The 45,273-nt window shown below is 57.6% G+C and carries 39 protein-coding genes (1 of these 39 cut by a window edge); 25 read left to right on the top strand and 14 right to left on the bottom strand.

All coding sequences use genetic code 11. The features are described from left to right. Positions 1-37: 37 nt before the first annotated feature. The 6 genes from KP708_RS05530 to KP708_RS05505 all read left to right on the top strand — a co-directional run bounded on the left by KP708_RS05530 (position 38) and on the right by KP708_RS05505 (position 5,889). Complete coding sequence (locus tag KP708_RS05530) at positions 38-358, top strand: NAD(P) transhydrogenase subunit alpha (protein ID WP_202207682.1); 321 nt, start codon at positions 38-40, stop codon at positions 356-358. Next, the gene (locus tag KP708_RS05525) at positions 355-1,776 is read left to right on the top strand and encodes an NAD(P)(+) transhydrogenase (Re/Si-specific) subunit beta (RefSeq protein ID WP_215750738.1); all 1,422 of its coding nucleotides are present in this window, start codon (positions 355-357) and stop codon (positions 1,774-1,776) included. Before KP708_RS05530 ends, KP708_RS05525 begins: the two co-directional genes overlap by 4 nt. 24 nt (positions 1,777-1,800) lie before the next feature. Beyond that, a complete protein-coding gene (gene adhP, locus KP708_RS05520; RefSeq protein WP_215750737.1) occupies positions 1,801-2,829 on the top strand; it encodes an alcohol dehydrogenase AdhP in 1,029 nt (342 codons plus the stop codon). A 20-nt stretch (positions 2,830-2,849) separates the two neighbouring features. Continuing rightward, on the top strand, positions 2,850-3,833 hold the full coding sequence (locus tag KP708_RS05515; RefSeq protein WP_215750736.1) for a zinc-dependent alcohol dehydrogenase family protein: 984 nt from the start codon (positions 2,850-2,852) through the stop codon (positions 3,831-3,833). 86 nt (positions 3,834-3,919) lie between these two features. After that, complete coding sequence (locus KP708_RS05510) at positions 3,920-4,948, top strand: retropepsin-like aspartic protease (RefSeq protein WP_215750735.1); 1,029 nt, start codon at positions 3,920-3,922, stop codon at positions 4,946-4,948. A 50-nt stretch (positions 4,949-4,998) separates the two neighbouring features. Then, positions 4,999-5,889 carry an alpha/beta fold hydrolase gene (locus KP708_RS05505; protein WP_215750734.1) on the top strand — a complete coding sequence of 297 codons (891 nt, stop codon included), beginning with the start codon at positions 4,999-5,001 and terminating at the stop codon, positions 5,887-5,889. A gap of 9 nt (positions 5,890-5,898) precedes the next feature. On the opposite strand, the gene KP708_RS05500 is transcribed toward KP708_RS05505, so the two are convergent. Both KP708_RS05500 and KP708_RS05495 read right to left on the bottom strand, forming a co-directional pair. After that, positions 5,899-6,855: a cation diffusion facilitator family transporter gene (locus KP708_RS05500; RefSeq protein WP_215750733.1), complete on the bottom strand. Its 957-nt coding sequence runs from the start codon at positions 6,853-6,855 to the stop codon at positions 5,899-5,901. 149 nt (positions 6,856-7,004) lie between these two features. Continuing rightward, positions 7,005-7,460 (bottom strand): GatB/YqeY domain-containing protein, encoded by a 456-nt coding sequence (locus tag KP708_RS05495; protein ID WP_046901226.1) that lies wholly within the window; start codon positions 7,458-7,460, stop codon positions 7,005-7,007. A gap of 242 nt (positions 7,461-7,702) precedes the next feature. Here KP708_RS05495 and carA point away from each other — a divergent pair, with 242 nt between their 5' ends. Next, entirely contained in the window at positions 7,703-9,064 is a 1,362-nt protein-coding gene (gene carA, locus KP708_RS05490) for a glutamine-hydrolyzing carbamoyl-phosphate synthase small subunit (protein WP_215750732.1), read from the top strand. A gap of 3 nt (positions 9,065-9,067) precedes the next feature. After that, on the top strand, positions 9,068-12,322 hold the full coding sequence (carB, locus tag KP708_RS05485) for a carbamoyl-phosphate synthase large subunit (RefSeq protein WP_215750731.1): 3,255 nt from the start codon (positions 9,068-9,070) through the stop codon (positions 12,320-12,322). A 52-nt stretch (positions 12,323-12,374) separates the two neighbouring features. Here carB and KP708_RS05480 read toward each other — a convergent pair whose 3' ends face one another. Further along, positions 12,375-12,581 (bottom strand): helix-turn-helix transcriptional regulator, encoded by a 207-nt coding sequence (locus KP708_RS05480; RefSeq protein WP_215750730.1) that lies wholly within the window; start codon positions 12,579-12,581, stop codon positions 12,375-12,377. Further along, complete coding sequence (locus tag KP708_RS05475; RefSeq protein ID WP_215757158.1) at positions 12,581-13,162, bottom strand: hypothetical protein; 582 nt, start codon at positions 13,160-13,162, stop codon at positions 12,581-12,583. Before KP708_RS05475 ends, KP708_RS05480 begins: the two co-directional genes overlap by 1 nt. Before the next feature lie 141 nt (positions 13,163-13,303). Between KP708_RS05475 and greA the strand changes: the two genes are divergently transcribed. Further along, positions 13,304-13,777 carry a transcription elongation factor GreA gene (gene greA / locus KP708_RS05470; RefSeq protein WP_215750728.1) on the top strand — a complete coding sequence of 158 codons (474 nt, stop codon included), beginning with the start codon at positions 13,304-13,306 and terminating at the stop codon, positions 13,775-13,777. Further along, complete coding sequence (locus KP708_RS05465) at positions 13,777-15,003, top strand: threonine ammonia-lyase (protein ID WP_086632974.1); 1,227 nt, start codon at positions 13,777-13,779, stop codon at positions 15,001-15,003. Before greA ends, KP708_RS05465 begins: the two co-directional genes overlap by 1 nt. A 72-nt stretch (positions 15,004-15,075) precedes the next feature. Here KP708_RS05465 and KP708_RS05460 read toward each other — a convergent pair whose 3' ends face one another. The 3 genes from KP708_RS05460 to msrB form a co-directional block, all read right to left on the bottom strand. Next, positions 15,076-15,363 (bottom strand): DUF1330 domain-containing protein, encoded by a 288-nt coding sequence (locus tag KP708_RS05460; protein ID WP_099213198.1) that lies wholly within the window; start codon positions 15,361-15,363, stop codon positions 15,076-15,078. A gap of 97 nt (positions 15,364-15,460) precedes the next feature. Beyond that, a complete protein-coding gene (upp, locus tag KP708_RS05455; RefSeq protein ID WP_215750727.1) occupies positions 15,461-16,099 on the bottom strand; it encodes a uracil phosphoribosyltransferase in 639 nt (212 codons plus the stop codon). Beyond that, entirely contained in the window at positions 16,096-16,515 is a 420-nt protein-coding gene (gene msrB, locus KP708_RS05450) for a peptide-methionine (R)-S-oxide reductase MsrB (protein WP_211508710.1), read from the bottom strand. The genes upp and msrB overlap by 4 nt, the downstream gene beginning before the upstream one ends. Positions 16,516-16,662: 147 nt before the next feature. Here msrB and KP708_RS05445 point away from each other — a divergent pair, with 147 nt between their 5' ends. The 6 genes from KP708_RS05445 to KP708_RS05420 all read left to right on the top strand — a co-directional run bounded on the left by KP708_RS05445 (position 16,663) and on the right by KP708_RS05420 (position 23,027). Beyond that, positions 16,663-16,854 (top strand): CsbD family protein, encoded by a 192-nt coding sequence (locus KP708_RS05445; protein ID WP_046901216.1) that lies wholly within the window; start codon positions 16,663-16,665, stop codon positions 16,852-16,854. A 123-nt stretch (positions 16,855-16,977) separates the two neighbouring features. Continuing rightward, complete coding sequence (gpmI, locus tag KP708_RS05440; RefSeq protein WP_215750726.1) at positions 16,978-18,516, top strand: 2,3-bisphosphoglycerate-independent phosphoglycerate mutase; 1,539 nt, start codon at positions 16,978-16,980, stop codon at positions 18,514-18,516. After that, a complete protein-coding gene (locus KP708_RS05435; protein ID WP_215750725.1) occupies positions 18,503-19,792 on the top strand; it encodes a murein hydrolase activator EnvC in 1,290 nt (429 codons plus the stop codon). Before gpmI ends, KP708_RS05435 begins: the two co-directional genes overlap by 14 nt. 125 nt (positions 19,793-19,917) lie before the next feature. Further along, a complete protein-coding gene (locus tag KP708_RS05430; protein ID WP_215750724.1) occupies positions 19,918-21,384 on the top strand; it encodes a S41 family peptidase in 1,467 nt (488 codons plus the stop codon). Positions 21,385-21,414: 30 nt separating this feature from the next. Next, positions 21,415-22,518: a divergent polysaccharide deacetylase family protein gene (locus KP708_RS15720; protein WP_215750723.1), complete on the top strand. Its 1,104-nt coding sequence runs from the start codon at positions 21,415-21,417 to the stop codon at positions 22,516-22,518. After that, positions 22,515-23,027 (top strand): RNA pyrophosphohydrolase, encoded by a 513-nt coding sequence (locus KP708_RS05420; protein ID WP_215750722.1) that lies wholly within the window; start codon positions 22,515-22,517, stop codon positions 23,025-23,027. The genes KP708_RS15720 and KP708_RS05420 overlap by 4 nt, the downstream gene beginning before the upstream one ends. Here the strand turns inward: KP708_RS05420 and KP708_RS05415 are convergent. Genes KP708_RS05415 through KP708_RS05405 form a run of 3 tightly spaced genes read right to left on the bottom strand, consistent with a single transcriptional unit; the run spans position 22,985 to position 26,585 of the window. Next, positions 22,985-24,739 carry an ABC transporter ATP-binding protein gene (locus tag KP708_RS05415; protein ID WP_202207696.1) on the bottom strand — a complete coding sequence of 585 codons (1,755 nt, stop codon included), beginning with the start codon at positions 24,737-24,739 and terminating at the stop codon, positions 22,985-22,987. The two genes, KP708_RS05420 and KP708_RS05415, sit on opposite strands and share 43 nt — an antisense overlap. 56 nt (positions 24,740-24,795) lie before the next feature. Beyond that, the gene (locus KP708_RS05410) at positions 24,796-26,001 is read right to left on the bottom strand and encodes a CCA tRNA nucleotidyltransferase (protein ID WP_215750721.1); all 1,206 of its coding nucleotides are present in this window, start codon (positions 25,999-26,001) and stop codon (positions 24,796-24,798) included. Continuing rightward, positions 25,998-26,585 (bottom strand): DUF1285 domain-containing protein, encoded by a 588-nt coding sequence (locus KP708_RS05405; RefSeq protein ID WP_215750720.1) that lies wholly within the window; start codon positions 26,583-26,585, stop codon positions 25,998-26,000. The genes KP708_RS05410 and KP708_RS05405 overlap by 4 nt, the downstream gene beginning before the upstream one ends. 94 nt (positions 26,586-26,679) lie before the next feature. Between KP708_RS05405 and KP708_RS05400 the strand changes: the two genes are divergently transcribed. From KP708_RS05400 to KP708_RS05380, 5 genes are all read left to right on the top strand, one after another. Continuing rightward, positions 26,680-27,708, top strand: a complete 1,029-nt coding sequence (locus tag KP708_RS05400; RefSeq protein ID WP_046901207.1) for a MoxR family ATPase — start codon at positions 26,680-26,682, stop codon at positions 27,706-27,708. 5 nt (positions 27,709-27,713) lie between these two features. Next, entirely contained in the window at positions 27,714-28,640 is a 927-nt protein-coding gene (locus tag KP708_RS05395; RefSeq protein WP_215757157.1) for a DUF58 domain-containing protein, read from the top strand. Continuing rightward, complete coding sequence (locus KP708_RS05390; RefSeq protein ID WP_215750718.1) at positions 28,637-31,387, top strand: DUF4159 domain-containing protein; 2,751 nt, start codon at positions 28,637-28,639, stop codon at positions 31,385-31,387. Before KP708_RS05395 ends, KP708_RS05390 begins: the two co-directional genes overlap by 4 nt. Beyond that, positions 31,384-33,432: a VWA domain-containing protein gene (locus KP708_RS05385; RefSeq protein WP_215750717.1), complete on the top strand. Its 2,049-nt coding sequence runs from the start codon at positions 31,384-31,386 to the stop codon at positions 33,430-33,432. The genes KP708_RS05390 and KP708_RS05385 overlap by 4 nt, the downstream gene beginning before the upstream one ends. A 77-nt stretch (positions 33,433-33,509) precedes the next feature. Beyond that, positions 33,510-34,121: an ankyrin repeat domain-containing protein gene (locus KP708_RS05380; protein ID WP_202207702.1), complete on the top strand. Its 612-nt coding sequence runs from the start codon at positions 33,510-33,512 to the stop codon at positions 34,119-34,121. Positions 34,122-34,210: 89 nt separating this feature from the next. Here KP708_RS05380 and KP708_RS05375 read toward each other — a convergent pair whose 3' ends face one another. The 4 genes from KP708_RS05375 to KP708_RS05360 all read right to left on the bottom strand — a co-directional run bounded on the left by KP708_RS05375 (position 34,211) and on the right by KP708_RS05360 (position 37,042). Next, positions 34,211-35,296, bottom strand: a complete 1,086-nt coding sequence (locus KP708_RS05375) for a DNA methyltransferase (RefSeq protein ID WP_046901202.1) — start codon at positions 35,294-35,296, stop codon at positions 34,211-34,213. Continuing rightward, positions 35,293-35,916 (bottom strand): ribonuclease HII, encoded by a 624-nt coding sequence (locus KP708_RS05370; protein ID WP_215750716.1) that lies wholly within the window; start codon positions 35,914-35,916, stop codon positions 35,293-35,295. Before KP708_RS05370 ends, KP708_RS05375 begins: the two co-directional genes overlap by 4 nt. A 147-nt stretch (positions 35,917-36,063) precedes the next feature. After that, positions 36,064-36,687 carry a DUF4339 domain-containing protein gene (locus KP708_RS05365; protein WP_215750715.1) on the bottom strand — a complete coding sequence of 208 codons (624 nt, stop codon included), beginning with the start codon at positions 36,685-36,687 and terminating at the stop codon, positions 36,064-36,066. 64 nt (positions 36,688-36,751) lie between these two features. Further along, complete coding sequence (locus KP708_RS05360) at positions 36,752-37,042, bottom strand: CsbD family protein (protein ID WP_046901199.1); 291 nt, start codon at positions 37,040-37,042, stop codon at positions 36,752-36,754. A 290-nt stretch (positions 37,043-37,332) separates the two neighbouring features. Here KP708_RS05360 and KP708_RS05355 point away from each other — a divergent pair, with 290 nt between their 5' ends. The 4 genes in view from KP708_RS05355 to KP708_RS05340 are tightly spaced (at most 24 nt apart) and all read left to right on the top strand, a layout consistent with a single transcriptional unit that may run on beyond the window. Further along, the gene (locus tag KP708_RS05355; protein ID WP_215750714.1) at positions 37,333-38,676 is read left to right on the top strand and encodes an efflux RND transporter periplasmic adaptor subunit; all 1,344 of its coding nucleotides are present in this window, start codon (positions 37,333-37,335) and stop codon (positions 38,674-38,676) included. 24 nt (positions 38,677-38,700) lie between these two features. Next, positions 38,701-41,886, top strand: coding sequence for an efflux RND transporter permease subunit (locus KP708_RS05350; RefSeq protein WP_202207706.1), 3,186 nt, complete (start codon positions 38,701-38,703; stop codon positions 41,884-41,886). Continuing rightward, positions 41,883-45,161 (top strand): efflux RND transporter permease subunit, encoded by a 3,279-nt coding sequence (locus KP708_RS05345; RefSeq protein ID WP_215750713.1) that lies wholly within the window; start codon positions 41,883-41,885, stop codon positions 45,159-45,161. The genes KP708_RS05350 and KP708_RS05345 overlap by 4 nt, the downstream gene beginning before the upstream one ends. Beyond that, a protein-coding gene (locus KP708_RS05340; RefSeq protein WP_215750712.1) for an efflux transporter outer membrane subunit crosses the window boundary here: on the top strand, positions 45,161-45,273 show its start. Its footprint extends 1,423 nt past the window's final position; the window shows 113 of its 1,536 coding nt (coding positions 1-113); it begins with the start codon at positions 45,161-45,163; its stop codon lies beyond the right edge, outside the window. The genes KP708_RS05345 and KP708_RS05340 overlap by 1 nt, the downstream gene beginning before the upstream one ends.

Genomic DNA, 45,273 nt, shown 5'->3' with positions numbered 1-45,273 from the left:
CCGCACCGGCACAGGCTTCAGGACAGGAGGCCGCACGATGATCACCGCAATGACCTTCATCATCGCGCTCTACATCTTCATGCTCGCGGCTTTCACGGGCTACGAGGTCATCAGCCGCGTACCCTCTATCCTGCACACCCCGCTGATGTCCGGCTCGAACTTCGTGCACGGCATCGTGGTCGTGGGCGCGCTGACAGCCCTGTTTAACGCCTCATCCATCCTCGAACAGGTTGTTGGTTTCCTTGGCGTCATGATGGGCGCTGGCAACGTTGTCGGCGGTTACGTCGTGACAGACCGTATGCTGGCCATGTTCAAGCCCAGCGACAAAGCGGCTCCGCAGAAGGGAGCGCAGAAATGATCCTCCTCGAATATATCGTCGCTATCAGCGCCCTTATCGCCTCCGGCCTGCTGGTCTACGGCCTCAAGCGCATGTCCTCTCCCGTCACGGCCGTTTCCGGTATCGTGACGGCTGGCTGGGGTATGCTGTTCGTCACGGCTGCCAGCTTCCTCGGCATCTTCAGTGTTTCTGAAGCCGCAAAACCCCATCTGGTCGTCAACGTCATTCTGGCCATTCTTGCCCTTGTCATTGGTGGTGGCTGGGCTGGCTGGAAAGGCCGCAGCGTTGCCATGACGGCGATGCCGCAGATGGTCGCTCTCTTCAACGGCATGGGTGGCGGTGCGGCCGCAGCTGTGTCCGTCATTGCCCTGACCGGCCCGAAAGAGACAGGCATCGTTCCGCTTCTCGTCACCGTCGCTGGTGGCCTGATCGGCAGCATGTCCCTGTCGGGCTCCATCATCGCCTGGGCCAAGCTCGATGGCCGCATGAACAAGCCGATCCGCTTCGGTGGTCAGCGTATCGTCAATGCTGCCGTCTTCATGCTCACCGTCCTGCTCGGCATCATGGCCGCCTTCCTGTACCATCAGGATGGCGGCGGTATCGCCACGCTGCTGTTCTTCATCGGCGCCCTGCTGGCTGGCATCTGCATGACGATCCCCATCGGCGGTGCTGACATGCCGGTCGTGATCTCGCTGTACAACGCCTTTACAGGTCTGGCTGTCGGTCTCGAAGGCTATGTCATGGCCGATCCGGCTCTGATGATCGCCGGTATGGTCGTGGGTTCCGCCGGTACACTGCTGACGGTCATGATGGCCAAAGGCATGAACCGTTCGATTGCCAACGTGCTGTTCAGCAACTTCGGTGAAGCTTCCGCTTCCACGGCAACGGGTCCGCAGAAGGAAGCCAAATCCGTCGCTCCAAGCGATGCTGCCACGACGATGCGCTATGCTTCGTCTGTCATCATTGTTCCGGGTTACGGTCTGGCCGTCGCTCAGGCTCAGGGCAAGCTGTACGACTTCGTCAAGCAGCTTCAGGCCGCAGGCGTAGACGTCAAGTTCGCCATCCACCCGGTCGCTGGCCGTATGCCGGGCCACATGAACGTGCTGCTCGCCGAAGCCGGCGTCCCGTACGACATGATCTACGACATGGAAGACATCAACGACAGCTTTGCTGACACGGATGTCGCCCTCATCATCGGCGCCAACGACGTGGTGAACCCATCCGCCCGGACGGACAAATCCTCCCCGATCTACGGCATGCCGATCCTCAATGCCGATCAGGCCCGTCAGGTCTTCGTCATCAAACGTGGCATGGGCATGGGTTACTCCGCCGTTCAGAACCCGCTCTTCTTCCAGGACAACTGCGCCATGGTCTTCGGCGATGCGCAGGCCGTCCTCAGCAAGATGGTCGAAGCCGTCAAGGCTCTCGGCGCATCGTAAACCAGTTCTCAAGGAGACACTCTCATGGCTGATACAATGCTGGCCGCCGTCGTCCGCGAGTTCGGGAAGCCTCTCTCTGTCGAGAGGCTTCCCATCCCCGAGATCCGGCCCAACCAGATCCTCGTGAAAGTCGATACCTGCGGCGTCTGCCACACCGACCTGCATGCCGCAGAGGGTGACTGGCCCGCAAAGCCGAACCCACCGTTCATTCCCGGCCATGAAGGCATCGGCCATATCGTGGCCGTTGGCAGTCAGGTCAGCCACGCCAAGATCGGCGACGTGGTCGGTGTGCCCTGGCTCTACTCGGCCTGCGGGCACTGCGAACACTGCCTAGGCGGCTGGGAAACGCTGTGCAAGGATCAGGACGACACCGGCTACACGGTCAATGGCTGCTTCGCCGAATATGTCGTCGCAGATCCGAACTATGTCGCTCACCTGCCCAGCAACATTGATGCGCTACAGGCCGCACCGGTGCTCTGTGCTGGTCTGACCGTCTATAAGGGTCTGAAGATGACCGAGGCACGCCCCGGTCAGTGGATGGCCATTTCGGGCGTTGGCGGTCTGGGTCAAATGGCCGTTCAATACGCGGTTGCCATGGGCATGAATGTCGTGGCCGTCGATATTGACGACGACAAGCTCGCCACCGCCACAAAGCTCGGCGCTACCCTGACCGTCAATGCCAAGGACAAGGACCCAGCAGCCTTCATCCAGCAGGAAGTTGGTGGCGCCCATGGTGCTCTCGTTACGGCTGTGGGCCGCACGGCCTTCTCGCAGGCCATGGGCTATGCCCGTCGTGGCGGCACGATTGTCCTGAACGGCCTGCCACCCGGAGACTTCCCGGTGTCGATCTTCGATATGGTCATGAATGGCACGACCATTCGTGGCTCCATCGTCGGCACACGACTGGACATGATCGAAGCCATGGATTTCTTTGCTCGTGGCAAAGTGAAATCCGTCGTCACCGCAGACAAGATCGAGAACATCAACACGATCTTCGACAACCTCAAGAACGGACGCCTTCAGGGCCGTACGGTTCTGGATTTCCGGTCCTGAGACCTTAGAAAGCACACACCATGTTTGCCATGCAGCTCCGCCAACACCACCAGCCTCTGGAATGGGTGGAGCTGCCAGACCCCGAACCCGGACCGGACGAAATCCGTATCCGCATCGGGGCCTGCGGCGTCTGCCGGACAGACCTGCATGTCGTGGACGGCGAACTCGCCAACCCCACCCTTCCCATTATCCCCGGACATGAAATCGTCGGCCGGATCGACAAGCTCGGAAGCAACGTTACGGGCCTTAGCGTCGGGGAACGGGTCGGCATTCCCTGGCTCGGCCATACCTGTGGGCATTGCTATTACTGCACGCATGGGATGGAAAATCTCTGCGACCATCCCCTTTTCACAGGCTTCACCCGCAATGGTGGCTACGCAACCATGACGGTTGCTGATGCAAAATACGCTTTTCCCATGGGTGACAAAGGGGAGGACAAGGACCTCGCCCCCCTGCTTTGCGCAGGCCTGATCGGCTGGCGCTGTCTCAGCAAAGCTGGCGACGGAAAAAAGATCGGCCTGTATGGCTTCGGAGCCGCCGCTCACATCATTATTCAGGTGCTCCGCGGGCAGGGACGCGAGGTTTATGCCTTCACATCCCCTGGAGACACAGAGAAGCAGGCCTTCGCTCGTTCCCTTGGCGCGGTTTGGGCAGGCGGCTCAGACGAACTTCCCCCAGAGCCGCTTGACGCCGTAATCCTGTTTGCGCCTGTCGGTGCACTGGTTCCTGCCGGACTGAAAGCCGTCCGCAAGGGTGGAAAGGTCGTGTGTGGCGGCATACACATGAGCCCGATCCCGTCCTTTTCCTACGATACACTCTGGGAAGAACGCGAAATCGTCTCCGTTGCCAACCTGACCCGGAAGGATGGTCTGGATTTTCTGAAACTGGCACCAGAGATCGGCATCAAGGTGACGAATACGCCTTATGCCCTCAAAGATGCCAATCAGGCTTTGGATGACCTGCGCCACGGTCGTTTTGAGGGAGCCGCTGTTCTCATTCCATAAGCGGACATCACTACTCTGCCCTCGCTCTTAACAGCCCCATCGCCTAAGAAAGACATACTGTGTCACAATAAGGCGACAGGCACTTCATGCGTAAGACAGCTCTTCTCCTGATCGTCTTTCAATTCTGCGGGCATGCTCAAGCTGCACCCTGGCAGAACTGCCTTCAGGGAGCGGTCTCCGTTCCACTAGAGCACTATAATGCGCCACCCTCCATGCTGGGTAGTATAGACGGATTACCTGCCCGCTTTTTCCTTGCCCCGCAGGCAAGTGATACTTTTGTTTTTGCCAATCACAATGTCACGTTTTTGGGCTCAGCTCCTGAAGATGCGACATCAGAGACAGGCGAAGCCACAGTATTTGTAAAGATGCTCTCAACCGTAAATATTGGTGCACTCACACTCAAAAATTATACTGCTTATGTAGCGGATTATTCAGCACCCAATAATATCACTCCAGCACTCCAAGTCGAACTGGGAGACCATTTTCTCTCCCATATTTCCACCTTGATTGACCGCTCTTCTCGCAGCGTCACGTTCTTTCGATACGACGATGAAAAATGTCCATCGCTCGGAGATTTACTCCCCTCGCCGAAAACAAAACTGCACCTCTATCAAGACCATTATCCACTCTCGAACACGGTTCTCGTTGAGCTCAACGGCCACCCAGTTCGGATGAAAATCAACCTAAGCTCCAACCGAACCCTGATCCAGAAAGATACAGCCAGAGCAATAGGCATTGCTTCCGAGCCAGATAAAGATGATCCGGTCCGCATCAATGCGGGCAATACAGTTGGTGGCTATCTTCATACGTTCGATACACTGAAAATCGGTTCGTTTCTGCTGCCCCACCCGAAGATCGTTATCGCTTCTACCATTGCCTATGACGAGTTAGGCACTGATGCTCTAAACCATTTCCATATCCTTCTGGACCCACTTCACGCGACCATCTGGCTCTCTCCCGCGTCAGACCCTTCTCTAACCAAAGAACCGCCATTGCCATGGACGCCACTCCATATCCGCAAGTATCAGGCAGCCGTTCATGACAAGGTCACCGCACCGAAAGATCCCGTTCATTCCGGGAATGATATGTTGAAGACAGCCGGGCCAGATCGATAATACTATTCCGAATTAGAAACATATCATCTGACCATAAAGGCTCGGCCGCCATGAGACGACTGTCCAAAACACTTCGAACCGCCGTGCTCGCATCCACGCTCGGCGCAGCATGCATCCCCAGTCACGGCCAGGCACAAACTCTCCCGCCCCTGCAAAGTGTCTCCGTTTACGGTCAGCAGATCCGTTTCCTGGAAGCTGGTACGGGTCCGGACCTTGTGCTGGTCCATGGCCTCGGAAGCAGCGCCACAATGGACTGGGGCAAAGTCATCCCTGAACTGTCCCGGCATTATCATGTAATCGCCATGGATCAGCTCGGCTTTGGGGCTTCGGAAAAGCCGCTGATCGCCTACGGAATTCAGACATGGGTGGACATGCTGGATGGCTTCCTGAAAACACGCCACATCACGCACTTCACGCTTGCCGGAGAATCCCTTGGCGGCTGGATTGCGGGACTTTACACAATCGAAGCGGCACAGAATTCTTCCATGGCCATGCCCCTACGCCTCATCCTGAGCGATGCCGCTGGCCACAAGTCCCTCGTCGAACATGGTCTTCCCCTGTTCGGACCGGTCTCATTTTCTGGCATTCGCACGGGGCTAAGATGGCTGTTTTACAATAAAGCCCTCATTACAGATGAACTGGTTCAGGCAACATTTCAAACCCGACTGGCCGAAGGTGCGCAATACACGCAGGAGAGCTTCGCCAGAAACGCCAATGCGCCAGACACCTTTCTCGATGACAGCATGAAGGCCATTCATATTCCCACGCTCGTGATCTGGGGACAGAATGACCAGGTCATTCCACTGGCCGACGGCCACGATTTTGCTGCAAAAATTCCCGGAGCGCATCTGACGGTCATTCCGCAATCAGGGCATGCTCCCAGCATTGAGCGACCCAAGGCTTTTCTTAAAGCCGTCGAGCCGTTCCTAGCGGCGAAGTAGCATTCGCCATCAGGCCAGAGGGGCTGGAATCCCGTCCCTCTTGTCCTGCGCCTCAACATACATCCGCAATACAGCGGGGTATCGCGTGCGGGTTGTTTTCTCCAGCATCGAAACCCCTCGCTCCACGTCTCCCGAGGAGATCGCGTCATCCCAGTCCAGAGACAGCAGAACGATAATACTCTCGGGACCTCGGGTCTCCGTCACAACCTCATTGATCCCGATAACGCCAGGCAATTTCCGCGCTTCCGCACGCACAAAAGCATCAATTTCCGGATTGCTCTCCCCCACAAGAAGAGAGCGTGTCTCATTGGTCAGCAATGCGGCCACCACAACCAGCACGACACCAATCAGCAGCGATGCAATTCCATCCAGAACGTGCAGACCTGTCACAACGGAAAGCACTGTAAACACCAGCGCAATCACCAGACTGACCAGCGCAGCCCCATCCTCAAACAGTACGACAAACAGACCGGGATCGGCACTCCGGCGAATCATTCTCCACAATGAAACCCCTTTGCTGCGTGGCACGGATTTCACAGCCGCAATAAAGCCATACCCTTCCATGCTGCCGGAAATCGCGAGAATGGCTACGTTCATCCACCATCCCGGAAAGACATGCCCCAAAAGGTGCACCGGCTGCATTTGCGCCGGATGCATGACCTTCTCCCAGCCTTCATAGAGAGACGCGACGCCACCCCCCACAAACAGTGCGCCAGCTACAACCATCGTCCAGAAATACAGCTCGCGATGGTAGCCCAGCGGATGCTCCTTCGTTGCCGGAGCCGCTGACCGCTTCATGCCCACCAACAACAGGATCTGGTTTCCGCAATCCACAAAGGAATGAACCGTCTCAGCCAACATCGCAGCAGAGCCGGTTAGAAGGGCAGCCATGCCTTTCACGCAGGCGATGCCGAAATTGACACCCAGCGCGATGAAAACGACTTTTGTTGAACCACCAGCAGACATGAAGCCCTCATTTCCGTAAGCAAAGGCCAGATTGGGGACCTCAGATAACCTAAGTCAAACTTCGCGAGCTTTCAGGGGTTCACTAACCCAACATAAAAAAGGCCGCCCACAAGGGACGGCCTTCTTCAAACGACGATGCCTAGCCCGCTTCAGGCAGACAGACGTGCCTTCACAAGTGCACTGGCCTTGGCCGGGTCCAGATCGGCACCAAAACGCTCTTTCAGCGCTGCCATAACCTTGCCCATGTCCTTCATGCTTTCCGCACCTACAGCAGTCGCGGCTTCATCGATGGCAGACTTCAAAGTTGCCTCATCGAGTTCTGGCGGCAGGTAGGCTTTGATCGTCGCGATCTCACCCTCTTCCTTTTCCGCCAGTTCCGGACGGCCACCTTCACGATACATCGTTGCGGATTCAGTACGGGACTTGATCATAGAGCGCAGAGCGGAAATAATCTCTGCTTCCGTCACTTCCCCTGTCTTGGCGCGAGCAGCAACTTCAAGATCCTTCAGCTTCGCCGTGATGCCACGGATCTGCGCCACCTTCTCAGACTGACCAGCCTTCATTGCTGTTTTGAGGTCATCCATGATCTGCGTGCGAAGCGACATGCGTCTTCTCCTGTTTGCGCGGGGCCTGAAAAGCCCCTGTTCAGCCAATGGCGGCAAAATCGCATAAAAGCCTCCCCCCAACAATGGAAAGCACAGCTCTTTCCAGCATCGTCACAAGGTGTAGGGAAGTTTTTTCCCATACCGCCCCACAGACACAAAAACTCATTGGGAAAAAACTTCCCATTCCCGGTTCGATCGCTTATCAGACGGGAAAGTGAACGCGGAGCCAGGAACGGGCGACCATGGACATCGACAGAATCATTGAAAAAGCTGGCGGCGCGGAAGAAATCGCCGCGCTGGCTGGTGTCGGCCTTGAAGCCGTACGAAAGTGGCGTCAATCGCGAACCGTGCCGACCAAGCACTGGCCCGCCCTACTGCGCGTTCCCGGAATCGAACTCCAGGACCTAACTTCCGCTGAAACCCCGCAAGAAAGAGAGACGGACGTGTCCAATTCCTGCCCTGCCGGCGCCAATGCCGCCCTTGTCCTTGCAGATGGCACGGTCCTGTGGGGCCGAGGCTTCGGTGCCCATACCGATGGTGCCGTCGGTGAACTCTGCTTCTCCACCGGCATGACCGGCTATCAGGAAACCCTGACAGACCCGTCTTTCGCTGGGCAGATCGTCACCTTCACCTTCCCGCATATTGGCAATGTCGGCACGAACACGGACGACAATGAAGCGCCGAAAATGGCTGCTCTTGGCGCCGTCGTGAAGGAAGACATCACCGCTCCGGCAAGCTGGCGCTCCACAGAATCCCTCGACGGATGGCTGAAGCAGCACGGCCGCGCGGGTATTAGCGGCGTCGACACCCGTGCAGTTACCCGCTCCCTGCGCGACAATGGCCCACAGACCGCCATCCTTGCCTTCCCGGCGAATGGTCGGATCGACACGGACAGCCTCCTGAACCGCGCCCGTCAATGGCCCGGCCTCGAAGGGATGGATCTTGCCAAAGAGGTCACGCAGTCAAAGCGCGTCTGGACGGAAGGCGTGTGGGAAAGCACCCGCCCCGCTCGGACCGAGAACCGCCGCCGCGTGGTCGCCATGGACTACGGCGCCAAGGACAACATCCTGCGCTGCCTCGTGACTGCTGGGTGTGACGTCACGGTTCTGCCCGCGACAGCAACGGCCGAGGAAATCTTGGAACTGAAGCCCGAAGGCGTGTTCCTGTCCAATGGTCCGGGCGACCCGGCAGCGACCGGCACCTATGCCGTACCGGCCATCAAAAGCGTTCTGGATGCCAACGTTCCAGTCTTTGGCATCTGCCTTGGCCACCAGCTTCTCGCACAGGCCCTCGGCGGCAAGACCTACAAGCTGGATCGTGGCCATCGCGGCGCCAACCAGCCGGTCAAGGACATTGAGAGTGGCCGGGTGGAAATCACCAGCCAGAACCATGGCTTTGCCGTGGACGAGAAGTCCCTGCCTGCTGACGTGAAGGTGACGCATGTGAGCCTGTTCGATGGCTCCAACGAAGGCATCGCCTCCACCACGAAGGACGCCTTCTCCGTTCAGTACCATCCAGAGGCCAGCCCTGGCCCATCTGACAGTTTCTATCTTTTCGAGCGTTTCGTCGCGGTCATGGACCGTCGCGCTAAAGCAGGAGCCTGAGCCATGCCAAAACGGACAGACATCAAGTCCATCCTGATCATCGGCGCAGGCCCGATCGTTATCGGACAGGCCTGCGAGTTTGATTACTCCGGCGCACAGGCCTGTAAGGCCCTGCGTGAGGAAGGCTATCGCGTCATCCTCATCAACTCCAACCCAGCCACGATCATGACTGATCCAGGCCTGGCGGACGCGACCTATATCGAGCCGATTACGCCGGAATTCGTCGAGCGCATCATCCTCAAGGAAAAGCCCGACGCCGTTCTGCCGACCATGGGTGGCCAGACAGCCCTGAACGCCGCCATGGCGCTCGACAAGTCCGGCTTCCTCAAGACGCACAATGTGGAACTGATCGGCGCAGACGCAGAGGTCATTGACCGCGCGGAAGATCGCCAGAAGTTCCGCGAAGCCATGGACGAGATCGGGATCGAAAGCCCGCGCAGCACCATCGCCCATACGCTGGAAGAAGCCCGTGCAGCTCTGGGTGACGTCGGCCTCCCCGCCATCATTCGCCCGTCCTTCACCATGGGCGGCGCGGGTGGCGGCATCGCGTATAATCGCGAAGAGTTCGACCAGATCGTCACCGGCGGCCTTGATGCCTCTCCCACAACGGAAGTGCTCATCGAAGAGTCCGTCCTCGGCTGGAAAGAATACGAGATGGAAGTCGTCCGTGACACCGCGGATAACTGCATCATTATCTGCTCCATTGAAAATATCGACCCGATGGGCGTGCACACCGGTGACTCCATCACCGTCGCCCCGGCCCTGACGCTGACCGATAAAGAATATCAGCGCATGCGGGACGCCTCGATCGCGTGCCTGCGCAAGATCGGCGTCGAGACCGGCGGGTCCAACGTACAGTTCGGCGTCAATCCGAAGGACGGCCGTCTGGTCGTCATCGAGATGAACCCGCGCGTCTCACGCTCCTCCGCACTGGCCTCCAAGGCCACCGGCTTCCCGATCGCCAAGATCGCTGCCAAACTGGCCGTTGGCTACACGCTGGACGAACTCAAGAACGACATCACCAAGACGACCCCGGCTTCCTTCGAGCCAACGATCGACTACGTTGTCGCCAAGATCCCCCGCTTCACGTTCGAGAAGTTCCCGGGCTCCCCGGCCCTGCTGTCCACGTCCATGAAGTCGGTCGGCGAGGCCATGTCCGTGGGCCGCTCCTTTGCCGAGGCGATCCAGAAGGGCTTCCGCTCCATGGAGACGGGCCTGATGGGTCTGGATCCGGTTGAAGCACCCGGCGATGGTTCGAAAGACGCCTATCTGGCTGCTCTCGCAGAACCACGCCCGGAACGCATCCTGATGGCCACGCAGGCCTTGCGCGCGGGCCTGACGGTCGAAGAGATCCAGCAGGCCTGCAAGTTCGAGCCCTGGTTCCTGCGCCAACTTGAAGACATCGTGTCTTCTGAGCGGGACGTGGAAAAGAACGGCCTGCCAAAAGACGCCTACGGCATGCGCCGCCTGAAAGCCCAGGGCTTCTCTGACGCCCAGCTTGCACGCTTGTCAGGCCAGAGCATTCCGGACGTCGCAGCACAGCGCGAAGCTCTTGAAGTCGTGCCCGTCTATCGCCGCATCGATACCTGTGCCGCAGAGTTCGCTTCTGACACTCCGTATCTCTATTCCACCTATGAAGGCGGATATGGCACGCCGGAATGCGAAAGCCGCCCGACCGACCGCGACAAGATCATCATTCTGGGCGGTGGCCCGAACCGGATTGGTCAGGGCATCGAGTTTGATTACTGCTGCGTTCATGCCGCTTACGCCCTGCGTGAAGCTGGCTTCGAAACGGTTATGGTCAACTGCAACCCGGAAACCGTTTCCACCGATTACGACACGTCCGACCGTCTGTACTTCGAACCTCTGACTGCGGAAGACGTCATTGCTCTGATCCGCACAGAAGCGAAGGGTGGCAAGGTTCTGGGCTGCATCGTTCAGTACGGTGGCCAGACCCCTCTCAAGCTGTCCCGTGCGCTTGAAGAGGCAGGCATTCCGCTCCTCGGCACTCCGGCTGACGCTATTGATCGCGCGGAAGACCGTGAACGCTTCCAGACCATGCTGCGCAAGCTGGGTCTTCGCCAGCCACGTAACGGCATTGCCCGCAATCCGGCAGAAGCCGAGAAAGTGGCCGAAGAGGTCGGATACCCGGTCGTTGCCCGTCCGTCCTACGTTCTGGGCGGCCGTGCCATGGAAATCGTCTATGATAACGCAGGCCTGAAGCACTACCTGAATACGGTTCTGCGCGCTGCTGGCCCCGAAGTTTCCACCGGGCCGGTCCTGCTCGATCATTACCTGAACGATGCCATCGAAGCCGATGTGGACTGCATTTCGGACGGCGAAAACGTCTATGTCGCCGGCGTCATGGAACACATTGAGGAAGCTGGTATCCATTCCGGTGACTCTGCCTGCTCCCTACCACCCTACACGCTGTCTCCGGCACTGGTGACGGAACTCCGCTCCCAGACGGAAGCCATGGCTCGTGAGCTTGGCATCCGCGGCCTGATGAATGTGCAGTACGCCATCAAGGACCAGGAAGTCTTCGTCCTTGAAGTGAACCCGCGCGCGTCTCGCACGGTGCCGTTTGTTGCCAAAGCGACAGGCGTTCCGGTTGCCAAAATCGGCGCTCGCGTTATGGCTGGCGCGCGTCTGTCCGAGTTCCGTCTGGATGGCGGGGCGGTCTCCCCGCACGTTGCGGTCAAGGAAGCCGTCTTCCCGTTCCATCGCTTTGCAAACGCAGACACGATCCTCGGTCCGGAAATGCGCTCCACGGGTGAAGTCATGGGGCTGGATTCCAGCTTCGAACGTGCTTTTGCGAAGTCTCAGCTTGCTGCTGGCGTAAAACTGCCACTGGCTGGAACGGTCTTCCTGTCCGTCCGTGACAGCGACAAGGGACACGTGCAGCCGCTAGCCCGCAAACTGGTTGAAATGGGGTTCACCGTTCTCGCAACCAGCGGAACAGCTTCACGCCTCGAAGCGGCTAACATTCCGGTAAAGCGCGTAAACAAGGTCATGCAGGGCCGTCCGAACTGCGTAGATGCCATCCGCTCGGGTGACGTTCAAATGGTCATCAACACATCGCAGGGTGGCCAGGCCGCACGTGACAGCTACGATATCCGTCGCGGCGCTCTGACCATGGGCATCCCGCACTACACCACGATTGCCGGAGCCCGCGCGGCAACCTACGCCATCGCGGTTCTCAAGGAAGGCGACCTCGGCGTCGCTCCGCTTCAGTCCTACTTCAAGGGCGAGTTCTAAGCCCTACCAGCAGAAAGGCCCGCCAGAGCAATCTGGCGGGCCTTTTTTGTATTCAATCGCCGGAATAGCGCAGAAGATCTCCCGGCTGACACTCCAGCACATGGCAGAGCGCCTCAAGCGTGGAAAACCGGATTGCCTTTGCCTTACCAGTCTTGAGAATTGAAAGATTGGCGAGAGTCAGGCCAACCTTCTCTGACAGCTCCGTAAGAGACATACCGCGCTCTTTCAGCAGTGCATCCAGACTGACCTGAACCGGCATTAAATGACCTCATCCATTTCGGACTGAAGCTGGGTTCCTAAATCGAAAAGCCACACAACAGCAAACAGGATGATCGCTTCAGGCACGTCTGACAGGAACTCAAAAAAGTATCCAAACCAATTCGCAAAATTCAACCCTGGCAAATTCCAAACATCATGGATGTAATTCGTTAAAGGAATAAGAAAATCATAAACAAATCCGAGAAATAAAATTTTATATGCTCTTTTCACATTCTCTTTTGTAAAAATTTTTCCCTGCATCAAACCCACTAAAATTTCGGACAAAATTCTGAATATTACTTCCAAACAGGAGTAAACTATTACCACTTCGGCAATAAGTATAAAACTCCAGCATATATCTTCTTTCGTATACCCAAGAGAGTTTTCCAAAGGAAAATGGTCAAAAACTACAATAAAAATGATACCGAACGTAATCAGCCCGAAAAAGCCAATGGGAAGCCACAGGAGAAGACGGAACAGCTTGAGCAGGGTCAGCGCATATTCGATTTTTGTCTCTGTCCCGCCCTTACGCGTACCTGCAATCATACCTACCCCCCCTACAATGAATTTATCGTTTTTCAATAATATGTTTCATTTCGTTTCGCTAGAGAATTTATCGCTTTTCGATAAACAAAAACGCGCCACCTTGCATAAACCCCCCTAAAATCCTATGTTGTCAGGCTGTTCATTCAATTTCAGTCACGCTTTTTCGAGGATTTCAGAGTGCAGAAGATCCCCATGACCGCAAAGGGACTGCAGCGTCTTGAAGACGAACTGCGTACCCTCAAGAGCGTTGACCGCCCTGCAGTCATTCGTGCCATCGCAGAAGCCCGCGAACATGGCGACCTATCCGAAAACGCCGAATATCATGCCGCCCGAGATCGTCAGTCTTTCATCGAAGGTCGCGTACTTGAGCTGGAAGGCATCGTCTCCTCGGCAGAAGTTATTGATCCTTCGACCCTGACCGGCACGAAAGTACGTTTCGGCGCGCATATCGAAGTCGTGGATGAAGAGACGGACAAGGAAAACGCCTATCAGATCGTTGGCGTTCATGAAGCGGACATCAAGCAGGGCCTGATTTCAATCTCGTCTCCTCTGGCGAAGGCGCTGATTGGCAAAGATGTGGGCGACACCATCTCCGTTCCCGCTCCCGGCGGTGACCGCAGCTACGAGATCCTGAAAGTCACATACCGCTAATGTCTGACGTCCTGACGTCCGTCGCCCCTGTTGTGACTCTCTTGGACATTGAAAACGCTCAGAAGCGTATTGCGTCCACAGTAGTTCGCACGCCGACGATTGCCTGCCCGGCCCTTTCCCGCCTGACAGGCGCCGAAATTACGCTCAAGCTTGAAAATCTTCAGGCTATTGGCTCGTTCAAGGAACGGGGAGCAGCCAACAAAATGGCGCTCCTGACGCCCGAGGAACGCGCCCGCGGCGTTATTACAGTCTCGGCAGGCAATCACGCACAGGGTGTGGCGCGTCAGGCCAGCCTCCTTGGCATTGATGCCACGATCGTCATGCCCCGCTTTACGCCAGCAACCAAAGTTGCAGCGACCCAGGCATGGGGAGCAAACGTTGTCCTCGCAGGCGACGATTTTGCTTCTGCATGCGTAACGGCGGAAGAAATTCAGAATAAAGAAGGCCGGGTCCTCGTCCATCCGTTCAATGACCCTGCCGTCATTGCGGGTCAGGGGACTGCTGCACTCGAACTTCTCGAAGATGCACCTGACATTGATACGGTTGTCGTCCCTGTGGGCGGTGGCGGCCTGATCGGTGGTTTTGCAACCGTCATGGCTGCACTTCGCCCAGATGTGGAAATCATTGGCGTTCAGGTCGAGGCGTATGCCTCTCTAGCCGCATTTCCGACAGAAGGTGGCGCCACCCTCGGTGGCTCGACAATTGCTGAAGGCATTGCCGTAACGCAGTTGGGCGATCATTGCCTCAGAGCATTTCGTCACCGGATTTCCAAAATTCTCGTAGTTAACGAGCTTCAGGTCGAAAGCGCCATCACGACGCTGGCGGAAAAAGCCAAGCAGGTCTGCGAAGGCGCCGGTGCGACGGGTCTGGCTGCTGTTCTGGCCAACCCTGAGATGTTCAAAGGCCGCAAGGTTGCCCTTCCCTTGTCGGGTGGCAACATCAATGCCCGTATTCTGGCCAATACGATCCTTCGCTCCCTCCTCCGGGACGGAAGAATTCTTCGCCTGATCTTCCAGATTCCCGACCGCCCCGGAATGCTGGCTGACATTTCTGCGCGCATTGGCAACTACGGCGGAAACATCATTGAGGTGTCCCATCATCGCCTTTTTGCCTCGCCGTCAGTTCAGACAGCCGAGCTGGTTGTGATGATCGAAGCCCGTGACACTCAGCACGCCACGCAGATCGAAACCGATCTTGCCCGTCATTACATCGTTCGACGGGACTGAAACTGCACGCATTGTGTTCGAACTGGTCTCCCAGCCTCGAACACAATGCAACTGCAACCTAATTTCCGAAGCTCAGACGCCTTCTACAATCACCACGTTGTAAGAAGCGGCCTTCCAGCGATGCTTCGCGACCGTTTGATAGGCTGGGCTGTCATACCAGGCCCGAGCAGCAGCAATATCCGGAAATTCGACAATAACGACACCATCCGGCTCGATACCTTCAAGCTTTTCCTGCTTTCCGTAGGCAGCAAGAATTTTAGCCGGATGCCCCTTAAAGGTCTCGCCAACACCATTTGAATAGGCTTCAAACTCGGCCGGGTCGGTCAATTTGTCACGAATGAAAATAGCGTAAGCGGTCATGGTACTTCATCTCCTGAACGGGGGTGATGCATAACCGGCCACAAAACGGCGCGATGTTCAGCACACAAGCGCGTGTGCTGAACATTTGAACCCTTTTTTAGCGCGTCCCGAAAAGACGATCGCCAGCATCGCCCAGACCGGGGACGATGTATCCGTGTTCATCAAGCTTCTGATCAACACAACACGTTACGATCTGCACATCGGGATGCAGCTTCGTCATGTAATCAATGCCTTCCGGTGCCGCGAGCAGGCAGGCGAAAACAGGTGAAATCGCACCCGCTTCCTTGACGCGCGCAACAGCCGCCACAGCGGAATGTCCCGTGGCGAGCATCGGGTCCAGAACAATACATGTCCGCCCCGGAACGTCGCTTGGCATATTGAAATAATATTCGCTGACTTCCAGCGTTTCATGGTCGCGGCGCAGACCAATATGTCCCACGCGCGCAGACGGAACCAGATCCAGCATTCCGTCCAGAAGGCCGTTTCCTGCGCGCAGAATGGAGACGAAGCAGAGCTTCTTGCCGTCCAGTTCCTCACCTTCCATTGGCCCGCTCGGGGCTTCGATATGGCGAGACGCCAGAGAAAGCCCGCGCGTCGCTTCGTAGGCCAGAAGCAGACTGAGCTCACGGGTCAGCCGACGAAAGCCTGCTGTAGACGTATTCTTATCACGCAGACGGGTCAGCTTGTGGCGCACCAGCGGGTGGTCGAGAACGATAGGCGGCAGCGCCTGACTCATGCTTTTTCTCCTTCGGCCGGGCGAAAATCGAGTGCCAGACCGTTCATGCAATACCGTAACCCTGTGGGCGGAGGCCCATCAGGAAAAACATGCCCCAGATGCCCATGACAACCCGCACAGTGCACTTCCGTCCGAACCATTCCGTGGCTGGCGTCCTGCGTCGTCCCGACACCGTTTTCCAAAGGCGCGAAAAAAGACGGCCAGCCACTTCCGCTCTCGTATTTCGTGGCGGATGAAAAAAGTTCACGCCCGCATCCTGCGCAGGCATAAATTCCAGCCCGCTTTTCATCATTCAGCGGGCTGGAACCGGGATATTCGGTGCCATGCTCGAGCAGGATACGGCGCTGTTCCGGCGTAAGGCCGACGCCACACCCCCCGCCATTGGTTCCCGAAACGGGACCGCAGCTTTGGGTCATGGTCAATCTCCAGAAAATCTGAGGTTTTCAGTCTTGGATATATGGAAGCCGCACGCCGCTTTGTCACGCATATCTGAGTGCAAGACATGAAACTTCCTGCCTCACCAGCCGTTTAAGTTCGGCAACCCTGTTTCAGGAGGTAATGTCATGAGCTCCATTGAAGACAAGATCAAAGGCGCCACCAACAAGGTCGTCGGCAAGATCAAGGAAGAAGTTGGTCGCGTCACCGACGATGAAAAGCTTGAAGGTGAAGGCGTTGTCCAAAATCTAAAGGGACAGGCCCAGACCGCCAAGGGTGACGTCAAGGACGCCGTCAAAGGCGGCATCGACAAGATCTGACGCTCACGCGACTGTCATGTCACCTGCAACGCCCGCCATCTGGCGGGCGTTCGCATTTTGGAGGAGAGGTGGCATAATGCCCAACAGTCTTTTCCTCATTAATGCGAGACAGGAAGTCCAATCATGTCCCATACCGCTTCTTCTCCACGCCGCCCCGTCATGCTTGTCATTCTGGACGGGTTCGGCTGGCGTGAAGAAAACTCTGATAACGCGGTAAGACTGGCAAACACGCCAACGTTTGACGGACTTTGGGCGAATAACCCGCATGCTTTTCTTAAAACATGCGGAGAAGATGTCGGGCTTCCTGAAGGCCAGATGGGAAACTCCGAAGTCGGCCATCTGAATATTGGTGCAGGCCGGGTCGTGATGCAGGAACTGCCTCGCATCTCCCGCAGTGCCCGTGATGGCTCACTCGCCGAAAATACAGCCCTCAAAGAATATATTCATGCGCTGAAGGTTTCAGGCGGAACCTGCCATCTGATGGGTCTCGTCTCTCCCGGCGGCGTACATGCACACCAGGACCATATTCTGGCTCTCGCAAAAATCGTCAGCGCAGCAGGAGTGCCTGTCGCTCTACATATCTTCAGTGACGGCCGTGATACTCCCCCGCGCTCCGGCGAGGAATTCATTTCAGCCCTCCTTCGAGATCTGCCACAGACCGTACAGATTGCCACAATCAGTGGCCGCTACTACGCCATGGACCGCGATCGTCGTTGGGAGCGCGTCAAGCTGGCCGTGGATGCGATCCGTGATGGCCAAGGCCCTCATGCAGATAACGCCCTCTCTGTACTCAAAGCTAGCTACGCGGAAGACAAGGGAGACGAATTCGTTCTGCCAACTGTCCTTGGACAGTATGGAGGCATGAAGGACGGTGACGGCATTCTCTCCTGTAATTTCCGTGCCGATCGTATCCGTCAGTTGCTGGACGTTCTCGTGGCTCCGGACTTTGATGGATACGACAGCGGTCGCCGCATCAAATTTGCCGCCATTACCGGCATGACGCGCTACTCGGATCATCTGTCGCCCTACATGACAGTCCTGTTCCCCAAAGTCTCTCTGGAAGATCTTCTGGGTGAGGTCGTGGCCAAGGCTGGCAAGACTCAGCTTCGTATGGCCGAAACTGAGAAATTCCCTCACGTCACATACTTCCTGAACGGTGGTCGCGAAGTTCAGCTTCCGGGCGAAGAGCGCATTCTCGTGCCGTCTCCTAAGGTCGCCACCTACGACCTACAGCCGGAAATGTCCGCTCCTGAGCTGACAGACCGTGCCGTCGAAGCCATTGATTCCGGCCGCTTTGACATGATCATTCTGAATTTCGCAAATCCGGATATGGTCGGCCACACGGGCTCCCTGCCCGCTGCCATCAAGGCCTGCGAAACCGTGGATCAAGGGCTGGGCCGCATCAATGACGCACTTGTCCGCGCAGGTGGCACACTGATCGTCACCGCCGATCACGGAAACTGCGAAACCATGCGGGACCCTGAGACGGGCGGCGTTCATACGGCCCACACCCTCAACGTCGTTCCGGTCATTCTGGCCCATGCTGACGGCAAAACGCTTCACGACGGACGTCTGGCAGACCTGGCCCCGACGCTTCTGGCACTTCTGGGTCTTGCTCAGCCCCCAGCGATGACAGGCGTCTCCCTGCTTGAAAACGCCTGACCCAGCCGTCGTTCTGCCACTGGTTTTGGCGTTCTCGCCATTGCTGGTGGCCGCGACTGCGTCCACGCCTCATGGGCATCATACCACTGCCCACACCCACCCGGCGCATGCCCTGAGCGCGGGACAACAAGCACTCGCCCGTGCCCAGGCTGCCCGGAAAGCGCTTGAGACACAGCAGGCTCAGGAAGCCGCCACACTCCGTGCCAGACAGGCTGCTGCCGTTGCCGCACAGCAAAAGGCCCTGCAGGACAGCGCGCGAAAAGATGCACTGGCCGCTCAGACCCACACGGCCCAGACCGTGGTACAGACCACACGTTCCCGTATCGCGGCTTTGAATGTCGAAATCGCAGATCTCACAAGTCGGCAAGCAAACGTGCGGCAGGATATCGCCCACGAAAACCAAGCGCTCCAACCGCTCCTGCCCGTTGCAGCGAGACTCTCGATAGCGCCTGATGCTGCTCTGCTGGCCTCCCCGACGACTGCGACGGAGAGCATTACCGCACTTTCCATTTTAGGAGGTTTCTCCCGCCTGACCCAGCAGCGGGCTGCAAACCTGCAAACGAAGGAAGATGAGCTTCAGGAAATCGGGGCCACTCTGGAAGCCCGCCAGCAAGAGCTCGATAGCCTCCTTCAGTCACAGACTCATCAACGTGATATCGCGGCCGCCAGAACCCGGATTGCAGCCAAGCAGGAAAACGTCTCGGACCAGGCCGCACGCCGTGCGAAATCCGCAGTTGCCGAAGCGATGAAAGCGTCTGCGGACCTTTCCGCGGAAATCGACGCAATCGCCCGACAGGAAGCTCAGGCCAAAGCAACACTGGAAGCCGAAGCCCGTGCGCTCGCAAAGAGCCATCAGATGGAACAGGCGCGCAAAGCCCGTGCTCAGGTCAAAGCTCTTTCCGCCGGAAACGGTGTTTCTTCCGGGAGCGGCCACGCACCTGTCACAGGGCGTATTGCGGTCCGGTGGGGACAAGATACGGAAGCAGGTCCGTCAACAGGCATCACCTATGCCGCTGTGCCTTCTGCATCCGTTCAAGCTCCGTGCAGTGGCCGAATCGTCTTTTCTGGTCCGTTCCGCTCTTTTGGACAGATGTTGATTCTGGATTGCGGACAGAATTACCGCTTTGTTCTCTCTGGTCTGGGTTCACTGGGTGTTTCCAGCGGGCAAAGTGTCAGGAAAGCTGCCGCACTCGGACAAATGCCGTCTGCTGAGGGGCTGCTCTTTATCCAGTTGCGCCACGGCGCCCAGATCGTCAGCCCTGCTCCGTTTCTGTGACCCTGTTTTCTGACAGGGCAGGACACTGTAAGATCACGTCTTAACATTTCGGCAACCCGTTTCGCGCTAGTTCACACACTGCAAGAGACGCCGGAAGCACGCCCGTTCCCGAGGATGGAGATCACATGAAGTTCCGTACTGGCCTGTTGCTGGGCACCGCCTTTCTGGCCGGACTGGCTGTCGGACCGGGCGCACTGCGTCTCGTCGGGTCCGCTGGCAGTTTCCCCACCGCCGCCATCGCGCGCGACGTCTCTCACGACAACAGCGCTGAAACTGTTCGCCTCCTGACCCTGCTCGGCACGGTCATGGATGTCGTGAAAGCCGAATACGTCCATCCCGTGACGGACAAAGATCTCATCAACAATGCCCTGGACGGCATGGTTGGCGAACTCGATCCCCACTCGTCTTACATGACCGCCGCCCAGTTCAAGGACATGCAAACCGAGATTTCCGGCAAGTTCGGCGGTCTGGGCCTTCAGGTTCAGGCTGAGTCTGGTCATGTTCGCGTGGTGTCGCCGATTGATGGCACACCTGCTTCGCGCGCTGGTATCCAGACTGGTGATTTCATCACGATGGTGGATCACAAAAGCATTGATGGCCTGACGCTCGATCAAGCTGTTCGCAAGATGCGCGGCGATCCGGGAACATCCATCAGCCTGACCGTGGTTCGTCCGAAAACGGGCAAGACACTCACGTTCGACATGAAGCGCGAAATCGTTCACGTCCAGATCGTAAGGTCCGCTCTGTACGGCAGCACTGCGTATATTCGCCTGACAGAGTTCGACGATGATCTCGAAGGCGCAATGCATGCCGCCTTTGACAAACTGAAGGCTGAAGCTGCCAAGAGTTCAGCCCACAAGCTGACAGGTATCATCCTTGATCTGCGGTCCAATCCGGGGGGCAAGCTCGATCAGGCTATTGCCGTCTCTGATGACTTCATCAAAGAAGGAGAAATCGTCTCCATCCGCGGGCGGCATGCTGAAAATAACCAGCGCTGGGATGCGCGCGGCACGGACATCACAAATGGCCTCCCGATTGTGGTTCTGACCAATGGCGGCTCTGCGTCTGCCAGTGAAATCGTGGCCGGAGCACTGAAAGACCATCGTCGAGCTGTCATTCTGGGTGAAAAGACGTTCGGCAAAGGGTCTGTCCAAACGCTGATCCCTATTGGAGATCAGGGTGCCGTTCGCCTGACAACAGCGCGTTATTACACGCCATCTGGCCGTTCCATTCAGGGACTGGGCATCACGCCTGACATCCCCGTTGCGGAAACCAAGGACGATGACGCCTATGGTTATCGGGAAGCAGACCTGTCCCACATTCTGACCAATGTCGGTGGAAACCGGACAGCAGAAACGCCTCGGACCGATCTGCCCCCGATCTCAAAGTCTATTCCGAAAGCTCCGCCGGCAGACTGGCCAAAATTTGATCTGACTAAACCGGCAACGGACTTCCAGCTGCAGCAGGCCATCAAGGTCGTCAACGCCATGGCTGGGATCTCCAATCCTGCACCCGCAGTGGAGCAGGCTACGGAAGTCAAAGCGCCTCCAGCAGACAAAAAGGCCGCCCCTGCACCGGCGCCGACGCACTAACCCGTAGAACGACACAGGACAGCCCAGACCGTGCAGAACCGTCCCGCTTCATCCCACTCTGGGCTCTGGAGCCGCCTTCCCGTTATCGGGCGTCTTCTGATCGTGTTCTGGGGTGTCGTCTTGGTTGGTGGCACGTCAGCAACCCTGATGCTTCGGCATCAGACACCTGCTGACGTGCCACCACAAAAAACCGAAACTACTCTGGCGATACCGTCACACCCGCCAGAAAATACTTCTCCCAGTGAAAAGACATCCCCCCCGGCTACGCCGGTAAATCAGAATTCCAAAGCCGCTCTCAACACAAATTCATCGGTCTCACCAGTGCAACCTGCGTCACCTATAAAAACGCCGGAAATGCCGCCCCCGATTGCGCAGACAACCCATACTGATCTGGCGACGATTACAGCTTCAGGCAAAAGTGTTGTGGCCATCGTGCTCGAAGGTTTCGGGTATTCAGACGCCATGACATATGACGTCCTTTCCCGTATCCCTGAGCCGGTTGCTGTCGGTGTGTCACCCTATCTTGGCAACCTGACGGACGTCCTGTCCCGAGCACATGCTGCCCATCGCGAAACTTACGTCACACTTCCCATGCAAAGCGCTCATCCGGAGCAGGTTGACGAAGGCCCTCATGCGTTAGGCTATGGCAATTCGGAAGCGGAAGACCGACAGGAACTGGACTGGTGCTTCTCGCAGGCCAAAGGAGCCACAGGTCTAACCGATGCCTCCGAAGCCGGAGACAGTCAACCGGTGGGCGGCTACGCAACTACCCCTGCATTTCAATCGCTGGCAGATGTGATTTCCAGCCGCGGCTTTCTATACATCAGCAGATCTTCGCAGGAAGACCGTCATATCCGGGGGATGACAGCATCCACGTGGATCAATGGTGACACAGATGGCAAAACGCTTGAGGCAAAATTTGCAGCCCTAGTCCCAGACGGGGCCAAGCCCACCCATGTTCTGTTGATGATGGGGCCGCTGACACCCGTCGCAATCGACCGCCTCGAAGCATGGTTGAAAAGCCCGGCGGCAGAGCGTTTCATTCTGGTCCCGCCCTCCGCACTTGCCGACAACGGCACGACGGACCATCAGGCATCCATCCAATCAACAAACATCCAGACGGCACCCCTATGACCGATTTTTCAGACCTGCCCTACCGCCCCAATGTTGGCGTGGCGTTGTTCAATCGTCATGGAGAGCTCTTCGTCGCCCGTCGCGCCGATCTGCCTGGGGATATCTGGCAATGTCCCCAGGGCGGTATTGATGACGGAGAAGACCCGCGAACTGCGGCCTTCCGTGAACTTGAAGAAGAAACTGGCTGTACGAAGGCGACACTGCTCGCAGAACGGCCGGACTGGCTGTCCTACGATCTTCCTGTCCCTCTGATTGGCCGTGCGCTAGGCGGAAAATTCAGAGGCCAGACACAGAAATGGTTTGTTCTCGGATTTGATGGAGAGGACGGGGATATCCGTCTGGATCTTCATCTCCCGCCCGAGTTCGATACATGGGAATGGATTGCCCCTGAGAATCTTCTTCAGCGCAATCTGGGGTTCAAGCGAGAGCTTTATGAAAAGCTCCTGCCTGAACTCAAAAACCTCTATCAGGCCGCTTCAAGAGACTGGCTTCGGACCAATCGGGCGTAGAGGCCGTTCTTCTTGAGCAGTTCAGCATGAGACCCAGATTCAACCGCTTTGCCTCCATCCATCACAACGATAACGTCGGCAGCCTGCACGGTTGAAAGTCGGTGCGCCACAATAACAGTGGTGCGCCCTGTGCGAAGCGTACCGAGAGCTTCCTGAACGCGAGATTCACTCTCGGAATCCAGCGCACTAGTTGCTTCGTCCAGCAACAATACGCGCGGGTTACGCAGAAGAGCTCGCGCGAGAGCAACACGCTGTCGCTGTCCCCCTGAAAGGCGCCGTCCCCCCGGCCCAACACGCGTTTCCAATCCATGTGGAAGATTACCGAGAAAATCAACGGCTGCCATCCGACAGGCGTTTTCGACCTCTTCCCTGCTCGCATCCGGGCGGCCAATCCAGATATTTTCCATGAGAGACATATCGAAAAGTGTCGTGTCCTGACTAACATACGCGATCGCATCACGCAGGGACGATACGCGCACATCCCGAATATCTACACCCTCCAACAGAATACGTCCTGCCGTCACGTCATGCAGACGAGGAATGAGGGAAAGTGCAGTTGATTTTCCCGCACCACTAGGGCCCACCAGCGCCACTGTCTGCCCCGGTTGAACATCTAAGGTCAGACCGGCCAGTCCGACACGCCCATCCTCGTATTCGTAGGATGCCTGCTCAAAAACCAGATGCCCGGTTCCAGACGGGACCGCCTGAGCGTCCATACGCTCGACGACCGCTGGCGGCTCATCAATGACAGCAAAGACACGAGACAGCCCGGCCAATCCTTCCTGCATCGCCGTATTGAGAGAGCCCAGAGCCCGAATTGGGCGCGCCGCCGTCAACAGAGCCGTAATGAAAGCCGTGAAATCGCCAAGGGTGGCTCCCCCCATTGCAGCACGCCATCCAGCGAAGCCAAGTACGACAGCGACAGCAGTTCCGCCGAGAACTTCCAACACGGGATCAACACGCGCACGCCCCTTCGCAATCCGCAGAAACGCTATGTGCAACAGATCTAGGGAATGATCGACGCGCTTACTCTCCCGGCTTTCCATCCGGTAGATGCGCACCTGACGTGCCAAGGCGAAGCTTTCGTTGAGAAGCGCAGAAGTCTCGCCAATCTGCTCCTGCATCCCCCCCGACGCCCGACGAACCTTTTTACCAAGCTTCTGGATCGGCACAGCAGCAACCGGATAAAGCACTAGAGCAATCAGGCTAAGTTCCCAGTCAGCCCAGATCATGGCTGCTACAAGCCCGACCACAGTAACAGCGTCGCCCAGCGCATTCACGACCCGGACCATGGCTTCACGGATCGAAACAGCGTCTGTCGTGAAACGCGCGGCCCACTGAGCAGGCGCTTCGCGCTCAATGCGCGAAATGTCTGTTTGCAGGGCATGTGCAAACATCCGCGACTGAAGCCCGCGGATAACAGTCAGTACCAGCCCTTGAACGGCAATTGTCTGCCCATACTGCGAGGCAGCTTTGAGGGTCGTTACAATCACAACGAGTGCCGGCACCTGGTAAAGAATGCGCGGGTCCTGAGCCGCAAACATGTCTACAGCGCGTTTGATCACCACTGGATAGAGCGCTGTCAGTCCTGCCATCAGAACCGTCAGCACAACCACGCTCACAATCTGGCGCACGTGATGACGCATTTCATCACGCCAGATCCGTCGAATCAGAATCTGGCTGTCTGTATCAAGGGCTGTCTTTCTGCTCATTCGAGGGGGTTTAGCAGGCCTCTGCAAAAGCACGAAACCGCGACGACGCCATGAGCCTACTCTGACGCGTCGCCCATCTTATCCAGAAGATACGCCATGCATGCGTCTCGGCCCGGAAGGCACCCGTGGTTCATCCACCACAAACGCCCCTTAGCCAACCACTGCCCCATGCCTGGGCCTGGCATAATCCCGGCGTCTCTGGCCTCTTTGCCTCCAAGCGGGAACACAGGTTGCGGTTCCTGCTCTAGACGATCTCGCAGCCTGTTCCATTCAATACTCGGGGCACCAATCAGCGCAGCCTGCAACAGCCAGCTTCTGTCCAGCAAAACAGAAAGGTTTTGTTCCACACGTGCTCGCCGGACATCGTCGGCAGACATTGCGGGTGCCAGATCTGGCCGATCAGAATCAAACAAGTGCAGCCGGTCACGATCCGCATTGGAGAGTCTTAGACACTCTGCCAGCACTTCACCTTGCCCATGACCGAGAGCCGAGAGCCGCAACACTGGATCTTCTGGCGCTTCACACATCAGAAGCCGCTGTAACAGGACCAGATTGGGTGCAGGGACAATCCGAGCCAAAAGTCCAACGTCCTGCATAGCCTGCAACGTTTCCTGTACTCTTGGTCCCGTCAGGATCCGCAGGAGTTCTGAGGCAATCCGTTCGGCAGACAAGCCATCAATCAGATCAAGCCGTTCCGCAATCGCCGTGCAAGCCTCATGATCGGGTGTTCCCCTGCCATAGCGGGCATTGAAGCGAAAAAATCTGAGCGCCCGTAGAGCATCTTCCTCAATGCGGCGCCCGGCATTTCCAACAAATCGAACGTGATGGGCTTCAAGGTCCCGGCTGCCCTGGAAATAGTCATGCAGACGATCATGCCGATCCAGAGACATCGCGTTGATGGTAAAGTCCCGGCGTGCAGCGTCTTCTTCCCAGCTTTCTGTCCAGGCAACCACAGCATGGCGACCATCTGTCTGCTCGTCACGCCGTAGGGTTGTAATTTCGTACGGCACACCACGAATCACAGCCGTCACCGTGCCATGAGATAATCCGGTCGGAATAACCCGGACTCCGTTAGCCTTCAGAATGTCCTGTACGATTTCGGGAGGCTCAGGCGTTGCCATATCCAGATCGTGCACGGAGACGCCGCGCAGCAGATCTCTGACGGACCCGCCAACTAGGCGTGCTTCTGGCAGGAGCCTCCACAAAACATCCAGACCACTCCGGTCGTCCAGACGGGTCAGAAGTCCGGATGTCTCCGTCATGGTTGACGTGATAACGGGAAGAAACAGTCTTGGCTCCAGACGCCCAGACACGGCTTGCCCTCTACATGTCCCTGCACAGCAAGAGCCGCAAGCTCAAAATGAACGGACCGGCTGATTCGCGCCTGGATCGGGAAATCACCTTCCCCGTTTCTCAAATGAACGTAAGGAATGGCTCCACACTCATCGAGCGGACGGTCCCAGTCACACAGGATGGGGTGTTTCGGCCCCACGCAAACGAGTTCGTCCATATTGGTGCGGAAACAGAGCGTCTGGTGGCGCCCACAGCTTCCCCGAAAGTCCATTTCAACGGCGATGTAGGGAACATCCTCCACCTGAATAACCCCACTTTCCATGGGCGTTTTCAGCCAGTACGTGCCTTCGCTATCGCGTCTCAGCATGGACGAAAACATGCAAAGCATCGCCTTGCGCGTCACGGGAGACCCCCGATACAGCCAGGTACCATCCCGGCGAATCAGAAATGGAATTTTCCGGACACCGGTAGAGGGTGCTGCGGCAGCTTCAGCAGGTCCCGTCGCGGGGAAAACGTCAGATGGGGAGACATCCCGACAATCATGAGCGCTCAATTTTCCCTCCGGTTAAAATGAAAACTTCTCTTCTCACACCAAGTTGGGTGCAATCGAGCCTTGATGAAACCCCCACACCTGTCAGACTGGTGATATGAGCGAGCAGCATTATTCTACCGGCGCCTCCGCCGGAACCCTCCGGGGCGAAGCAGATGTGGCCGAGGCCGATCGTCTGGCCCCTGTTCTCCGCGATGTCCACACAGCTATCGGCAGTATCGTGCTGGGACAAGACCGGGTGATCGAGCAGGTTCTCGTCACGATCCTGTCTGGCGGTCACGCACTTCTGATGGGCGCGCCGGGCCTTGGCAAAACCCTTCTCGTCAATACGGCATCCCGCGTGCTGGGACTGGATGCCACGCGTATCCAGTTTACGCCTGATCTGATGCCATCAGACATCACGGGTGCTGAAATCCTGGATCAGGACGTTAACGGACAGCGGGCCTTCCGATTCCTTCCTGGCCCGATCTTCGGACAGCTTGTGCTGGCGGATGAAATCAACCGCGCGAGCCCCCGCACGCAGTCCGCCCTGTTGCAAGCCATGGCAGAACACCGCGTAACGCAGGGTGGCAAGGATTACATTCTTCCAAGCCCCTTCCACGTTCTCGCAACACAGAACCCGATCGAGCAGGAGGGCACCTATCCGCTGCCCGAAGCCCAGCTCGATCGCTTCATGCTTCGCATTCCGCTGGATTTCCCCAACCGGGACGCAGAGCGCCAGATGCTCCTGCAAACAACGGGCGCCACAACGGCGCAGGCGCCGACGCTTCTGAACGCCGAATCCCTTCTGGCAGCGCAGGCCCTCGTTCGCCGGCTTCCTGTTGGCGATAAAATCGTTGACGCAATCCTGAGCCTGACGCGCGCCCTTCGTCCAGAAGACCCATCTGCTTCTTCCGAAGTCCGGGACGCCGTTTCTTTCGGCCCAGGTCCTCGCGCCGCGCAGGCCCTGATGATTGCGACCCGTGCCCGCGCCCTGCTGAACGGCCGTCTTGCCCCCAGCCTGGACGATGTCATCGCGTTGGCCGAACCCGTCCTCTCACACCGTATCGGTCTTGGCTTCGGTGCGCGGGCCTCCGGCGTAACAGTCGAAGCCCTGATCCGCGCACAGGCTCAAACGATCCTCTGACCCCTGTGAAAAGTCCGATTGAAACGCTCCGGGGCCTGTTCTCCTCCCAGAACAGGCACTCTCCCGCCTCTCTCACGGCACCAGCCGAGCGGCTCGCCCTGCCGGCTCTGCTGCTTCAGGCCGAAAAGATTGCAGCCAGCCTTCAGGCCGGCACACATGGCCGCCGACGCTCCGGAGGCGGGGAAGACTTCTGGCAGTTCCGCCCCTATCATTCTGGGGAACCAGCAACGGCCATTGACTGGCGGCAGTCCGCGCGCTCTCCCATTGAAAACACGTTCTGGGTGCGGGAACGGGAGCGGGAAAACGCCCAGTCTCTGCTCGTGTGGTGCGATCCCTCTGCATCCATGGACTGGCGGTCTTCCAACCAGCTCCCCMCCAAACGGGATCGTGCTCAGCTCTGTACACTGGCACTGGCCGGTGCGGCTCTCCGCGGTGGTGAACGGGCTGGCCTTCTGACAGGGCCAGAAGCCGGACGCGTTTTTGGTGGAGCTCAGGTGCTCAGCCGGCTTGGCGAGGCTCTCCTTCACTCTTCGACGGATGAACCAGAACTTCCTCCCCTGAATGCGCTGTCACCTCAGACAGACTTGGTTCTCATCAGTGACTTTCTTTGGGAAGAAGACCGGATCGAAGCCGTTCTCAAGCATTGTGCCAGTCGGCCTGTCCGCGTCCATCTGCTCTGCATTCTGGATCCCGGCGAGCGTTCCCTGAACCAGACAGGACGAATCCGCTTTTCCGGTCTGGAGGGCGGTGTTTTGACCCTTCCCGCCGTGGAAAGTCTCAATTCAGCTTATGAACACGCGGTCTCAGCGCATCTGGATGCGTTGAAAGCAAGTGCAGCAAACCTGCATGCCGACTGCATTGTGCATGAAACATCGCAGGACCCGCTCCCTGCGTTGCTGGCACTCCACCTCGCCATGGGAAGCGGACGATGATTTTTCTCTCGCCTCTTCTTCTGCTTGGTCTGCTCGCACTTCCAGCACTGTGGTGGCTTGTCCGCGCGACACCTCCTGCTCCGCAGGAGAAGTCCTTTCCATCACTACTGCTGCTCCGCCGCCTGACGGCGCAGCAGGAGGATGCAGCCCGTTCGCCTCTGTGGCTCCTGATTCTGCGGATTGCCGCAGTTGCACTGGTTATTTTCGGCCTTTCCCGTCCCGTCCTCATTCCACACAGCTCTGGGAAGACTAACGGTCCTGTCCTCATTGTTCTGGATGACGGATGGGCCGCAATCCCGCACTGGAATGAACGCGTTGCAGCGGCTCTTTCCCTTGGACAGTCAGCTCTCCGCAGCGGAAACCCGGTAATGCTTGTTCGTGCAGCCCGCTCCCCCGATGGCGCGATGCCGGAGCCTTTCGTCACGAGAGACAGCCACGCTCTTTCGGAACGTCTTGAGCACATGCGCCCTCAGCCCTGGCCGGTTGATCGCGCAGGGCTGGCTGACGAGCTTGGCCATATGGATCTGTCGAACCAACATATTACCCTGCTGTCTGACGGGGTCGCCGCCCCTCATGACGAAGCTCTGCAAAGAGCCTCGAGCAAAGCAGAAGCGGTCCAAGATATGCGCTGGAACCCCTGCGATGTTCTACGCCTGAGCGCCAATCAGGAGGCAAACGGCACCCTCCATGCAAAGGTCGAAGGGTTTTCTTGCCCCAGCCGAACAGCCACGGTTCGTGCCGTTGCAGGGAATGGCGGGACCTTGGCGGCGTATCCGGTTCAGGTTGGGGAAGACAAAATACTTCCGCTACCTGCGCTACTTCGCAACCAGCTGGATCATTTCGCTGTAGAAGGACTGGCAGGCCCAGCGACGACAGTGCTGAGAGGAGACGCCGGGCATCGGCGCCCCGTTGGTCTCCTTCAGACGCCCGGTGACAACACACCGCTCATTGGTTCAGCATTCTTCCTTAACCATGCGCTCGATACACTCTCCGAACGCCGAACCGGTGACGCTAGCGCTCTGCTTGGTTCATCACTTTCCGTCTTGGTGGCCACCGATGGATCCCTGTCTGGCGAGCAGACCCGCAACCGCGTTCTCGAGTGGGTCCGGCATGGTGGAATGCTTATCCGCTTTGCTGGGCCGGGCCTTGCAGCCGCTCAGTCTTCGCAACAGGATAACGCGACCGACGACGCACCGGATGCCCTGCTGCCCGTTCCCCTGATGAGCGGTATGCGCCAGCTTGGGGGGCCGATGTCCTGGGGCAAGCCTCAGGCTCTGGAAACTTTCCCCGCCACGTCGCCTTTTGCTGACCTCGCCATTCCGCCGGACGTGACAGTCTCACGACAGGTTCTTGCGAAGCCAGAGACGGGCTTGCAGGATCACGTCTGGGCCGCATTGGCAGACGGGACGCCCCTGGTAACGGCACGGTCGGAAGGCAATGGAGAAATTGTCCTGTTCCACATCACAGCCTCTCCGGACTGGTCCAATCTTCCCATTTCCGGCCTGTTTCCACAGATGCTTGAGCGTCTGATCGAGCGCTCCGCAGGCGTGACTGGCACGAGCCCCACCGATCTTGCCCCTTGGCGCACACTGGACAGCATCGGCGGCCTCACTATGCCTCCCGCAGCAGCCAGAGCCGTCAAAGCTAATGCTCTCGCCACCACAGAGGTTAGCGTCACACATCCAGCAGGGCTCTATGGTCCCGCCCACGGAACACGCCCACTGAACCTGTCAGACCACGCCGCCCCTCTTCGGGAAGAGGCGCTCATGGGAACGCAGCTTACGCCCGAAGGCGCGTCACCAGACCGGCCGCTTGGCCCATGGCTTCTGGCCACCGGGCTGCTGGTCCTGCTTGTGGATTTTGCATTGTCCCTGCGACGGCGTGGCCTGCTTGGCCCTCTGTGTGGTGCACTTGTGGTACTTTCGTTCCAACAGGCCCAGGCTCAGCAACCAGTCCCCTCAGCACTCCCGACAACGGTGCCGCAGGCCGCATTGGAAACCCGGCTGGCCTACGTCATCACTGGCAATGACGATGTGGATACAGCCTCTCGCGAAGGACTTCAGGGGCTGTCTGACTATACAAGTGCCCGAAGCTCTGCCCTTCTTGGGCACCCTGACGGTGTGGTTCCCGGGAAAGACGATCTGGCGTTTTATCCGCTCATCTACTGGCCCATTACAGCAGACGCACAACCGGATGCCGCTCGCACCAAAGCCCTGAACGCCTTCATGGATCACGGCGGGATTCTGCTGATTGATCAGCAGGGTGCCGGCACGGATATGGATGCAGGATCAGGAGGCGCCGTGAGAGCCGCTCTGAAGCGCGTCACGGACGGACTGACCATTCCTCCTCTTGCCAAACTCACGGACAAGCACGTTCTGGGGCACACGTTCTATCTACTCCACAGCGGCTTCCCGGGGCGCGTCAATGGGCAGCCCGTTTATGTGGCTCGTAACGGAGATGAAGCGAACGATGATGTCAGCCCCGTCATCATCGGCAACGGAGACTGGGCCCACGCATGGGCTATCGATGCGTCTGGCAACCACCCTTACGCCGTTCTCCCCGGTGGCGATGATCAGCGCACACAAGCCTATCGTTTTGGCGTCAACATGGTGCTCTACGCCTTGACCGGAAACTACAAGAGCGATCAGGCCCATTACCCGGAAATGCTCCATCGTTTGGGGCAGGACAATCCTGACACGCAAAGCCCCTCCGTCGGCACGGACGAAGACGAGGAGGACGCACCATGACGTTCGACCTTGCCCCCATGCTTCCACTTTGGCTTCTGGCTACTGTGGGCGCACTCATTATTTTAGGCGCCCTTTACGGTTTGGTGCGTGGTGCGCGCGGGATGGTCTGGCGTGCGTTGGCCGTTCTGATGCTTCTGGGCTGGATGGCTGGACCGCGCTCCCTGCATCCAGTTCTTCGACCTGTTCCACAGGATGCCCTTCTGATCGTGGATCATTCTCCGTCCATGCAGGTCGGGCAGCGTGCATCTCTCGCAGATCAGACAGCCAATCAGATCACGCAGGATGCAACGCACCTGCCGGGCCTGACACTTCATCGCATTGATGTGCCGGGAGGCTCAGGCCACGGAACGCGCCTGTTTGACGCGATGGATCACGCGGATCTGCCGCAAGGTCGGTTTGCCGGGGCCATCGTTGTCACGGATGGCATGGATCATGACGTTCCGTCCCGGCTTCCAACTCGCTTTCAGGGCCCGAACGGACAGAGACTACCGCTTCATCTGGTTCTGGCGGCGAAGGGAGAAGAAACGGATCGTCGTCTGCGAATTTTGAGCACTCCGCCGTATGCCATTGTCGGCCAGAACGCGACCATTCGCCTTCAAGTCGACGATCTGGGAACGCCTGCCCCCGCGACAGCAACCCTGACCGTCCGTGCGGGAGACGCTCCTGCAACAACTCGCACGATCCAAACGGGCCAGCCGCAGGATATTACCGTTCCTGTCCAGCATCCCGGTGAAACATTGGTTGGCCTCTCCGTCTCAGCCCTCCCGGGCGAGGCCTCTACGCTGAACAACAACGACGTTATTCGCATTCGCGGCGTTCGGGACCGGCTGCGCGTTCTGCTGGTTTCTGGCGTCCCGAACCAGAGTGAGCGTGTTTGGCGCCGTCTGCTGAAAGCGGACCCGTCAGTCGATCTGGTCCACTTCACCATTCTCCGCTCCCCGAGCACAGATGATGGCACCCCGCTTTCGGATCTGGCGCTGATACCTTTCCCGATCAGGGAACTGTTTCAGGAAAAAATCCGCAGCTTCGATCTCATCATTCTGGATGGATTTCGCAACAGCAACATCCTGCCGGAAGAGTATCTGACAAACATCGCGGATTATGTTCGCCGTGGTGGTGGCCTGCTTGTCACGGCGGGGCCGGAATTCGTGCAGGATGGCTCCTTGCAGGACACGACACTGGCTCAGGTTTTTCCAGCGCATGTGCCAACCGATGGCCTGGTGTCCCAAGCCTTCCGCCCCGTTCTGACAGATCTCGGCAAAGCTCATCCCGTCACAGCGGGACTGGGCAACAGCAATGACTGGGGTCCCTGGTACCGTTCAGCAAAGGTGGACCAGTCACACGGCCAGAATTTGATGAACGGCCCCAATGGCTCACCCCTCCTTCTGCTTGACCGAGTGGATCAGGGACGCGTTGCGATGCTTCTGTCTGATCAGCTTTGGCTCTGGTCACGCAATGAAGGCGGTGGAGGCCCACAAGCTGAACTCCTGCGGCGCCTCTCGCACTGGCTCATGAAAGAACCGGATCTCGAAGAGAACCGGCTAAGCGCCCGCATCGAAAATGGTCAGCTTCTGGTAGACCGTCATGCGCTGGGTCAGACCGCCATAACTCCACAAGCCATAGTGACTCTTCCCGACGGTCACACCCAGCCTATTACCATGACAGGCGGGAAAGGCCTCTGGCATGGCAGCATGCCGGTAACGGGCGGCGGTATCTGGACAATCCGGCAAGATGGCCTTGTCGCCTTCGCCAGTCCTGCCGCACAGGACACTCTTGAACGACAAGACTTACGGGCCACCGCAACCATTATGGGTGCGACTGCCAAGGCATCCGGTGGAAGCCAGAACTGGGCAGGAATCGGTATTCCTCATCTGCGACAAATCACCACAGGGCAGGATCTATCCGGTTCGGGATGGATCGGCCTGCCAGTCAGTCAAGCGGCCGTGGCCGGGGAAACGCGAACGCAGGACCTCGTTCCAGCATGGCTTGCGCTCGTTCTCGCCCTACTATTCCTTGGCTTTGGCTGGTGGCGGGAAGGACGGTGATATTGCAGGATGTGACAAGTTGCAGACGACGATTCTGGAGACTCGCACAGGACTTCAGATCGCAGTATATTGACCCCATGCGACTGCCCCTGACCCTGCCCCGCCTTCTGCTGATTGCCGCTCTGGCAGCCACACCGACAATCTTCGTGCCCTGGCACTCTGCCCATGCGCAGGATGCCGATGACGCAGAAGCTGAACAGGAAGCGGAAGAATCTGCCAAAAAGGCAGAAGCCCGCAAGGCCGCGAAACGCGCCGCCCCGCCTTCAGCTCTGCCGGGTGCAGAAGCGGCAGATGACGATGCGGGCCATGCACGTGTGGACACGAACCCGACGACGGCTCTCTTTGATGCCATCAATCGCGGTTCGCTGAATGCGTCCAAAGAAGCCTTGAATCGTGGTGCTGACATGAATGGCCACAACATTCTCGATCAGACCCCGCTGGACATGGCGATTGACCTGAATCGCAAGGACATCATGTTCCTGCTGCTTTCCATGCGGACCTACAATCCGGATGGGCGCCTGGAAACGAGCGTTAAGGATAGCGGCGTGCAGATGAAAGGTGGCAGCGGTCACCTGACGATTGGCGGCAAAGCCTCGACGGCAATGCGCGCAGCTCCTTCACCCCATTTCGATGAAAAAGGTGGCACCGCGGACCCGGCATCCGGCTTCCTCGGATTTGCGGGGCGCTGACGTCCTAAACCTTCAGAAACAAAAAAGGCCGGAAGGAGAGTTCTCCTTCCGGCCTTTTTTATGTCTCGGTTTTCAGAACACGAGGGCGCTTAGCCAACGTTGCGCAAGGCAACGCTCTCCTGACGCAGAATATCAATCGGTACCATCTCCCCGTCCCGCTCGAAGAACCAGAACGTCCACCCATTGCAGGACGGTGCATTGGTCAGCATTGCACCCAACTTGTGAATCGAACCACGTTGATTGCCCGATACCAACGTTCCATCCGGCGTCACCGTTGCTTTCAGACGCTTCTGACGATCATAAAGGGCCGTTCCCGCCGGTAAGACGCCCGTTTCCACGAAGCTCCCGAACGGGATCCGTGGGATATCGCGCTTGGCGGGCGTAACAGCAACATGCTCGGACGTCAGACGTTCTTCGCGGGCTACCCGCTCACGCGCTGCCTTAACATAATCCGGGTGACGTTCAATCCCGACATAGTGACGTCCCAGTCGCTTGGCCACCGCAGGTGTCGTGCCACTGCCACAGAATGGATCAAGCACGACATCCTCAACATTCGTGGACGCCACAAGCACACGATGCAGAAGGCTTTCCGGCTTTTGCGTCGGATGCAGCTTCAAACCGTGTTCGTTCTTGAGGCGCTCGTTCCCCGTGCACAACGGCAAGTACCAGTCCGATCGCATCTGAAGGTCGTCGTTCAGCGCTTTCATGGCCTGATAATTGAAGCGATAACGGCTCTGCGGACTCTTGGCCGCCCAGATCATCGTTTCATGAGCATTCGTAAACCGGCGTCCACGAAAATTCGGCATCGGGTTGGATTTGCGCCAGATGATGTCGTTCAGGATCCAGAACCCAAGATCCTGAAGAATGGCACCGAGACGGAACACGTTATGGTAGGAGCCGATCACCCAGATCGTGCCGTCCTTATCCAGAATACGATGCGCTTCGGATAACCACTCACGCGTAAATTTGTCGTACGCCGAATAGTCGTCGAACTTGTCCCAGGCGTCATCGACACCATCAACAACAGTTTCGTCCGGGCGCCGCAGTTCGCCACGAAGCTGAAGATTATATGGTGGATCGGCGAAGATGCAGTCCACGCTGCCATCCGGCAGGGTCTTCATCGTCTCCACGCATTCGCCACGCAGGATCTGGTCCACTGGGAGTTCGCCGGTCATGCTGCGTGTGCCTCTGCTTCAATCATGTTTCGAATAGGCGCAAATCCGCGCCTGTGATGGGGCGTAACGCCCTGCGTTTTCAGGCCGCTCATATGAACAGCGGTGCCGTATCCGGCATTGCGCTCCCATCCATAGGCATCATGCCGAACGGCAAGACGGGCCATCAGGCGGTCTCTTGTAATTTTTGCGATAATGGAAGCTGCCGCGATGGAGAGGCTGATGCCATCTCCACCAATCACCATCTGAATGGGACATGGCAGCTTGGGCGCATGCTTGCCATCAACGAGCGCGAGATCTGGCATTTGACCCAATCGGTCCAATGCACGTCTCATCGCAAGGTGACAGGCCTGTGCAATGTTGATCTGTTCAATTTCCGTGACGGATGCTGCGCCGACCCCGATCAGGATATTCGAAGCCTGCATCAGTAGATCGTAGGCAACCATACGACGCTTCGCTGTCAGTTTCTTGGAATCATCAAGAAGACGCGAAAGCGTTTCATCAGGGGGAGAGGTGAACGCAACGGCTGCTGCGACTACAGGTCCAGCCAGAGGACCACGCCCGACTTCGTCGATCCCGACGATCAGCCCGCCATGGGCCGCTTCAAGGGCGTAATCTGGCATTCCTGAACTTCTCCCCGACCAATCCGGTTAATCAACTGACTACCGAATCGGTTTTGAATCATGGCGACTCGAAAGGGAAGCCCAAAAATGGCTTATTTTTCAGAATAAGTTGTCAAGTGTGCCTCGAAAGACTCTTTCACGTGCCTTTCAGAGGTTTTCCTGCTCACCCTCGCCCTCTGCCGGGTCCTGAGGTGCGCTGGAGGCATGATGCGTGTGGTTCACCTGCTGCTGTATTTCGGGCCACCGGCTGATCGTGTCACCGATGTTGAACACGAGCAGCACGATGCTAACGGCAAGAAGAGATCGCCCTCGTCCGGTGATCTGGCGACGACGCCAGAAATATCCAGGCAGGAACAGCCACCACCAGAAACCTGGAGGTGTAGCGCCCGTTTCCCGGATCGAATTCCGATCCATAAAAAACGCAGTAAAAAAAAGACCCAGCACCAAAAGGCTAACGATAGACATCGTGCCCATGCGATCGGCTTCCGCAACATGCCGCCAGTCCATGATGTAAAGCGTCAGGCGCCCCATGATCCACGGACCAACCAGAAGCGCCCAGGCCCAATGCTCTGAAATTTCGGCGGAAGGGCGTATCAGTCCCGTCAATGGTGAAACCAGCCCGGCGGACGATGCCGGACGCCAGGAATCCCCAAAGGTCGGTGTCCAGACCAGCGTCTCCGGACGAATCCGCTGCTGCATGATCAGACGCAGAATTTCTTCACGGGATACGGGCCCAGTCTGCTGCCCGTTATTCTCGTAAAACCATTCCATAGAAAAAAAGCCTCCCGGATTACTCCGGGAGGCTTCTAGCACACGATGTAATGCGTGTGTGAAATCAGCTGCTCTTGCGACCGAACAGCAGACCACCAACAATCATGCCAACAACTGTTGCAATGACGATCGAGATAAGCGGACGATCCTGCACAAAAGCCGTCGCAGCTTCGAGCTTCGTCTCGCCTTCGTCATAGAGGTCAGCGAATTCCTGCTGAGCCATGCCAGACAGCTGATCGAACTTGCCCTCAGCCTGCGTGGCGGTGTCACCCGTCAGACCGCCAACGCCGTCCTTGACCTTGCCCTTGACTTCATCAAGTAGGCCCTCAGCCTTTGTACCTGTCGTATCAGCCATGTCTGTATCTCCTTATCCGGATGTGATCCGTTCCTGCCTTAAACGGCCCACGGACCATCGGGTTTCCATAAGGATATGGTGCGAGCATGAAATGAAGCAAGAGACAGATTGCCTTGAAAAGCAATCTCTTAGCCTTCCATGTTGCGTATTCGTTGCCAAACCTGAACAGGATTTAAGGTCCCGTCATGGCAGCATTGCGTTCACTGCACTATAAGGAAAGAACTGACGGAAGGATGCCGTTTCTCAGGTGCATCCATACCAAAAAGCTGTACGGGAAAGACAGGACCACTATGGACGAGCAGACGGCCGGACCCAGCGACCGCCACCAGAGCATAAACGCCCAGTCCCCCTCGCCAGCCCGACGCCCTCGCCGTCGCTGGCTGTTATGGGGCACGATTGTTCTGGTGATTCTGCTGATCCTTTTTGCAGTCCTGCGGACGCACGGATCCCATTCAGGAAAATCGCACAAAAATGGCGCCGCGGGCGACACTCAGCCTGTTGCCGTTGCCACGGTTCATACAGGCGACATGCCTGTCATCCTGCAACTGATCGGCACCGTCGTTCCCGTCACGAACGTGACGATTACACCGCGCGTGGATGGCCATATTCTTGATGTTTATTATCAGGAAGGCCAGCACGTTAAAAAAGGCGATGAACTGGAGCTGATTGATCCACGTCCGTACGAAGCAATTCTTGCCCAGTACAAAGGAACACTTGCAGCCGACCGCGCCCAGCTTGAAAAAGCCCGTGTGGACAATGCCCGTTACCAGAAGCTGATCCGTCAGAACTCGACATCAGCGATGACAGCCCGAGATCAGGAATTCACGGTTCAGCAACTTGAAGGCACTGTGAAGTTCGACGAAGCCAACGTCCATAACGCCGAACTGAACGTGATGTACTGTCACATCATTGCCCCGGTTGATGGCCGCGTTGGTATCCGCGTGCTCGACAAAGGCAACTATGTCTCAGCAGGACAATCCGGCGGCCTGACAATCCTGACCCAGATGGAGCCCATCTCGGTCATCTTCACGGTTCCGCAGAACCAGATTGGCCCGGTTGCTGAGCGTCTGCGTGAAGTTCAGGAACTCCCGGTCGAAGCCTGGAACAGCGATAACACTCAGAAGATTGCTGACGGCACCGTGAAAGCGCTGGACAGTCAGATCGACACGTCCACCGGTACGGTTCGTATGCGTGGCATTTTCGCCAATGAAGACGAGCGTCTGTTCCCGAATGAATTCGTGAATGCACATCTCCTCGTCAATACGCTGCACAACGTCCTTATCGTGCCAGGCAATGCACTCCAGACCGGCCCTGACGGACAGTTCCTGTATGTCGTTCAGCCGGACATGACGGTGAAGGATGTGCCGGTCAAGGTTGGTGAGACGGACGACAGCAACGCCGTCATTCTGTCCGGTGTGAAGACGGGTGATCGCGTCGTGACTGATGGTGTGAGCCATCTGCGTCCGGGACAGAAAATCTCAATCCCCGATACGTCCACGCCGAACACCCAGAACGCCGCTGCAGAAGCCAAGACGGCCGAGACCCATCATCGCCACAGCAATGGCCAGCAGAGCACCGATGCCGCCAAGCGTGGCAATGATCCGTCCGCAGCCGATGTCACCGGCAATCACTGACCGCTCACAGGGAACAGCAAGACCGTGAATCCGTCCCGCCTGTTCATCGAGCGTCCGGTTGCCACCAGCCTCCTGATGTTCGCCATCCTGCTGAGCGGACTGCTCGGCTACCACTTCCTGGCAGTCTCAGCACTGCCACAGGTTGAATACCCAACCATTACGGTTTCGACCTATTACCCGGGCGCCGGACCGGACGTGATGAGCACGTCCATCACGGCTCCACTTGAAACGCAGCTTGGGCAGATGCCGGGCCTGGACCAGATGACGTCCCAGTCTTCTGGCGGTGCCTCGGTGGTGACCCTGCGCTTCGGCCTCGACATGTCCATGGACGTGGCGGAGCAGGAAGTTCAGGCAGCCATCAATAATGCCACATCATTGCTGCCAACGGATCTGCCAGCACCTCCGATTTATGCGAAGGTCAATCCGGCGGATACTCCGGTCCTGACACTGGGTATCACGTCGAAAACCCTGCCGCTTCCGGAAGTGGAAGATTACGTCAACACGCGTCTCGAGCAGAAGATCAGCCAGATCTCCGGCGTGGGTCTCGTCACGCTGTCTGGCGGTAATCGCAAGGCGTATCGTATTCAGGTCAACATCCCGAAGCTGACATCCTACGGCATCGCGATCGATACCCTGCGGACCATCATCACAACGGTAAACGTCAACTCCCCAACGGGCACATTTGACGGCCCCAAGCGCTCTACGTCCCTGCGTATTGATGGGCAGATCAAGTCCGTCGATCAGTTGATGGACCAAATCATTGCCTATCAGAACAGCGGCCCGATCCGCGTTCGCGATGTGGCTACGGTCGTCGAAGGCGCAGAGAACACTCAGCTGGCGGCATGGTCGAACAAGACCCCTGCCCTGATCCTGAATGTTCAGCGCCAGCCCGGCGCCAACGTGATTGGCGTGGTGGACAACGTTCTGCGCATCCTGCCCCAGCTCAAGCAGGACCTGCCCCCTGGCATCGAAATCACACCGCTGACAGACCGGACAACAACCATCCGTGCCTCTGTTGACGATGTTGAATACGAGCTGGGTCTGTCCATGCTGCTCGTGGTCGGCGTCATCTTCGTCTTCCTGCGCAATGTCCCAGCCACGATCATCCCCAGCCTTTCGGTCCCGCTTTCGCTGGTGGGCACCATGGCGGCAATGTACCTGCTCGGGTTCTCGCTCGATAACCTGTCGCTGATGTCCCTCACCATTGCCACAGGCTTTGTGGTGGATGACGCCATCGTGGTGATCGAGAACATTGCCCGCTACGTGGAAGCTGGCGAAGACCGTTACACGGCCGCCCTAAAGGGTGCCGGGGAAATCGGCTTTACCATCATCTCGCTGACGGTTTCGCTGATCGCAGTGCTCATCCCACTGCTGTTCATGAAGGATGTCGTGGGACGGTTGTTCCACGAATTCGCCATGACGCTCTCCATCACGATCGTCATCTCGGCCATTGTGTCCATTACGCTGGTTCCAATGATGTGCGCGCGGATGCTGACGGATACGCACGCCCCGTCCAAGAGCCGTGGGTTCTGGGGCCGCCTGTCCGATGCAACAGAACGCGGCATCAATGGCATGATTGCCCTGTACGGTCGCTGGCTGGACGTGGTTCTGCGGTTCCGTGGCCTCACGCTTCTGGTCACGCTCGGAACAATTATCCTGACGGGCGCACTGGCCTACACAATCCCGAAAGGCTTCTTCCCAACGCAGGATACTGGCGTTGTGCAGGGCATTTCCGTCATGTCGCAGGCGATTTCCTTCAACGGCATGAAGGAGCGTCAGGCCGCTTTGGGCGCAGAGATCCTCAAGGATCCGGATGTAGCCAGCATTTCCTCTTTTGTGGGAATTGACGGCCAGAACATGACGCTGAACGTCGGCCGTTTTCTGATTAATCTCAAGGCACGAGACGAGCGCACCTCTGACCTGACAACCATTCTTCAGCGTCTGGGCCAGGTCGGCCAGAATGTCATCGGAACGCAGCTGTTTGTTCAGCCGATTCAGGATCTGTCTCTGGATTCCTCGATTTCGGCCACACAATACCAGTTCATGCTTGAGAACCCGGATTACGACACCTTCAAAACCTGGGTTCCAAAAATTGTCGACGCGCTGAAACAGGAGCCTTCCCTGTCGGATGTCACGTCCGATCTGCAGGCTGAAGGTCTGGTTGCCCAGCTCTCGCTCGACCGTGCAACGGGTGCCCGCTATTCCATCACACCGCAGACGGTCGATAACCTTCTGTATGACAGTTATGGCCAGCGTCAGATCTCAACGATCTACACGCAGGCCAACCAGTACCGCGTCATTCTGGAAGCGCTTCCAGACCTTCAAAACGACCTGACGTCCCTCAACCAGTTGTACCTGCCGGGGATTTCATCCGAAGCAGGCAGCAGCACCTCCGGTCCGACACGTCAGCCGACTTCCGGGTTGGTCCCGCTGAAGCAGGTTACGACGATCAGTCATAGCCTTGCCCCCCTCCTCATCAGTCATTACGGCCAGTTCCCAGCCACGACGATCTCTTTCAACGTCTCGAAAGGGTATTCGCTCGGTGCGGCAACGAGTGCCATTGAACGGGTTGAGAAGCAGCTTGGCCTTCCTCCTGCATTCGAAACCGCGTTCCAAGGCACAGCCGCAGCTTTCCGCTCGTCTCTGACGAACGAAGTCTGGCTTGTTATGGCTGCGGTCATCGCGGTCTATATTGTGCTGGGTATTCTCTATGAGAGCTTCATCCACCCCATCACCATCCTGTCGACGCTGCCATCCGCTGCTATCGGCGCGCTGATTGGCCTGTACCTGTTCGGTATGGACCTCGACATCATGGGGATCATCGGCATCGTGCTGCTGATCGGCATTGTAAAAAAGAATGCCATCATGATGATCGACTTCGCCCTCGAGGCTGAGCGACTGGAAGGGCACACACCGCTCGAAGCCATTCGTCAGGCAGCTCTCCTGCGTTTCCGTCCGATCCTCATGACGACACTGGCCGCACTGTTCGGTGCCCTGCCTCTCATGCTGAGCCATGGCGTCGGCTCCGAACTGCGCCGCCCCCTCGGCGTGGCGATTGTGTGTGGCCTGATGTTGTCACAGATGCTGACCCTGTTCACCACTCCGGTCATCTATCTGTTCATGGACGGCATCGGCCGTAAGACGCGAACGCTGATGCAGCGCTATCATGCAGGCCGGGCGCAAACTCCAAGCACGCACAGCAACCCGTGAGGCTGATCCGCCTTTTCGTCATGCGGCCAGTTGGAACGATCCTTCTGGCCGTTGCGCTCCTGATCGGCGGCATCCTGGGCTATTTCAGCCTGCCCGTCGCCGATCTGCCGAACGTGGACTTCCCGGTCATCATGGTGATGGCGAACCAGCCTGGCGGTTCTCCGTCCGAAATCGCCAGTACAGTCGCAGCCCCGCTGGAGCGGCATCTGGGTGCGATTTCGGGCGTTACGGAGATGACGTCTGAATCAACGGTCAACCAGACCCGCATTACGCTTCAGTTTGACCTTTCCCGTGACATTAATGGTGCCGCGCGAGACGTCGAAGCTGCGCTTCAGGGCGCACGCCAGGATCTTCCCTCCACTCTGCGCACAAACCCGACTTACGACAAAGCCAACTCCAACGGCCCCCCGGTTGTTGCACTGACGCTGACGTCCAGCACACGGACGCCACAGGAGCTTTATGAGTTTGCCAGCAACGTTCTGATTCAGCAGCTCAGTCAGGTTGAGGGCGTCGGCGAAGTGGAAATCCGCGGCAGTTCGCTCCCAGCGGTTCGCGTAGAACTGAATCCTCTCCGCCTGTTTCGTTATGGCATTGGCTTCGAAGATGTTCGCGCAGCACTTGCATCAGCCAACGCTCATACGCCGAAGGGTTTCATTGACTCCCACGGCACGCGTCTCATGCTGTCCACCAACGATCAGGCCAGCAAGGCCGTGGATTATCGTGGGCTGGTCGTAGCCTATCGTAACAGCCAACCTGTTCGCCTGACAGACGTCGCGGAAGTCAATGACAGCGTGGAAGATCTGCGCCAGACGGGCTTCCTCAATGGCCAGCGCGCCATCATCTGTACGGTATTCACACAGGGGGGTGCCAACGTCATCAAAACGGTTGATGGTATTCGCAAGCGCCTTCCCATTCTTCAGTCGGCAATGCCGGGCAACACCCATATCAACGTCCTGATTGACCGTTCCAAGACAATCCGCGCCTCCCTGAACGATACAAAACAGACCCTCATCATAGCCGTAGTGCTGGTCGTGGTCGTTGTCCTGCTGTTTCTGCGCAGCCTGTCCGCTATTCTCATTCCAGCGATTGTCGTCCCCATCTCGATCATCGGAACGTTTGGGGTCATGTCGCTGCTGGGTTATCAGCTCGACAATATGTCTCTGATGGCCCTGACAATCTCCACCGGCTTCGTTGTGGACGATGCCATCGTCGTTCTTGAAAACATCACCCGCTACATGGAAATGGGCCATGAGCGGGTGGAAGCCGCCATCCTCGGGGCAAGCGAGGTTGCCTTTACGGTTTTATCCATCACCGTGTCCCTGATTGTGGTTTTCGCTCCCATCATGTTCATGGGCGGCATTGCGGGTCGGTTATTCCATGAGTTCGCGATGGTCATGGTTATCACGCTGACCATCTCCATGGTGCTGTCCCTCTCCCTCACCCCGATGCTCAGCGCCCTAATCCTCAGTTCTGCGCCTGCAGCCTCACAGGGCTTCTGGGGCAGAATTGGTTCCATGCTTGAATGCATGATCGACCGGGTCGCCAAAGGGTATGAACAGTCACTCGGATGGAGCCTTCGGCATCCGTTCCTCATCGTTATGTCCTTGCCAGCAACACTGATTCTGGCCGGTGTTCTCTTTGTGAAAATGCCCAAGGGCTTCTTTCCGTCTGAAGATACCGGGCAACTCATGGGGCGTCTCGTCGCCGATCAGTCCGTGTCCTTTCAGTCCCTGAAAGACATTACGGCCCGCGCCATGAAAGTCGTCGCAGCAGACAGGGATGTCGCGGGCGTTATGGGCGGCGCCGGCGGCCGTTCGGCCAACTCTGCCAATCTTTTCGTTGCTCTGAAGTCCAAGGAGGAACGTAAGGACGATCTGGCCGCCACGGTGCAACGCATCAACCGGGCCTTTTCCAACGTTCCAGGCGCGCAGCTCCGTCTGATGGCCCCTGGTGCCGTCCGTATAGGTGCGCGCTCAGGTGACGCAGCCTATCAGTATTCGCTGGAAGGTCCGTCGGCCGAAGATCTCTATGAATGGACGCCGAAGATTGTCTCGGCGCTCTCAAAAATTCCTCTGCTGATGGATGTTTCATCCAACGTGGAAGAAGGCGGTCAGGCCATTGCCATTGCGATCAACCGCGATATGTCCTCTCGGTATTCCATCACGCCCCAGCTCATTGCCAACACACTTTACGATGCGTTCGGACAGCGCTCAGCTTCTGTTATTTACGGAAATTTGAACCAGTATCATGTAGTGATGGAAGTCGCTCCGCGATACTGGGAAAGCCCCGAAACGCTGAAACAGATGTGGGTTAGCGCATCTGGTGGAACCGCCGCAGGCGGCACGTCTTCGAATAACCTGCGTGTTCGAGCCGACACCACAACCAGCACCCTCTCTCAGAGCGAACAGTCTTACATCAACTCCGTAGCGAATGCTTTGGCAGGTGGAAAATCCGCGTCTAGTGGTGCAGCCGTTGCCACTAGCGTTTCCAACATGGTGCCGCTCTCGGTGCTTGGATATCAGCGCGCCACGAACACGGCCCTGACGGTCAACCATGATGGACTTTCCGTTGCTACAACCGTGTCTTTCAATTTGGCCCCAGGTGCATCTCTCGGGCCTGCCGTTCAGGCTGTCGAAGCGGCAATGGTCAAACTGCATGTTCCGCCCACCATTCATGGTGGATTTGCAGGCAATGCCGCAGCTTTCCAGAAGTCTGTCAGTGATGAGCCTTTGCTGATCCTTGCTGCTCTTGCGGCGGTCTATATCGTTCTGGGTATGCTCTATGAGAGCCTGATCCATCCCTTGACGATCCTGTCCACCCTGCCCTCTGCTGGCGTCGGCGCCCTTCTTGCCCTTCAGTTGTTCGGGCAGGAATTCTCCCTCATGGCGATGATTGGCGTCATTCTTCTGATTGGTATCGTCAAGAAGAACGCGATCATGCTGATCGACTTTGCTCTTGTCGCACAACGCGAAGGCGCAACAGCTTTTGAGGCTATCCAGCAGGCGAGCGTTCTGCGATTTCGCCCGATCCTCATGACATCTCTGGCCGCAGCCTTTGGAGCCGTGCCTCTCGTCTTCGGGAATGGATATGGCTGCGAACTCCGCCGCCCGCTTGGCATCGCCATTCTGGGTGGGCTGATGGTCAGCCAGCTTCTCACGCTCTACAGCACGCCCGTCGTGTTCCTTTATCTCGATCGTTTTGGAAAGATGCTCGGCCGCGCCCGGCATAACTTTGCCATTCTGCTTCACATCTCGCCCCGGGAAACGGAAATCTGATGACCGTCCTTCGTATGCCTTCCCTGCGTACTTTTCTGCTGGGAGCAGCAGCCGTGCCTTTCCTGAGTGGGTGCATGGTTGGACCGAATTACCATCGTCCTTCGGCAGTCAT

This window comes from Gluconobacter sp. P5H9_a (assembly GCF_018812085.1).
In the GTDB taxonomy this organism is placed as follows: Bacteria; Pseudomonadota; Alphaproteobacteria; order Acetobacterales; family Acetobacteraceae; genus Gluconobacter.
Note: the sequence above shows the minus strand (reverse complement) of the source record. Positions and strands in the feature narration are given on the sequence as shown.

Coding starts and splice junctions, on each gene's coding strand:
- KP708_RS05430 (WP_215750724.1), top strand. CDS start 19,918: ATGAAGTTCCGTACTGGCCTGTTGCTGGGCACCGCCTTTCTGGCCGGA.
- KP708_RS05360 (WP_046901199.1), bottom strand. CDS start 37,042: ATGGCTGATACGACAGGTACAAAGGCTGAGGGCCTACTTGATGAAGTC.
- KP708_RS05365 (WP_215750715.1), bottom strand. CDS start 36,687: ATGGAATGGTTTTACGAGAATAACGGGCAGCAGACTGGGCCCGTATCC.
- carA (WP_215750732.1), top strand. CDS start 7,703: ATGGACATCGACAGAATCATTGAAAAAGCTGGCGGCGCGGAAGAAATC.
- KP708_RS05385 (WP_215750717.1), top strand. CDS start 31,384: ATGACGTTCGACCTTGCCCCCATGCTTCCACTTTGGCTTCTGGCTACT.
- KP708_RS05505 (WP_215750734.1), top strand. CDS start 4,999: ATGAGACGACTGTCCAAAACACTTCGAACCGCCGTGCTCGCATCCACG.
- KP708_RS05445 (WP_046901216.1), top strand. CDS start 16,663: ATGAGCTCCATTGAAGACAAGATCAAAGGCGCCACCAACAAGGTCGTC.
- adhP (WP_215750737.1), top strand. CDS start 1,801: ATGGCTGATACAATGCTGGCCGCCGTCGTCCGCGAGTTCGGGAAGCCT.
- KP708_RS05370 (WP_215750716.1), bottom strand. CDS start 35,916: ATGCCAGATTACGCCCTTGAAGCGGCCCATGGCGGGCTGATCGTCGGG.
- KP708_RS05480 (WP_215750730.1), bottom strand. CDS start 12,581: ATGCCGGTTCAGGTCAGTCTGGATGCACTGCTGAAAGAGCGCGGTATG.
- KP708_RS05460 (WP_099213198.1), bottom strand. CDS start 15,363: ATGACCGCTTACGCTATTTTCATTCGTGACAAATTGACCGACCCGGCC.
- KP708_RS05420 (WP_215750722.1), top strand. CDS start 22,515: ATGACCGATTTTTCAGACCTGCCCTACCGCCCCAATGTTGGCGTGGCG.
- KP708_RS05355 (WP_215750714.1), top strand. CDS start 37,333: ATGGACGAGCAGACGGCCGGACCCAGCGACCGCCACCAGAGCATAAAC.
- KP708_RS05380 (WP_202207702.1), top strand. CDS start 33,510: ATGCGACTGCCCCTGACCCTGCCCCGCCTTCTGCTGATTGCCGCTCTG.
- gpmI (WP_215750726.1), top strand. CDS start 16,978: ATGTCCCATACCGCTTCTTCTCCACGCCGCCCCGTCATGCTTGTCATT.
- KP708_RS05525 (WP_215750738.1), top strand. CDS start 355: ATGATCCTCCTCGAATATATCGTCGCTATCAGCGCCCTTATCGCCTCC.
- KP708_RS05500 (WP_215750733.1), bottom strand. CDS start 6,855: ATGTCTGCTGGTGGTTCAACAAAAGTCGTTTTCATCGCGCTGGGTGTC.
- KP708_RS05410 (WP_215750721.1), bottom strand. CDS start 26,001: ATGACGGAGACATCCGGACTTCTGACCCGTCTGGACGACCGGAGTGGT.
- KP708_RS05465 (WP_086632974.1), top strand. CDS start 13,777: ATGTCTGACGTCCTGACGTCCGTCGCCCCTGTTGTGACTCTCTTGGAC.
- upp (WP_215750727.1), bottom strand. CDS start 16,099: ATGAGTCAGGCGCTGCCGCCTATCGTTCTCGACCACCCGCTGGTGCGC.
- KP708_RS05400 (WP_046901207.1), top strand. CDS start 26,680: ATGAGCGAGCAGCATTATTCTACCGGCGCCTCCGCCGGAACCCTCCGG.
- KP708_RS05375 (WP_046901202.1), bottom strand. CDS start 35,296: ATGACCGGCGAACTCCCAGTGGACCAGATCCTGCGTGGCGAATGCGTG.
- KP708_RS05415 (WP_202207696.1), bottom strand. CDS start 24,739: ATGAGCAGAAAGACAGCCCTTGATACAGACAGCCAGATTCTGATTCGA.
- carB (WP_215750731.1), top strand. CDS start 9,068: ATGCCAAAACGGACAGACATCAAGTCCATCCTGATCATCGGCGCAGGC.
- KP708_RS05515 (WP_215750736.1), top strand. CDS start 2,850: ATGTTTGCCATGCAGCTCCGCCAACACCACCAGCCTCTGGAATGGGTG.
- KP708_RS05390 (WP_215750718.1), top strand. CDS start 28,637: ATGATTTTTCTCTCGCCTCTTCTTCTGCTTGGTCTGCTCGCACTTCCA.
- msrB (WP_211508710.1), bottom strand. CDS start 16,515: ATGACCCAAAGCTGCGGTCCCGTTTCGGGAACCAATGGCGGGGGGTGT.
- KP708_RS05530 (WP_202207682.1), top strand. CDS start 38: ATGATCACCGCAATGACCTTCATCATCGCGCTCTACATCTTCATGCTC.
- KP708_RS05495 (WP_046901226.1), bottom strand. CDS start 7,460: ATGTCGCTTCGCACGCAGATCATGGATGACCTCAAAACAGCAATGAAG.
- KP708_RS05510 (WP_215750735.1), top strand. CDS start 3,920: ATGCGTAAGACAGCTCTTCTCCTGATCGTCTTTCAATTCTGCGGGCAT.